Here is a 47,575-nt window from a genome sequence, read left to right on the forward strand (position 1 = left end):
CGTCACAGTCATCTCGCTCATCACCCAACCTTACGCCGGAAGCGCCGAAATGTACATGACCGCTAAAAGTGACGAAAACGCCGGTAATCCATGTTATGTAAAGTAAAGCACTGCGTATTGCATCAGATGCCCTCACTTCTCGGTTCGCACACTCGCTGCTGGCAACCTTGACACGCGGGAGCCGTTGGCAGGAGCCCGCTCCCAACCTAGACGCGCGGGCCCGGTCGGGACTCACCCTGCCTGGGATCTCAGCCCCAGGTTGTGTGTTCGCCGCTGAGCGAGTGCCGTCCAATCAATCCATGCCTCAATCGGGTTCCACGTTTAGCTCCTGGAGGAAATCGGGATCGGAAGAGGGGCCAGTGGCAAGTCAACCCGTCCAGACTGCAGCTGTCGCCAGCTACCCCTGCACTCGCATCGCGCCGGCCTCGCCTCAGCTGCCGTGCCCGGCCACCGCTTGGATCTCGATCTTGGCGCCGAAGGGAAGGGCGCCGGCCTGGAAGGTGAACCGGGCCGGAGCTGTGGACAGGTCCGGGAATTGCTGCCGCCACCACGCATTCAGACCGTTGTAATCGGCCATGTCAGCCACGACGCACTGTACGTACAGGATCTCCTCGACCGCGAAACCTGCGGCGCGGGCGATCATCGTGACGTTGTGCCAGGCCAGTGCGGTCTCCTCCTCGAAGGATCCCTCGCGGTATTTTCCGTCAGGATCCAGGGCGGGCATGCCGCTGATGAAGCAGACACCATTTGCTTCGCTGGCCAGGCTGAACGGGAAGCCTTCGGGTAGTTCCGACCCGGAAGTCGTGCGGATGATGGCCATTGAGGTCCCCTGACGATGGAGAAGGGCTCAGAGCTGATGGTGAAGCATACCGCACTAAGGGTTGCATCCGCCCGGCGTCGAAAGTCACGGGAATAGACCGCTGAAGTGTGCAGAAGCCAGGCCCTGACCGGAATGCACCCGGGTTGACCCAAGGCACCCGCAGGCGCGGGTGTTTACTGGGAGTGTGGGCTCCCGACCGGTGACACGTACGCAGAGGCTTGTGCTGTGGATCGCGATTCTCGCCTCGTTTGTGTCGTTTCTCGACAGCAGCGTCACTAACGTTGCGCTGCCGGCTATTTCCCATGAACTGAGTGACGGCATTACTACCCAGCAGTGGGTGGTCGATGCCTACCTGATCATCTTGGGTTCGCTGATCCTGGTCGCAGGTTCGCTCTCTGATCTGCTGGGGCGCGGTGTGGTTCTCCACGCAGGCCTGATCGGATTCGGTGCCACGTCAGTGATGTTTGCGCTGGCACCCACGGCATGGGTGCTGATCTTGGCAAGGGCCCTTCAGAGTGTTGCTGGAGCCCTTCTGGTACCCAGTTACCTAGCCCTCATCATGTCAAACTTTGAGGAAAAACCCCGCGCAAAGGCGATCGGGCAGTGGACAGCCGGGACAACTGTGGCATTCATCGCGGGTCCTTTGCTCGGCGGTGTGCTCGTCGATTCGGTGGGCTGGCGCTGGGTCTTTGGAATCAACGTTCTGCCCGTAGCTGTGTAGCTGTGACCTTGTACCTGCTAGCCGTGCTGCGGGCCATGAATGTTCGCGAGGAGGGCATGGCCATCGACTACCCGGGTGCCGTGCTCTGTGTGCTCGGGTTGGCGGGGCCGGTCTACGCGCTGATCAACAAGGCAACTATGGCTGGGGGAAGCCCCGTCCTTCAGATGCCCTTCGTCACCGGCGTCCTGTGCCCAGCCGGGTTCATTTGGCGAAAAGACCGCACGGCAACCGCTCCTGCCGCTCAGCCTCTTCTCGGTTCGGTTTCCGCACAGCAGGTCGGCGTGGAGACGCCGGCCTGGAGGAGTGGTCTCAAAAGCCGGCCCAATGCAGGAGGAGCCGGGGAGTCCGGTCGTACTGCTCCTTGAGGACGTCATCGATCGACGTCTGACCTACCAAGGGGCAAGGAGCACCCGGCCTATTGGCCACTCTTGCCCACCAAATGGATTACTGGCATGATCTGCGTCAATTGCGAGTCGGATTGGCTGGATTGCACCCACTACGGAGTCAAGATGAGCATGGTTGGATCGAGAGACGCGCAGGAGTCCGGAAAGTCCGATTACCCGGCCGAAGGTGCGGCCAACACCCACGCATACCTCGCGGAGGACCACAGGACGTTCCGCGCGTGAGCACCTCCATGACACCGGGGGCCTGGACCTTCGAGACCATCACCGTGCAGAGAGATGGACCGGTCCTGTTCGCCGAGATCCTCGCCCCACCCATGAACCTCCTGGGTCCGGAGCTGGTTCGCGATCTCGTTTCGCTGATCCAGCGAGCGGAAGCAGACGCGGCTTGCAGGGTGCTGGTGTTCAAGAGCGGCGACCCTGACTACTTCATCTCGCATGTCGACCTGACGCGAATCCCGGAGTACCGGCAAGAAGCGGCGAAGCTGACTGGCGTCCCTTCGATTGCGCTCCTGTTCCGCTACCTTAGCGCAAGTCGCCTCGTCACCATCGCGCAAATCGAGGGTCGCGTACGGTCTGGAGGCAGCGAGTTCGTGCTGGCGTGCGACCTGCGCTTCGCCGCGCTCGAGTCCGCCGTCTTCGGCCAGTTCGAGTCGGCGTTCGGTCAAATCCCCGGCGGCGGCGCAACCCAGTACCTCGCACGGCTCATGGGGCGCGCACGCGCCCTCGAAGTCCTGTTAAGCGCCGAGGATTACCCCGCAGACCTCGCCGAACGCTACGGCTGGATCAATCGAGCCCTGCCCGCTAATGCGCTCGGCGCGTTTGTTCGGGCCCTCGCCGAGCGAATCGCGCAATTTCCTGCCGCTGGCGTCCTCGCGATTAAAGACCGCATCAACGCGATCACCCTCGCGCCGGCCGAGGACTTCCGTCGAGATTCCGATCTCTTCGGCGAGGAGGTGCGCAACGCCGAGACGCAACACCGCATCAACACCGCCATGCACCATGGTCTGCAGACCCGACACGCCGAAATGGAGTTCGCCAACATCATCGACGGTCTAGCGACGTAATCCACCCCCCACCATGTCGGCGAGACCATGTCGACTCATCCGAGTGTTCGCCTGGAGCCCAGCACGGCCAACTGGACCCTGTACGGGTCAAAGCGCTAGACGCAGCACTGCCAGGATGGTCCACCGGCAGGAAACCGGCCGCCAACACGCATAGCCCGAGCCCAACTATGGCCCACGTCCAGTGGACCGCCTGTTCCGCGTCTCCAGGACTGCGCAGTGGTATGCCTACCTCAGCTACAGGAACGCGCCCAGGCCCGCCGAAGTCGCCGATGGGGTGCTTCTCCCCCGTGTTTTCGCGGATTTAGGACGCCGATAACCGGGATTCCGTCAAGCAGGGGAGCGCGCTCTTTTGGCTATCCCATGCCCCGTGGGGAGAGGTCCAGGTCATGCCCTCTTCTATCGTGTGGCCCATGAGATGTTCGAAGGAGGCGCAACACTATGACGCTCGTTAAATCCCAGCCTGCGGCTTGGCTGGCACGTGCGTGCCCCGTCGAGGTCGAGCGCAGAGCCCCGGCTAACCCAGCGGAGTGTGAGGACAGAGGGATTGCCGACGCGCAATGCCGGTATTCGCTTCCGGCCGAGGGGAGGGGCGGGGGGGCGTTGCTTCTTCAAAACGGCCAAAAAAGAGGGTGTGCACAATGTGCACACCTGGGGCTTCGGATTCGGTTGTACCGGCCTCGGACTGGGCCGGATTCGGGATGTTTTCGGGGGAGTGGCGGGTTTTCAAGGGGTGGCGCCCGGTTCGAGTCCCACCTTGGGCACGTGTTTTCCCTGTTCAGGGGCTTTTTAGCCTCTGAATGTGCACATTTTGTGTTGTGAAGGGCCCCCTTTGGGGGCCTTTTTCATTGCTGGCCGGTGGTGTGGCCGGTGGCCTCCTTGCCTGGTTCTTGTGCTTGAGTGTTTGGTCTTTGGTACCTGTTCATGGGTAGCTTGGGGTCGGCCGACATGATCTTTGAACGTTCGGCGGAAATTTTCTTTTCTGCTCGACGTTGGTTGTTCGTCCCGCTCCTCCTCCTTTCGGTTGTGGTGGTCTGTTCTGCTTATTCATGGTCGGCCTGGGGTGGAACCGCATGACCTTCTGTAGTTGCGGAGCCAGCTGTCCCGTGGTGTTGTCTGTTTTTGCCTTCACGACTGTTCATGGCGGGGGCTCCGCCTGGCTGCATGACTATCAGGGATCTTGTCCCGAGCTCTTCAGGGGCTCGCCGGGAAGCCGGCATCGGATGCCACCAGAACAGGGGCAGGACGATTAATAGCTGGGTGCTCTCCCAGGGCGGGAATGTCCGGCTGTGCTGCGGCATGAACGGACCTCAGCAGATGACAGGGACGAGACTGATCGCCCATATGAACGACCATGCATGCATCGGGTATGTCAGCATAGGATCTCAGAATTCCCTGAGCCTCGTCAGAAAACGAGAATCTGAAATCTATTCTGACGGCCCTTCGGCTACGTGCCGACGTCGGGTTGGGGTGTAGCCTCGCATCACGGACGGGTAGCGCCTTTCCGGCAGCGGGTGAGTCAGCTGGTCCGGCGGGCGCGCAGCACGCGGTCGTGGGCGTGATGGGTTGAGCTCGCCGAGCCTGCCGGTCGGGGGCGCTTGTCGTTGACCTCGATGGTCCAGCCTGGCGTGGCCTTGAGCACGGCGGCGAAGTCGTCGACGTGCAGGTAGGCGTCCGGGTCGAACGGATGATGCTGGTGCTTCGGTTCTCGCATCGCTTCGAGGTCGTGGCTGAGGATGACGAGAGTGCCGTCGGGGGCGACCGCGTCGAGGACGTTATGGATGCCGCGCAGGTCGGGCGTGCGCGGGATCGACGCGTACGCCGCGGAGACGAGATCGAACCCACCTCGGGCGAACGGCTCCCGCGCGTTGGCGTCGACCAGTTCGCACGTGACCGGCAGGTCACGGCGTTCAGCTTCGGTCTGGATCCTGTGGAGAGCGCGCGAGGAGATGTCGCTCGCCGTCACCGCCCAGCCCTGCTCGGCCAGCCAGAGCGCATCGCCACCCTCACCGGCGCCGACGTCCAGCGCACGGCCGGTGGTCAGGTCGGCCACTTCCTCGACCAGCGAGCCGTTCGGGTTGCCGCTCCAGACCGGGTCGCCGGAGTAGCGGTGGTCCCAGTCGGCGACCGAGCCGGACGGGCGGGCCGCGATTTGCATGTCCTCTTCGGCGAGGCTCATCGCGACAGCGCCACCGACGCGGCTGCCGTGTGCGGCGGCCGGGAGCACCTGCTGGCCCGGGTTCGTGATGCTGCCGGCAGCGAAGATCCCGTCGACAGCAGTGGCACCCATCGCATCGACCTCGATCACGTTGCCCATGCCCGAGGCGTGCGGCGCGGGGTCCAGCCCGAGCCCGACGAACGGCTCGACACGGGCGTGGAACCGCGGCCCGACGAGCATGGCGTCGGCGTCCACGTGCGTGCCGTTGTCCAGCTGAACTCCTGTCAACCGGCCGTCGGCGTCGGTGAGGACACGCTTCGCCGTGGTGGCGACACGCACGTCAACACCTCCGGCGGCGAGGGTGTCAATGTCGGCTTCTTTGACCTCGAGCCCGTCGGCGATCAGCACGGTCAGGCGGGCGGTCAGCTGGCGCAGCAACGGGACTACGTGCAGCCCCATCGTATGGGTGACAAGCTGGACCAGCCGTTGGTCGCGCACCTCGTAACCGTCGCAGAACGGGCAATGGATCACCGCCCGCCCCCAATGTGCGGCCAGCCCCTCGACGTCGGGCAACTCATCGATCAGGCCGGTCGCGACGACGATCCGGCGGGCCACGAGACTGTCTCCGGTAGCAAGCTCGACAACGAAGCGCCCACCGTCCCGCGCCACCAGCAAAGCTCGGCCGGACAACACCTCACCCCCATAGGTTCGTACCTCCGCTCGACCTGCAGCGAGCAGCCCGGCCGGGTCAGTGCCATCTCGGCCAAGGAAGCTGTGCATGTGCGCAGCCGCCGCGTTGCGCGGCTCACCGGAGTCGACCACGATCACGGACCGACGTTGACGGCCGAGCTGCAGGGCGGCAGCGAGACCCGCGGCTGATCCGCCGATGATGGCAACGTCGCAGTGACGGACGAGGGCCAACGGGGCGGAGGTAGAGGCGCCTGATTGGCGGTGCTGATCATTCATGCTTCGAGCGTAGGACCATCTGGCGAAATCAGCTAGAATCCTTGCAGGATTCGCAAGGAGCACCATGACCTCATTCACTGACATCGAACACATCGTCCGGACACGGCTGCGCAGCCTGCGCACCACACTCGGTCTGTCCCTGGACGACCTCGCCGCCCGAACAAACCTGAGCCCGTCAACCATCAGCCGGATCGAAACCGGGAACCGCACGATCAGCCTCGACGTGCTGTTGCCGCTCGCCACCGGCCTCCAAGTCGGCCTGGATGTGCTACTGGACGTGAGCGCCGATACCGACGTGGTCATCCGGCCCACACCGAGCCGGATTGAAGGCCGGACGACCTGGGCGTTGAGCCGGCCCGACAGCAGCACAGTCGCGCTTAAGACACGGGTCGAGCCGACTGCGACCCGGCCGCAGCAGCGAGTCCACCCCGGCCACGACTGGCTCTTCGTCCTCAGCGGCCGCCTCCTGCTCCTGCTTGGCGACCGCGAGATCACCGTCGAGGCCGGCGAAGCGGCCGAGTTCGCCACCATGACCCCCCACGCGTTCATCGCGGCCGACGGGCCCGCCGAACTGTTGATGATCTTCGACCGCGACGGACAGCACGCTCATGTGCACCGCGACAAGCAGTAATCCCCGACGCGCCCACCAGGAGCTGCTCTAACGACTCAAACAAACCGTCCGTTCAACGCTGTTCGAGGACCCCGCCATCCATCAAGTGCACATTTGCACCCGCCCTGCAGGCACGGCAGCCAAGGAGCGATTCTCACATCTGGTGAGCACTGAGATCGAACCCGGATAACAGTGATTCCGTGAATTAGCTGCCGGTATCCGGCTAGGGTGTGCCTTATGTCGATAACCTATTTTGTAGGGTCGTGCCTACGAAAAGCTGCGCTTGCCCAGGCGGGCCACATGGACCGCAACACCGAGATCGCGGATGTTCTCCTGCATTTCCTGGGGGAGCTGTTCGTCAGTGACGACCGCGTCTAGTTTCTCGATTGCGGTGACCTGGAATTTCGAGACCGTTCCAAACTTTGTGCTGTCTGCCAGAAGGAAGCAGGAGGTGGAGGCTTGGAGGGCGGCGAGTTTGACTTCCACCTTGTCCATCTTGGGGGTTGTGACCCCTTGGTACATGTTCCAGGTTCCGGTGCTTAGAAAGAACAAGTCGATATTGACGCCTTTGATTGCGTCGGCCGCGATGCGTCCCTCGCTGGAACCGCTGGATGGATCTACGGCGCCCCCGGTGTGAATGACCTGGATGTGGGGGTGGGTGAAGAGGCTGGTCACCACGTGGAAGTTGTTGGTGACGACCGTGAGATTCTTGCGTGCGCCGAGGTGGGCTACCACCGACTGGCAGGTGGTGCCGGCGTCCAGGAAGACCACCATGTCGTCCTCGATGACCCGGGCAGCCAGTTGGGCAATGGCCTGCTTGCGGGGCAATTCGAGTTGGGCCCTGAACTCCCGCTGTCTGGGAAGGGCCTGGCCTGTCCATTCCGCCAGACGGACTCCGCCCTGTACCGAGACGACTTGTCCCGAATTTTCCAACGCAGCGACATCGCGCCGGACGGTCATATGGGAAACGTTCATGTAGTCGGTGAGGCTGCGGATGCTGAGCACACCTTCTCGCCGCAGGAGCCGCAGAATTTCCTGGTGGCGCTGCTCCGGGATAAGTGGTCTGGCTGTTTGATTCACGTCGGGCTCCTTTTGTGGCCCACTCTCCTACCCGGGGGCTGCTTTCGGGGTCTTTCCGGACCGTCGGCCGCGGCAACAACTCCTCAACCAACGACCACTGAGCATCAGAGCGCAACTGAAAACGCGACACGCCCCAAGACCTTCGCCCGGAACCCCCGCGTGATCAGACGCGCTCTAGGTTCATCGCGGGGCTGGGCCACCGCCGCGGCGCTAGCGAGAGGGTGCGGTTGGTATGGCGTCGCCGGTGCTGAGCGCTGCGGTGGCGGGGCCGCGCCCGTTCGGGGGCGACGTGCTACATCACATTCCGGGGGTACCCGTACAGATCGGGCTCAGGATTTGGAGCTGGGTCGACCAGGAATATGGCTAAGAATAGACTTGGAGAAGCCACCATCGACACAGATGTCTTGGCCGGTGACATAACCCGATAGCGGACTTACAAGAAATTCGATCACGTTGGCAATGTCCATAGGGTCGCCAATTCTTGCCAGCGGAATAATATCTTTCCTTGCCTTTTTGATATGGGGATCGGCGTACATTTTTTCGGTCATCCGTGTGTGAGTCATGCCCGGGGAGACCACATTTACGCGGATCCCGTCGGGTGCCCATTCCAACGCGAGTGTTTGGGCCAGCATCGTCAGTGCAGCCTTGCTGGGGCTGTAGGCGCCTGATCCGGCATGGGGTAGCTGACCGGACATGGAAGAGGTGAAACAGGCGGCGCCGTTGCTCTGCTTCAGGTGCTGGTAGCTTGCTTTTGCAAGAAGCCACGGGCCGCGGAGGTTGACGGAGAACATGTTGTCCCAGTCCTCAAGGGACACGTCACAGATGGTACCGGGGTTAGCGATGCCGGCGTTCGCTACCAGGGCGTCCAGGCCGCCGAATTCGGCTACCGCAGCCTCTACCAGTTGCGCTGGCACGTCGGGATCACCGAGATCGCCGGCCAGTGCGATGGCGGTACCGCCCATTGACTGGATTGAACGAACGACTTGGTCTTGGCTGCCGTTCGCTTCGTGTCCAGCCACGGCAATCATCGGGTGCACACCCCGGGCCAGAGCCGCCTCTGCGATTCTCACGCAGGTAGACGCGCCTATGCCGCTGCTTCCGCCACTAACCAAAGCTCTCATCGCACACATTCCTTTTACTGGTGGTTCACATGAACATCATTTTTACTACCAAAATGGTAGAAATCCTGGGGTCGTGAGACGGCTTGTTTTGCAGATCGGTTCACACGGTAAACCGGAATCGCCTTAACAAGCGCCGACTGAGGGTCGCGACCTCGAAACGCTGGACTAGGGCCGTAGATCCCAGCCCTGATTCTTGAGATCTTGCATGGCCTTATTGAATTCTTGCAGGGGGTTCTCTTCGCGAATGATCTCGAGAACAACATTATTGACACCGCATGTCGCCTCGACGGTTTTGCCCAATCCGTTCCAGTCGATCACTCCAGTGCCGATTGGATCGTGGCCCCAGGTTTCGGTGCCTGTATCGGAAATATGGACAAGTCCGATTGATTCGTGGTTGGAGAGCAAGCTGTCTACGGGATCTTCTCCGATGTAGGCGGCGTTGGCGACGTCGTACACGATCTTGACTGCATCGTCGTTGATAGTGCTTACGACCCCTGCCAGGTCCTGGATGGTAGGGGTGAAGCAGTAGGGAGTGTTTTCGAAGAGCAGGCGTGTGCCGGCCTGTTTGGCTAGTGGGATGAGATTTTCCAGGCTCTCGTACATCCACCCGTACGTCTTTTCGAGTGACGGTGAGATCATTGGACGCCTCGTGCCGGGGGAGATCACGACTTCGGCGACGTCCCACGCTGCGGCCAGGTCAATCACCGATTTGATGTGCTCGATGCTCTTACGACGCATATTGGCGGCGGGGCTGGCTAGGTTGATGTCGTATCCACCGGCGTTAAGTGACCTGATTTTGGCGCCGTATTCGTCGAGTCTTGCACGAGTTGCCGTGCGCTCGGGGCCTGATATTTCATCTGGCCAGCAATGTGGGGAGCTGACCGGAACTTCAAAAGTTTTATACCCGCTCTTGACCAATTCAGCTATCGCATCAATGGCCGTAGATGACCATAGATAGGAAAATGTGTTAATGATCATTTGGTTCACCTGAAGGTATCCTTCTGTTCTTTGCCTATGTTTATAGCGCAATGTGAATTCGGTCCTGTGGAGGGGACCGCAAGCGTAAGCCGGGCGGCTCGACAAGGCCCGGGGCGGATACGCCCCTTTTTGCCTGGTCGAGCCGCCACAGCTTCCTGGGGATCAGCGTGCCTACTGGAAACGCTTAGTGTTGTCGGTGGCGGGCGAGGTGCTTGAGACCAGGTGTTCGCCTTCAAGTACCTCAGGGTCGGCAAGGGCCACGGTGGCACGGTCACCGCGGTTGCCGGTCTCCGGCAGGGTGAAGTAGACGACGAGGCAGAGGGCGACAATGGCGATCATGTAGACCGCGACGAGCATCGGTTGTCCGGCGCCTACGAATGCGGCGGCGATCAGCGGCGCGGTGCCGCCGAAGACGGCGATCACGATCTGGTGTGCGAAGCCGATGCCAGATACCCGTACTGCAGCCGGGAAGAGTTCGGCCTGGATGGTCGGGTAGATGGACTGCCATATACCGAGGACCACCCACCCTGACGCCGATACCAGAACGTATACGCCGAAGCCTGGCTGGTTCAGCAGCAGGAGCAAGGGGTAGAAGAGCACGATCATGCCGATGGCGCCGATGATGGGGAAGATTTTGCGTCGGCCGAGGCGGTCAGAGAGCGCGCCGCAGACCGGAACAATGACCACGAGCAGGGCCAGTCCGATGACGCTGCCGGCCAGTGTGGAGGACAGGTCCCGGCCGGTGGTCAGCTTGGCGTAGGTGGGGAGGAAAGTGGCCCAGGTGTAGTAGGCGACGGCCGGGGCAGAGAGCGCTGCTGCCTGGAGCAGAGCCTTCGGGTGTTCGCGAAGCAGGTCCATCAGGCGTGCCGGCGCGGACTTTTGGTCGACGAGGGCAGTCGCCTCGAACTCAGGGGTCTCTTCTGCCCGGGCCCGCAGGATAAGGCCGACGACGCCGAGGATGCCTCCCGCGACGAACGGGATGCGCCAACCCCAGGCGGCGAGGTCGGCCGGGGTGAAGGATGAGGTCACCAGTGCCGCGGCGCCGGTGGCGGCGAGGGTCGCGAAGCCGCTTGCCATGTTGGAGAACGAGCCGAACAGGCCCCTTCGGTTCGCGGGAGCGTGTTCGACCATGAAGGCGATGGCGCTCTGCGCCTCACTGCCGGCGGAGACACCCTGGAGGATGCGTGCAACCAGGAAGAGAACCGGTGCTGCGTAGCCGATTGTCGCAAATGACGGTGTGAGGCCGATGAGCAGAGCGCCGAGGGCCATGCCGGAGATGGACAGGGTCAGGATGAGCCGCCGGCCGAAGCGGTCGGCCAGTGGAGAGATGATGATTCCGCTGAGCGGGCGCACAACGAACCCGACCGCGTAGGTGAGCAGTGCTGCGATAAGGGAGGCAAAAGGGGAATCGCTTGGGAAAATCTGTCCAGAGAACACGGCGGCGAGCAGCCCATAGATGTACCAGTCATACCACTCCACGAAGTGGCCGATCGTACCCGCCACCATATTGATGTTGCGGCGAGGGTGCTCAGACTTTTCGGGACCGGCCGAAGGGTCCGGGCGGCCGAGCGCTTCCTTTGAGGTCTTCATTGAACTCTCCATACTTTCACGTTTGCTGACGAGGGGTAATGGGTAAGCCAGGGCACTTGATGCTCGCCTGACAGCTGCTTTACCGCCTGGTCGTTGGCTCAGCAGGCTGAATGAGATCGGTTGCTGAGATCGGTTGCAACAACTGTAAGGGCGATGAAAGAGGCTTGTCAACGCCTTATTGGCACAGCGTGGCAGGTGCCCGGAAGCAGCGCCGGCCGTGCAGGGATTGCGGTGCTGTTTTGCAGGCACGCGTCTTGCCGCGGTCGGTTGGGAGCCGGCCTCAGCCCCGAGAGGGGTTGCTCATGGGGCCGGAGTGGGAGCGGACGGCTTGGTCAGGTCTGAGGCTCAAGCATCAGCCGGGAGCGGTGTTTCGTTGTTGAAGTCGAGGTACCGCACTCCGGACCACGCGCATTCCAGGTTTCCGTATAAGGACCAGTACTCGTCCCAGTGGGAAAGTTTCCATTGGTCCCGTTCCAGGCCCCGGCGGGTAAGCCGTTCCCGCAGCAGGTCCTGTGGAACCCTGACCCGCACGACCGTGGCTTCGGCAGGCGGCCAGTGAAACTTCTCTGCCGCGGCGGTCAGGAAATCGGGTACCTGGAAGTAGGCGCCGAAAGGGGCATCGATCACCACGGACCGGCCCAGGCGCAGGTTCGCCCCGGCCACGTCCATGAGAGTGTCATATTCGAGGGGCAGCAGGTTCTCGCGATAGTAGTCGTTGGATTCCCGGTCGGTGGGGTCATGTCCGGTCACTCTCAGGGCGAACTCGACAAACCGTCCGCACACCCGGTCCTTATCCAGGTACGCGGCATCGTTTTCTCTTGCTGTTTTTTGTGCAACTGTCGTTTTCCCTGAGCCGGCCGGCCCGATAACAATAAATAACGTGGGGACGCTCACCGGCGGGCCTCGGCCACTGCTGACAGGAACTCCTTGGCAGCATTGGTGACGCGGTTGAAGTCGCCGTCCGGCTGCCATGCCTTGGTCACATAGCTGCCGACGCCGACACCTACGACGCCAGCGGCAAACCATTCGCCGACGTTCTCAAGGGTCACGCCGCCTGCCGGCATGATCGGCAAATGCGCGAGCGGGGCGAGCACGGATTTGGCGTACGGGATGCCGCCGGCCTCGGTGGGGAAAAGCTTGAGGATGTCGGCACCCGCCTCCGCGGAGTTAACGAGCTCGGTGGGTGTGTACGCGCCGCTGACGGTCGGTACCTGGTACCGGTTCGCGGTACGGATCATGTCCGGGTTCAGTTGCGGACTGACCAGGAACTCCGCCCCCGCACGGATGCATTCGTAGGCCGAGTGCTCATCCAGCACCGTTCCGGCGCCAACTGCTACTCCGTTGGCCCCGTGTTTTGCGGAGAGCCTGCGGATCACATCGACGGCGCCAGGGATCGAGAGAGTGATCTCAAGCGCGCGGAAGCCTCCCGCGATGGCGGCTTCCGCAACGCGTTCCGCCACGTCAGCGTTCTCGAGGCGAACAATCAGGACGGCGCCGGATTCCTCGATGGTCTTCAGGGTGCGAAGTTTCTTGTACATGCTTGCCTTTCTTGAGCCCCGGCGCTGTGGTGGTTCTTGTGGCCGGGCTCTGTTCGAAGTGTTCGTTGACAAACTTTCCCACTATCCATAGTGTTATTGCAACCGATCTCAGCAACCGATCTCATACAAGGGGGTATTGCGGTTGACTCATATACGAACAATCATTCTGGGTGCTTCCCACTGGCATGTTCCGCTTTGCGCGCAGGCCATTTCCGAAGAGCACGAGGTGGTAGGAGTCGGCGACGACGACGTATCCCGCGTGCAGGTGCGGGAGCTGGCGAAAGGCTGGGGAGCGCCGGTTGAGACTGACTGGCGGAAGCTGGTTGATCTCCCCGACGTCGGACTCGCTTATGTCTTCGGTCCCCATGACGGTATGGCCGAAAAGTGTCTTGCCCTGATCGGGCGCGGTATTCCGTTCGTCGTGGAAAAGCCCTTGGGCACTTCCCTTGACGAGCTTTCCGCCGTACGTCAAGCCGCCGAGGCAGCGGGCGTGCCTGCCACTGTCCCCCTTGTCCAGCGTGGCGGACCCACAGAGCAATGGCTTGCCAAAGCAGGCCGGCCAACTTACCAGCGGACCTCATTTATTGCCGGTCCACCCTCCCGGTATCTCGGCAATGCCAATCCCTGGATGCTCGATCCGGTTCAGGCTGGCGGGGGTTGCCTGGCCAATCTGGGTCCGCATTTTGTCGATCTGTTCCTCAGGAACAGCGGTGAGCCCGCCGCACATGTGGATTCCCGGCTCTCATCGGCTCTCCACCACCAGGGCGTTGAGGATCATGCCAGCCTCATCATCACGACGCCGGAAGGACGCGAAGCCATTGTCGAGGTTGGCTACGCATTCCCCGGCTCGCCGCTTAAGCGCTACTGCAGCTTCACCTCGGTCGGTGAGGCAGGTTTCGCCTCCGTTGATTCGGACGGCACAGCTACGTTCACTGCAGTGGACGGCACCACGGAGGTCGACAAGATCAATGTGGACAGCGACCCTCTGTACGATCCGTTCGTGCGGAGCGTCGCGCGGACACTGGAAGATGGATTCCGTGGCCTGACTACGCTGGCCCAGCTCGAAAACGTCATGCGCCCCATTTGGCGGGCCTACGACGACCAGCACGGAGGAAGAGAACATGCCTGACTTAAGTATCGACGTCGTCGCAAAAGCTGCCGGTGTCCACCGGTCAACGGTATCCCGGGCATTCTCACGCCCCGAGGCGGTGAAGAGCGAAACCCGCGAACACATCCTCCGGGTCGCCGAAGGACTCGGCTACACGATGAGCCCGCTCGCGCAGGCGCTTCGTCGGAAAACCAGTACCTTCGTCCCGCTGATCGTCCCTGACATCACCAACCCGTTCTTCGCTGAACTGGCCAAAACGATGACACAGGCGGCTGACGAGCGCGGCTACCAGTTGCTGCTGTGCGTCACCAACGGGGACCCGGCCAAGACCGATGGATACTTCACTGCCATGCAGGCGATGTATGCCCCCTTCGGGATTGTTGCCCCCTCAACGAAGGTCGATACCGAAGCGCTCAAACGCTTCGACTTTGGCCACAAGGTCGTGGTGATCGACCGCGTCGAAGGTGATGACTCTGTCCCTACCGTCACCGTCGACAGCCGCCAAGGAATCATGCTCGCGCTGGAGCACCTGCACGCTCTGGGGCATGCCTCGATCGGCTACGTCTCCGGCATTGCCGGGACGCACACCGCACAGGACCGGATGGACGCCTACCTGGAGCTCACGGCCCAGAGCGGCAGCACGCCCATCGTTTTGGACAGCGGGTCGGATCTCGATGCGGGCACGCGCGGGGCGGAGCACTTCCTGCAGATGGACAATCCGCCAACAGCCATCATTGCAGCCAATGACATGGTCGCCTTTGCGGTGATCTCGGCGCTTGGCCGAAGCGGTGTACGGGTACCGGAAGACGTATCCGTCATCGGCTTCGATGGCCTTGCCCTGGGAGCCCGGTTCAACCCCGCCCTGACGACCATCCGGCAGCCAATCGCCGACATGGGACACATCGCCATCGAACTGGCCGAGAAACAGAACGCCGACGGCTCCGTGGACCACATCGTCCTCGAACCGGAGCTCCTGGTGCGCGGCTCCACCTCGGGACCACGCAAATGACCGGGGAACAGGAGCAGCCGCTCCGGCGACTGCCAGGGCTCCGCCACACTGACCACGTAGGCCTGACCGTGCCAAACCTTGAGGACGGCATCCAGTTCTTCGTCGAAGTTCTTGGAGCTGAGGAGCTGTACCGCTCCGAACGCGGACCGGACGAAGACTTCATGCCCACAAACTTCGACGTCCCGGCGGATGCCAAACTCACGCTCGCCATGCTGCGCCTGCCCCCGAACCTCAACATCGAGCTCTTCGAATGGAACAGCGCCGAAAGCCGCGAAACGCCACCACGGCACTGTGACGCCGGCGGCCACCACCTGTGCTTCGTCGTGGACGACGTCGACAAAGCGATCAAAGTACTGCAGGAGACACCCGGGGTACGCGTGCTCGGTGAGCGCAAGGAAGTCGCCGGTGACAGCCCCCGCGTCGCCGGCAACCGCTGGACCTACTTCATCACCCCCTGGGGACTGCTGATGGAAATCGTCGACCGGTCCCGCGTCCCGGCCCCGCCCCGGCTGGTCGGTCCTGCGGACTGGACAGCATCCCAAACATTTCAGAAAGGACCATGAACAATGCGGCTAGCGGGTCACACACTAGGCACCCCCAACCAGACGGTTCCCCAAGCACTCAAACTGTTCCGAGCCGCAGGGCTCGATGCCGCCGAAGTCATCTACCAGGACGATTACAAGTCCGGATTGGCTCTTGGCGACCGTCGCGCCGCGATGGAGGCACTGCAGGCGGCCGAAAGCGAAGGCGTGCCCATCGTCGGCCTTACCCCGTACACCACAGCCATCAACTCACTGGACGATGGGGAATGGCGTCAAGCAGTCGATGAATTCCGTGGCGCCATCGACACCGCCCACCTGCTCGGCGCCGACCGGGTCCGTGTCTATGCTGGCTCCTGGCACCCTGGCGACAACGAGCACGCGGCGCGATGGGCACAACTGCGTCGGGCATTGGAGACGCTCGCACCTGTTGCAGATCAGGCAGGAGTCCGCCTTTGCGTGGAAAACCACTTCGGCACCATGACCCAGACCGCGACGGACACCGCTGCCCTGGTCCGGGAAATCGCCCACCCGGCCATCCGTGTCCTCTATGACCAGGCGAACCTGACCTTCACGCACGACGAAACGTTCGAACAGGCCTTCGCTGTTCAAGCGGACCTGATCGGTCACGTACATGTGAAGGACCTGGTCTTCACGGACCCCAACGCGGCCTTCCGCGCCACGGAAACGGCCCGGGTCAACGCCTCCGAGCGCGCGGTACGGTCCCGCGTCGTCGGCAGCGGTGTCGTTCCGTGGTCCGAAATCCTCGCCTCGTTGGTGCGCCACGGCTACGACGACGTGCTGAGCATCGAGCTCGAGTACCGTTGGCACCCCCAGGACCTCCCTGTGCCCGAGGACGGGTTCCGTGAGTCCGCCGCGGTCCTGCGCTCAATGCTCTCTGACCTGGCTGAAGTGAGGAACGCTTGATGACCACCAAACGTCTCCGCGTCGGAGTTATCGGCGCAGGCAATATCGCCACCATTGCCCAATTGCCCACCCTCGTTCAACGCGATGACGTCGAGCTGGCTGCCCTGGTCTCCCGGCGTGAGGACCCAAGCAGCCTGGTCAGGCGCTGGGGATTTGGCGCCGCGTATAAAACGGTGGAGGACATGCTGGCTGCGCAGCAGCTTGATGCGGTCTTCGTGCTGACTCCACGCTCCGAGCACGCCCATGCCGTGCAGCTGTGCCTGAGCCGTGACGTCGACGTGTTCTGCGAAAAGCCGTTGGCTCCGGCAACCGATGAGGCAGAACGTCTGGCAGATCTCGCCGACGAGCGGGGACGCTTACTGATGGTCGACTTCAACCGCCGCTACGCTCCCGTCTATACAGCCGGCCGCGAAGTTTTTGGCGCTAAAGGCGCCACCTTCTGCGTCGCCCAGAAAAACCGCCCTGGGTCCGAATACCGTGCAACCTTCGAGAATGCCATTCACATGGTCGACCTCCTCCGCTGGTACTGCGGCGGCGAGCCGGTGGACGTGGCCGCCCATGCCGCCGGTGACGATCCATGGGAAGAAGACGGCGTCGCAGCAACCATCCGCTTCAGTACCGGGAATACGGGGGTCCTGATGGCAGCGCGGACAGCAGGAGCATGGAACGAGAAGCTGGACGCCTATGGGGACGGTAAGACAGTCGAGGTCCGGGCGCCCGAAACGGTATCGACCACTGTCAGGGGCATCACGACATCCCGGGAACTCAGCGCCGAGGCGTTTGGCTGGGCTACCGCGACAGACACCCTGGGATTTTCGGCCGCCGTTCATCATTTCCTGGACCGGGTCGCTGACAGGGCGCAGCCGCTGACCTCGGGCCGCGACGCTGTCCACACCCAACGCTTGCTCGACCGGATCCTCGCCGCGTCCGGGTTGCCGACAGAGGAACAAGCCGGTCGGGAATGGGCCAGCCACGCAGTGAACGGAAGCTGAACAAACCAGGCTGGCCCATCAATCAGTCCAGGTCTTACACCGGACGCTGTGGGGACCGCGGCCTGACACAAACCGCCGAGCAGAAGGAGGCGCAAAAATAGCTTCGAATCGCCTCCGCCAGAGCCCATCGAAGATCGGGGGAGAGGGACGACATCCGCTGCGCGGGCGGCTCACCCCGCTGGCCGGCATCCTGCTGGTCGCGTTCAGCGCCAGGCAGGCGGTTTCGGCGATATCCCCACTCCTTGGTCCAATAAGCCAGGACCTACCCCTTGACGCCGTGACGACAGGGATCCTGGGGATGCTGCCGACCGCCGGGTTCGCAGCGATGGGCTTTCTGGTTCTCCCTCTCATCCGCCGTACCCGGCTGGAACACCTATTGCTGGCGTCGCTCCTGCTGACAACACTTGGCCAGGTTGGACGCGCACTGGGGTGGACTGTCCCGGCCTTTTTGGCCTTCACCTCGATCACCATGCTGGGGATCGGGGTGGTAAATGTGGTGATTCCGCCGCTGCTGATGAAGTATTTCCCCGATAAAACCGGGATCCTCCCAGCCCTCCACGTAACTCTCCTCGCCGTCAGTACCGCCGTGGCAGCCCAAGCCGCCATACCCTTGGCGGGTATCTACGGCTGGCGGTTCTCGATCGGCAGCTGGGCGGTGCTCAGCGCGGCCGCAGCCGTACCCTGGCTGATGGTCCTTACAGGCAGGCGTACGGCTGCGCGTGTCAAGGAACCCGCGGCCGGCGGAGTACCGCCGCCCGGTACCAGCGTGATCAAGCCTTGGAGATCATCGATTGGCTGGGGTGCGGCACTAATCTTCGCCGGTTGCTCGAGCAATACGTTTGCGGCTCTTACGTGGTTTCCAGTTGTTCTTATGGACAGGGGCATGAGCCCGGAAAGCGCCGGATTCATGCTGGCGCTCTATTCCATCCTTGGCCTGCCTGCCGGTCTTATTGTGCCTCTGGTGACGGTGAGAATGCCTCGCCCGCTGCCTCTTGCAATCCTGTTCGCCGTCACGTTCGCCGTTGGCTATGGAGGGATCATCTTTGCTCCGACAGCTTCTGCCGCGGCGTGGGTGGCCATCGCGGGGCTGGGCCAAGGCGCTTACTCGTTCGCGTTTACGATGATCAATAAGCGCGCACGAACCCAGACCGGCTCGGGGATACTTTCCGGGTTCGCCCAAGGAGTCGGCTACGCCCTGGCAAGTGCCGGCCCCTTCCTCTTTGGTCTGCTGCATCATCCCGGAGACGGCTGGGTGCCCTCTTTCGGCATGCTTGGAGCATGGCTCCTGGTGCTCATGGCGGGAGCCATGACGATCAACAAACCGCGCGTGCTTGAAGATGCGTTCGGGCCCGCCCCCCACAAGAAGTAAAAGCAGGATGCACGGCCCCGCGCTCACCCTGTCCCGAACGCCCGCCATCTCCGCTTTCGACGCGGAGTAACGGCACCCAAGCGCGAATCAAACAAGTTCTTGACAGACCCTTTTTTCGACCCTACGTTTATTGCAACCGATCTCAGCAACCGATCTCACTCACTGTGCAGCAATGCAACCGATCTCAAAGGAGAGATGACATGATCAGAACCGCAGGCGTTTTGACCGCGGCGGCCCTTGCCGCGGCGCTGTTGACCGGATGTTCAGGTACTTCGGGGGACTCCGGCAACGGGGACGGCCCCGTGACGTTGACGTACTGGGACTTTATGGACCCAAGCCAGTCCAATCCCCGCTCCGCGGCACTGAAGCAGAACATCGAGAATTTCGAAAAGGACAATCCGAACATCCATGTTCAGCTGTCGACAGTTTCTTTCGGGGACATGATCGGCCGGCTCCCACAGGCTGCAGCTGCGGGGCAGACGCCGGATGTCGTGAAAATGTTCGCCCCGGTTGTTCCGCAGATCGCTGCCGCCCAGGTCTATGAGCCCCTTCCGGAGGAGGCTAAGAAGATCACCGACTGGTTGCGTCCGGTCGACAAGCTGGCAGGCAAGGATGGAAAGCAGGTGGCCGTTCCGTATGATTACCGCACCTGCACCCTGTACTACAACGACAAGATCCTGAAGAAGATTGGTGCGACCGTTCCGACTACCTGGGACGAGGTCGCCAATGTCGCCGGAAAGGCGGCCGCCGCGGGATTCACGGGATTCGGCACCGGCTTCTCGGGCGTCGACAACTCGGCGATCATTTCCACATTTTTTGATTGCTTCATGAGTGAGGTGGGGCAGAACATCTCCGGCCAGGACGGCAAGGCCAGCTTCGCGACGGACAAGGGTAAGGAATTCGCGGACTTCCTGGTCAAGCTCAAGAAAGCCGGCGGGATGGCACCCAGCGTGGTGGGGGACCAGACCTCCACCGTCACCGACGGCCTCCAAAACGGCACGGCGGCGATGGCGGTCCTCGGAACGGAACGTATCGTAACCCTCAAAAAAACCAATCCGGATATCAAGTGGACCACCTTGCCCAAGGCCTCAAACGGTTCGAACAAGGGCTCGACATTCGGCTGGACCCTCGGCATCGGCGCCGGGACCAAGCACGCGGACGCGGCCTGGAAGTTCATCGAGTACATGACCGGTCCCAAAGCGGGCGCGGTGATGGCAAGCGGCGGTGACATTCCCACGCGTGCCGCCACCTTCAAGGCACCCTTCTTCTCCACCCCGGAAGCCAAGACCGTGCGGGATGTCAGCAAGTTTGTCAAAGACCACAGCGAACCTCACACCTACCCGGAAAACTGGATCGCCATTTCGGGCGGCCTGGCCAACGCCGGCCAGGAACTGTACCTCAACAACCGTTCAGCCGATGAGTTCATGAAGGCCGCCCAGGACGCGGCCAACAAGTGACCCTGACTACCCGATCCACGAGGAATCGAACCTCAGGGCCCAGGAAAGCGACCCCTATGTCAACAACACAAATACGGCACGCACCGCCGCGCACCACACCTCAGCTCCGTCCCGGACGGAAGGACCCGCGGGTCTGGCTCTACGTCGTCCCTGTCGTGGCAGTCTTCCTCTTCGTCTTCGTCGGGCCCCTTGTTTTCACGGCCTGGACTGCCCTGCACGCAACCACGTACTACCAGATAAGGGACTTCACCGGGCTGAACTCGTTCGCGAAACTCTTCGCCGACAAGAACCTGCCCAAGCAGATCGGGACAACCCTTGCCTTCTCGCTCGGGGCGCTGGCAATCGCCTTGCCGCTCGGTTTCGCCTCTGCAGTGGTGCTGAACAAAATCATCCGGTTCAAGCGGCTGGTGCGGAGTCTGTTCCTGCTGCCGTGGCTGATGTCCCAGGCCACCGTCGGCACCCTCTGGTTGTGGTTCCTCAACCCCAACTACGGTCCCGGAACGGCCATCACCAAGGCTTTTGGCTTCGGCCCCACCGATGTGTTTTCGGCCCCCGGTTCTGCGCTGGTGGCGGTCACCCTTATCACCGCGTGGTGGTCCTACCCTCAAGCGATGGTCCTCTTCCTCGGGGCATTGCAGACCGTCCCCACCGAACTTTACGAGAGTCTGCGCGTTGACGGAGGCAACGTGTGGCAGGGTTTCGTGAACATCACGCTTCCCTTCCTTCGGAACACCATCGTCTCGGTCGTCGTCGTCCTCCTGATGCTCTACGTGCAGATGGTGACCATCATTCTCGTCACCACACGCGGCGGCCCGCTGGGCGGAACGGAAACCCTCTCCATGCGGGTTTTCAACAAGACGTTCCAGGACTTTGATCTGTCGGGCGCCTCAGCCACAGCCATCCTGCTCTTCGCCATCAACATCGCTCTGACCCTGGTAGCTGTCCGCTTCCGACGGAAGGAAACCCTGTGACTGCCACTATTCCGGCACGCCGCCGGCCCGGTCATATGCTGCGGCGGATACCCATCTGGGCAGTCGTCGCAGTCACAGCCGCCCTGGTGCTGCCGCCCATCCTCTGGATCCTGTCAACATCCCTGAAGATTGACGCCAATACGGTGGCGTTTCCGCCCGTGTGGATTCCGGACCCGGTCTCCGTCGAGAGCTACACCGGGCTGTTCACCTCCACCAACATCCGTTTCTTCGCGAACTCCCTGATCTACGCGATCGGCTCGATCATCCTCGCCCTGGCCGTCTCCGTTCCCGCAGCGTACGTCGCGACCCGCTACCGAGGCCGCCGCATGGAGGGCCTGATGACGGCAATCCTGGTGCTGTCGATGGTCCCTGGGGTCGTGGTCTTCATTGCGCTTTACTCGATGTTCGTCAAAACCGCGCTCATCAATACCTACCCTCTGCTGATCGTGGTGTACACCGGCATCATCTGCGGACAGACGATCCTGTTCCTGCGCAACTTCATCGAAAACATTCCCGTTGAGATCGAGGAAGCGGCAGCAATCGATGGCTGCAGCCGGCACCAAATCCTTCTGCGGATCGTGCTGCCGTTGATCCGGCCGGGAATCGCCGCCGTCGCGATTTTCATCTTCGTCTTCGTCTGGAACGACTTCCTCGTAGGAACCGTCCTGGCAACAACCGAAGACATGAAAACCGTGCAAAACGGCATCGTCCGCTACATCTCCACCGGATTCGGCAATTTCTGGGCCTCCTTCGGCGCTTTCGTTGTCGTCGCATTCCTTCCCGTCCTGGCCATCTTCGCCGCCTTCCAGCGCTGGTTCATCGCCGGCCTGACCTCAGGGGGAGTCAAATCATGACCTCGGCAAAACCGGCTCCGCGCGTCGCCGTCGTCGGGGCAGCCGGCTGGGCCGGATCACGGCACGCACGAGCATTCGCCGCAGCAGGTGCCGACGTCACCGTCCTTGTCGAGAAGGACGACCGCGCCTACCCGCTCGCCCAGGAACTGGGCGCGGTCCTGGCGCCCGGCATCGAGGAGCTCCGGCCTGAGCACGCGGACCTAGTGGTCGTCGCCCTCCCGGCGACCATTCAACCGGCGATCTGCGCCGACCTGCTGAACAGAGGCTTCCGTGTGCTGACCGAAAAGCCGGTGGCCGCGGACGCGGAGGGCGCTGCCGTCCTTGCTGCCGCATCCGGTGTTAATGAGCGCCTGATGATCGGGTACACCCTCCACCAGCACCCCGCAGCCTCCCTGGCCTCTGAATGGGTGGGCAAAAACGAGGTGATCACCGTGTCCGTGCGTTCCGTGGCACACAAGCAGAACGTTGATTCCTGGCGGGCTGACCCGAAGGAGGGCGGCGTCGTCGTCGTCAACGGCATTCACGCCATCGAGTTAGTGTCATCCTGGTTCGACGGTGACCCAAAAGTCCTGGCCACAAGCTCCAGCAGCAGCCTGTACGGCTCGCCGGTACCAGAGCACGTAGTCACCGCGCTCGAATTCCCTCCAGGCGTCCTGTTCAATCTGCAGACTTACTGGTCTCCCTGGCAGGAGCCACAAGGGCTCAACCAAGGGGACTGGAGCCTCACTATCGATGTTCTCGCCCGAGACGGCCGGATGTTGTGGTCCAACGACACCGTGCACGTCTGGAACCGGGACGGAGGCCACGAGACACAGTCGTTCGCCCCCTCCGACCTCTTCCTTCGCCAGGCAGAGGCGGCCCTGAAGTTCTGCACCGGCGAAGCCCCTGCCGTTACGTTCACGCAGGCACTCCGTGCCACCGCCATCGCCGATGCCGTTGTAGCTGCGGCAGCTTACGGCGTGAAGGACGTGGTCGCCCCGTAGCATCGTCAAAAACTGAACAAAGGCCACCAGCCGAACTGCACGACAGCTAAGGAATGAACATGAAGCGAGCAACTCACGCTCAAACCGCAGGAGAACCGCGGTGCACGCCCGTCCATGGGGGCGAGAACAAATGAGCCTCAAAGATCAGGTGGTTCTGGTAACCGGGTCAAGCGGGGGAATCGGCGATGCGGCTGTCACCGCGCTCATAGCCGAAGGCGCCATCGTCGTAGGCGCTGACCGTTCCCCCAGAGAGGGACAGCCTCTGGAGGGCTTCTATCCCCTCGACATCACCTCGGAACAGCAATGTGCAGCCACCATCCAGGACATCGCAGCTAAATACGGCCGCATTGATGTTCTCATTCATGCAGCTGGAGTGCTGGGTCCCACCCCCGGCCTTATGGAGACAACCACCGAGGAGTTCGACTCCGTTCTGAGGATCAATGCCTCCGCGACCTTCACCATGGTGAGGGAGACCGCCAAGTCAATGCTTGAGACCGGCACCGCCGGCGCCATCGTGGTCCTATCGTCTGTTGCAGCGAAGGAATCACGGCTCAACTACCTGCCGTATAACGCGAGCAAGCTGGCAGTCCTTCACATCATGTGGTCATTCGCCGAACTGCTCGGGCCCAGCGGCATCTCCGTCAATGCGATCGCACCAGGCCCGGTGAACACTCCCATGTGGGGACAATTCGCAAAGGATACCGGTCCGGACGCGGCCGCCAACCGTGCCAAGCGTGCCGCGCAACTGCCGATGCGCCGATTCGCCGAACCCGACGAAGTCGCCCGCGCCATCCTGTTCCTCGCCGATCCCGACAACCGCTACATCACAGGGGTTTCCCTGGATGTGGCAGGCGGAGCACATCTGGGAATCGGAACCTGAACCACCCAACACGGGGCCTCACACATGCTGCCGCCGCGCCGCTATCCCATGGCCCACTCATCCAGCATCAACGCTTCCGGGCTGCTCTCATTCCCCGAAAGGCCAATTCAGCTATCGGAGACGAGTAGCAAGCCCTCGACCAATCATGGAGACACTTAATGCGACATCATCACACTGCCCTGCACGTTACGGATATGGAGCGCAGCGAGCGATTCTACGTCGATGGTCTTGGACTAAAGCGTTTGGATGCGTGGACGTCAGGGCCATACGTCGGCGAACTTTACGGCCGTCCCAACGTAAAGGTCCGAGCCATGCTTCTCACCACCGCTGACGGAGCCTTCCGGCTGGAACTTGCCCATGCCGAGCCTCTGCTGCCCGCCGTTAACCCATCGGCGGCGCAGCCGGGCACGGCACACCTTGCCTTCACAGATATTGACGTACGGCAGGTTTACACCAGGATGACAGCGCTTGGTTACGAGGCGGTGTCCGAACCCGTTGCCCCGACGTCAGGCCCCATCGCAGGCGGGTGGCTGGTCTACCTACTCGATCCGGACGGAAACCGGGTGGAACTCATTCAGACGCCCGACTGGCAAAAAGCTGACGCGAGCGGTGACGGAACGGCGGTAACGAGTATCCCAGCAAGTTAGGTGTCAGGTTGGGGTGTAGCTAGGCGGACACGCGTACCCGCTAGGCAGTCCGCTGGTCATACTCTTGACGGCACACCGCAGTTCGAACTGTGGGCTAGACGCTGGGTTCCGCCATCGGCAGCAGTTCATCCATGAAGACTTCTCGGTTTTCTGCGGCTGAGCGCCCCACGCCCAAGGTGGCTGCAAGTGTCATCAGACCATCCCGAGCTCCGATGAGGGGTTCGGCACCGGTTTTGATGATGTCAAGGAAGTGCTGAAGCTGGGCGGCGTATGCGTGAGATTCTGCTATTTCATGCTGTTCGACAATCAGAGGGTCGTGCCAGTCTCCGCTGTTGGCATGCCTGTAGAGCTTCATGCTTGGAATGGCAAGCGATCCTTCTGTGCCTCCGATGTGGTAGGCATCTGCAGGAGTATGGGGGAAATAGGCGCCCTGTCCTGAGTTCAGGTCCCAGCACCATGGTGAGGCAACGGAGTCGCTCAGCAGCAGAGTTCCGAGCGAGCCGTTAGCGAACTTCAGGATCACGGCCGCGGTGTCTTCAACTGCAAATTTCCGGACATTGTTGGACGTCACCGCGAGGACGCTCTGGATGTCTCCGATGAGATATCGCAACGTGTCAATGTCGTGAATGAGGTTGATAAGGATGGGCCCGCCCCCAGGCTGCTGGCGCCACAGGTTCTCGAAATACTGATTTTCCTTTTTGATCTGGCACATGCCGTTGACTGTGACAATCTGTCCGAGTTGTCCCCCTGAAATCAGCTGCTTGGCCCGGACAATGTCCGGGCTGTGGCGTCGCTGGTGACCGATGAGGACGGGAACGTCGGCCGCGTCAGCCGCTTCGATAATGGCCAGGGCGGCCTCTGCAGTGTCAGCGACGGGCTTTTCTATCAGTGTAGGGATGCCGGCGCGTATGCACGCTATGCCCGCCTCCCGGTGCATGCTGTTCGGGAGGGCGACAATGGCTCCATCCAGGCTGACCTGACTTAGCAGGTCCTCGTAATCGGAGAAGTGGGGCACATTGAGTTCAGCCGCGAGCTGTTTGGCTGAGGGTGCTGGATCTGCTATGCCGGCGAGTTCTGCTTCTTGGTTCGCCTTGAGGAATCGTGCGTGCTCGCGGCCGATGAGCCCGGCTCCCATAAGGGCGATTTTTACGTGCTTCATGTAGGTGCTCCGTTTTGATTGTGGATGTCGCCTGGATTGCGAATGCGAACTCGCCGTGGTCTTTTTCCCTAGGGTTAGGCCTTTCGCTCACCGAGGACGGGTCCTCGGGAGGAGTGCGACGGGTCGACCAGTCCAGGCCGTCCGGCGGACGAGCATGCCGGAGTGGGCGGTTGGTTCGCGTTTCGCCTACCCCTGATGATGCGGCCAGGAGAATCTCTTTAACCGCTGAGTTGAGGGCGTCGATGTTGGCGAAGGGGAAGCGCCTGGCTATGCGGTGTTTCGCCCGCCGCTGAGGTCCAAGGTCTGGCCGGTCATGTAGCTGGATTCGTCGGAGAGGAGCCATGCGGCCAGGGACGCAAACTCTTCGGGTTTGCCGATCCGGCCCATGGGAACCCGGGCGAGGAGTTCCTTGTTTCGTTCCGGGCTAAGGGCGTTGATAAGTGGTGTCTCGAACATTGACGGCGCCACTGCGTTTACGGTCACGCCGTAGGGGGCTACTTCCTTGGCGGCTGTTTTGACGAGCGAGATCAGTCCCGCTTTCGATGCCGAGTAGGCTGCCTGGTGCGGATTTCCTTCTCGAGCGGCTATGGAGGACAGTACTGCGATCTTTCCGTGTCCCTGCCCGCGCAGTATTGGAAGAAGGAGAGCCAGTCCATGGAAGCAGCCGTTGAGGTTGACGTCGAAGGTCAGGTCCCAGCCCTCGACCGACATGTCTTCAACGGGCGATTCGGGACCTTGGATGCCGTGGCAGAATAGTGCTCCGTCAAGCCTGCCGTGTTCCTCCAGGAGGTCAGCAAGTACCTGCTTCCACGCCTGCCTGTCCCGTACATCGAGTTGCCTCATGAGGGGGTCGTTGGGAGTCGGCGGCTGGGAGTCGGCGGCTACGACGATGGCTCCCTCGGCGGTCAGCCGTGACCGCGCTGCTGACCCCAGGCCGCCTGCGGCCCCGGTCACGAGTATGACTTTGTGTTTGAAACGGTCGGGCCAGATGGTGGTTGGTGACATATCGTGCAAGGTTGCTCCTAAACTGGCTGCTGGTAAGTGCGTAGTGGGGCCGGCCAGTTGCACTCTCGCAGCAGTCGACTGGCTGAGAGAAAGGCCTCGTGGGCGACCCAGGGCAGCGGAAGGGCGTCGATCGCGTCCGAGAACGGTTCGAGCGTGATCGGCGGGACCGCGGTGGCTCGCCCGTTGCACAGGGTGTGAAGCAGACTGTGCAGGTCAAGATTTCCGTGCCCCGGGAAGGTCCGAAGGTGACGACTTTCGAATCGGGTGTCCGTCCGGGCATCCGAAAGGTCTGACAGCTGGAGAACGGAAACCCTTTCCAGAACTTCAGGGGTGAGGTCAGTGAAGGAGGCTCCCGACCTGAAGAAATGTATTGCGTCCAGAACGATCGTCGCCTCTTCGCAGCCGGGACTTGCCAGTAGATCCATTGTCGATTCGATGTCCGGGAGTTTGCTGTATGGCATGAACTCGACTGCCACGGTCGTCTCCGGCAGGAGGTGGCAGAGCTCGCGTAGTTCCTGTTGTATTACGCCCGGTTCCCCGTCGAAGGCGGCTACATGTACCCGGTTTGGTTTGAGAATTGCAACCAGTTCGACGAGGGCGTCGTTCATGCGACTCTGAAAACTCGTGCCGCCCAGCCTGATGAGCTCGAGTTCGGACAGCTCCAGGTTTCTGGAGTCGAGCAGTTTGCGGATATCGGCCGGTTCCAGTCCTTCTTCCAGAGCTGCCAGGCATTCCCCGATGCTTATCCCGATGCCTGTGTAGCCGACGTTGTGCGCGTATTCAATTGATTGCTGGAGGTCCCGCTGCCGAAGGGCCATGGCGCCCAGCGTTAGATTTGCTGCCACTTTCCGCCTTCTTGCCTATTCGTTTTCTTTGGCATGGAAGTCCATCTTGAATGTCTCGGGGGTCGCCCTGATCATCAGCAGCGTCACCACGTAGGCCGCAAGAAGGAGGCCGACGATGCTCCAGGTACTTCCGGTGCTCTGGAGCAGAAGTGCTGCCACGAAGGGCGTCGGGGCGCCCCCAACCAAGTTGGTCAACGTGTACGAGGCCGCGTGTCCTGAATAGCGCACGTGTGTCGGGAACGGCTCCGCGAAGAGTGCTGCGAGGACGCCGAATGCGAAGTACTGGAAACCCAGCAGCAGGATGCTGCCCAACAGCATGAGCCCGAATACCTTGGTGTTGAGGAGCGGGAAGTACGCCACCGCACCGATCATGCACATGGCCGCACCGGTGTAAAGGATCGGTTTCCTTCCGAACCGGTCTGACATGTAGCCGCCGAAGGGGATCGCGAAGACTCCGACGACGTTGGTGATCAGCACCAGGGTGAAACCGACATCGGAGGTCATGCCCAAGACGCGCTTGATGTAATCCAGTGAGTAGGTTGTCACCACGTAGGAGCACGCCACGTTCGCTGCCCACAAAAATGTCAGTCGGAGAATGTGCTTGGGGTACTGCCTGAATACGGTGAAGAGCGGGGTCTTGACGACCTGGTTGTCTTCTCTGGCCTGTTTGAAGACCGGTGTCTCGTCGATCGTCCGGCGGATGATGTAGCCGACAATGGCCATGATGAAGCCAATGAAGAACGGGATCCGCCATGCCCAGTCGATGAAGGCCTGCTCGCCGACCAGGCCTTGGAGGCTGATTAGTGTGAGCGCCACGAACACCTGGCCCAGGGGTGAGCCCATGTTGACGAGTCCCCCATAGAGGCCGCGCCTTCCGGAGGGGGCGTATTCGAGGGCCATGATCTGCGCGGCGCTGGATTCGCCGCCGAGTGCAAATCCTTGTACTACACGGAAGAAGACCAGCAGGATTGTCGCGAACAGGCCCCAAGTGCCGTAGCCGGGCAGGAGGCCGATGGCGAGGGATGCGACGCCCATTGCAATGATGGCTGCAACCATTGTCCGTTGCCGGCCGATCCTGTCGCCGAGATTGGAGAAGAACGCTGCACCGAGGGGTCGGGCCGCCAATCCGATGCCGAATGCCGCAAAGCTGGCAAGGATACCGGCGACCGGGTCGAGGGAGGGAAAGAAAAGCTTCGGGAAAACGATGGCAGACACGCTGCCGTAGAGGGCGAAATCAAACCATTCGAGGGCCGTGCCGGCGGAAGCGCCGATGAGAACCTTCCGGATTTGTTTCTGGCTGATTGTTGCGGCTTCATTGCCGCTGGTTGTGGTGGTCATGTGGATTTGCCTCCAATTGGGCAGGGGTAACGGAGGGGGATGGTATGGTGCGGGCCGAGGGCATTCGGGCCGGAGGCTTCTCAGCTCTCCTTGTTTCGGAGGAACTCGACAAGGTGCTCAAGCGCGACCCCATATCCGTCGGACTTGAGGCCGGCGATGTAAATCGAGGCCAGGTCTGCGTACATGTCGGGGTGGGCCTGCTTCTCGAACTGAAAAATTGCAGACATGTGCACTATCGCGATGGGAAGCTCGGCGTCCTTGAGCGAGTCGTACAGGGACCGGCCATACGGGGTGAGGCCCGCCGGGTTGATGAGGATGCCGTCAATCTCGTCCTGGACTTCATGCAGCCAGTCGATAAGACCGCCTTCGTGATTGGACTGGGTCTGAACGACCTCGACGCCAAGTTTGTCGGCCAGCACCTCCAGTTCCGCCGTGATGTCGGCGAGCGTCTTCCGGCCGTACTTGTCCGGACGGCGCTTCCCCAATCGGTTGAGGTTAGGGCCTTGCAATACTGCTATTTTCACAACTTCTCCATCGAAGATACGAGCTAAAAGATTTATGGGTACGTACCCATGGGTACGTACCCATAGTGTAGTGATGGCCGCCACCCGTCAAGGGGCGGCCAGCTTTTCGGAAAACATGACGCGCTGGATAACGCGTCTGCGTCAGGTTTGGGTCGTTCTGCCCGGGCCCCCTGGACCCGCAGGATTGCCTTGCCCCTGCCTCCAAGACGCCACCCGCAGCGGAGAGCGGGCGGGGTATCTTATGCGCCGAGGTGCTTCCTAAGTGATGACGGTGCCGGCGGCGCAGATGTGCCCCGGACGATGAGTTCCACCGGGAAGACTCTTCGTCCTGGCCGTTGTTCACGCCGCCCCTCGAGGTGGTCGACCAGCATGGCAACGGCTTCACGCGCCATGTCATTTAGCGGTTGATGCACGGTGGAGAGATTGATCATTTTCCACGACGCGGGCTCGAGGTCGTCAAAGCCCACCACTGACAGTCCGCCCGGAACTTTGACACCGAGCTCGGCGGCCGCGTCCAGGGCGCCTATGGCCAGCATGTCGCTGCCGCAGAAAATGGCAGTGGGAGGGTTAGACGCCGCGAGGAGCTTGCGGGTCAGGGCGGAGCCAGTGTCGTGGTCCAGGAATCCCCGTTCCACCATGTCCTCGGGCAGGGAGAGCCCGTGCCCTTCCAGCGCCGATCTAAAGGACTCTTCCCGTTGCCGGCCGCTGGTCGTCGACCAGGATCCGGTGATGAGTCCGATTCGGGTGTGGCCCAATCCGACCAGGTGATCAGCCACCTGCCGGCAACCGGATTCATCGTCAGGGAGGAGCACCTCGGCCTCAACACTCGGGTCATCCCGGTTGAACAGGACGATGGGAAGGCTTCGTTCTTTGAACCTCTTGACTGTCGGGGAACCCTCAGTGGCTGAGGCGAAAATGGCACCGTCGACGGGAAGCTCCTGAAGGGCGGCGCCGGCGAGTGAGTCCGGGGAATCCAGGCTTTCTCGAATCATCACCATCTGGTAATTGCGGGCCGCGAGCTCCCGGTTCATGAGATGGATGATCTGGGGGTAGAAGAGGTTTGCTGTATCGGCCACCACCAGACCCACCGTCCGCGTACGACGGGTGACCAGGCTCCGGGCGCTGATGTTCACCACGTAGCCGAGCTCAGCCGCTGCAGCAAGAACCTTTTCACGGGTGGCCGGGCGGACGGCGGGGTCGTCGTTCAGAACGCGGGAGACGGTGGACTGCGAGACTCCCGCAAATTCTGCAACATCGACACTGGTAACCATTGTTTTTTCAATATAGCGTTTTCTGGCACGTCAAGAGTTGGCAGCCTCATCCATCGAGTTAGCCGATCTTCGGCAGACCGGTCTGTCCTGAAGCGGAAACACGGAGTGGAAACTCCCGTGTGAGGGCTACCGGCAAAGTTCGGGCTATGCAGCAGAAGCTTTAGGTGTGACCAGTCCTGCGAAGCCGGGAGTCACCGCCCTCTGTATCCGTGCCGCTTCGTGGGCGGCCTCGACGGCGGCGAGGGATCGTCCGGCGTCGGCCACGCCGACGATGGGTTCGGCTTCTCCGCGGACGACTGCGCAGAAATGGGTGAGTTGGTTCTGGAGGGCGCCGCCCACCGGCCTTTCCAGGAACTCAGTGGTCAGGGGCGAATGCCAGTCCCGTTGACGGGGGTAGGACCACAGTTTCAACTGCGGGACCGATATGGATCCCTTGGTGCCGGCGATCAGGAGACTTGGTTCGTCCGGCTGCTGGGCGAACTGCGGGTCGTCGCCGGAGTTCTGGTCCCAGCCCCAGGGTGCCGCTGCCGTGTCCGATCCCGTCAGCGTGCCGATCGCGCCGTCCTCGAACTGGAGGAGCAACCCCGCGGTATCCTCGACTTCGAAGCCACGGATGCGGTTACTCATGACTGCCTGAACACTGGATATCTCGCCGATGAGGTACCGCATGATGTCCAGATCGTGGACCAAGTTAATCAGCATCACTCCGGCACCCGGACCACGTCGCCAGGAGTCGAAGTAAGACTCTGGTTTAGTGGTGAGCCACAAGCCGTTTACGGCGACGATGTCACCGATTGCGCCGCTCTGGATCGCCTTCCTGGCCGCCGTGATGAGGGGGTGATGCCGGCGGTGGTGGCCCACCAGCACCGGCACTCCTGTGCTCTGGACTGTGCTGGCGAGACGGGCCACTTCGGTAAGGTTCACGCCGACGGGTTTCTCGAGGAGGCAGGGAATGCCAGCTTCGATGGCGAAGGATGCGGTGTTGACATGTGTCTCGTTCGGTGTCGCAATGATCACCGCGTCGACCTTGGCCCCGGCGATCAGGGCTTCGTAGTTGTCGAACTGTTCGGCCCCATAAGCGTTAGAAAGTTCTGAGTTGACCGGATCAGCGACAGCGGTGAGTTCGGTATCGGGGTTTGCCGCGATGAATTGTGCGTGGCTGTGGCCCATGCGGCCTGCCCCGATCAGCCCGATACGCAGTGGCGTTTTTGTCATGGTGACGTCCTGTTTTGGTCTCGCGTCCGAGTTCGGATGTTTTTAGTTCGCTTCGGCGATCTTGTAATAGATGGCTTCCAGGGCAAGGGAGTAGCCACGCCACCCGGCTCCGGTGATGTAGGTGGTGGCAGTTGAGGCGAAGATATCGGTGCGTTCCTTGCCGTCCATGGCATGCCATTGGGAGATATGCACGACGGCGAACGGCTGGGACGTGTCCCTGACGGCATCGAGGAGGGAGTAGGAATAGGCGCTAAATCCTGCCGGGTTGATGACGATCCCGCTGGTGTGTTCCTGCATCTCGTGGATCCACTCGATGAGTTCGGTTTCGCTGTTTGACTGGAAGTGCAGGACTTCGGCGCCGAGCCGTGCTGCCGTTTTATCAATGTCACTTTGGATGTCCTGAAGAGTGGTGGTTCCATATTTCTCTGGTCGACGGACCCCGAGCCTGTTGAGGTTCGGGCCGTGAATTACTGCGATTTTCATGCTGACCTTCCGGTTTTGGTTGTGGTGTCGAGTTTCTCCGGCCGTCCGGCGCCGCCCAGTTCCTTCAAGGGGGTACGGTAGGTTTCCCGCATCCCCAGGGCTGCCAAGGCGGCGACGACGCAGCAGGTGAGGGTAAGGGCGGCGGCGGGAACCCAGCCACCGGGGGAAGCCGACGAAATCCCGGCCGCCACGGACGGCATGAAGCCGGCGATAGCGAAACCGATCTGAGTGCCGATGGCCGTCCCGGAGAGGCGGACCTGGGTGGAGAACTGTTCGCCATAGAGTGCTGGAAAGACCCCGTTTTGGGCGTGGTAGACGATGCCGGACATCAGGATGCCAAACAGGAAGATCAGGGGTACCTGGCCGCTGCTGACGGAGGCAAGATAGGGGAACATCAGGATCCCGCTGCCCAGGACGCCGAAGATGTAGACCTTTTTTCGCCCGATGCGGTCGGCAAGGGCAGCCCATGCCGTGATCGAAACCAAAGCCACCGCAGCGGCGGTCACGGACAGCCAGAGCATGGCGGATCTGTCGACGCCGACGGTGTTGGTGGCGAAGGACAGGGCAAACACGCCAAACACGGTGCTGACGGTCGAGACGAGTGAACTGAGGGCGACCTTGAGCACATCTGCCCAGTTATGGCGAAAGAGTTCGGCCAGCGGCATCTTGGCGACCGTGTTCTGCTCTTTTTCTTCGGTAAAGGCCGGGGTCTCATCAAGAGTACGGCGGATAAGGTAGCCGACGATCATGACGACGAGGCCAAGGTAGAAGGGGATGCGCCATCCCCAAGTCAGGAGCTGGTCCTGTGGCAGGGCGCTGACGGGGATCCACACGGCACTGGCCAGAATGAGCCCGGCCTGGGTGCCGCTGAGCGTGAAGCTGGTGAAAAACGACCTGCGGTGCTGCGGTGCGTGCTCAAGTGTCAGAGAATTCGCGCCGGCTTGTTCACCTGAGGCAGAGAAACCCTGCAGCAGGCGCAGGACAACGAGAAGGATCGGGGCCCAGACCCCGATCTGGCCGTAGGTGGGCAGACATCCGACGAGGAATGTCGCCGCGCCCATGAGGGTCAGCGTGAAGATCAGGATTGTCTTGCGACCGTACTTGTCACCGATGTGACCCATGAAGAACGCGCCGATCGGGCGGGCAACGTAGCCGACGCCGAACGTCGCCAGTGCAAGCAGCGTTCCGGTCGCTGGATCCGCGGCCGTGAAGAAGATCTTGTTGAAGACCAGTGCGGCTGCAGTGCCGTAAATAAAGAAGTCGTAGTACTCCAGGGCGCTGCCGACAAAACTTGCCACGGCGGCGCGGCGCGGCCTGGCAGTAACATGGCCTGCCCCAGGCTCTGCGGACGTAGTCGTCACGTCATTCCTCCTTGAATGGTTGGACCAAAAAACCGGGTTTTTCCCGCCGCGTCATGCGACACGAGTCACACTAGAGCAATTGGAAGGGGATTCCAAACTGGAATGTTATTCCAAAAACTTGCTAGGCTAGTGTTCACCCGCCCTCGGCACGGGCATGGCCATGAAGGGACGCAATGAAAACGGCAATAGATTCGTTCTGCTTTCACCGGTACTTCGGAGAGGTTTATCCGGAATTGGAGAGCTTCCCTGACCGCACGTGGTCCATTGACATGTTCGTTGACTTTGCCCGCGACCTCGGCGTGCAGGGCATTTCCATTGAGCACTTCATGGTGCCGGACCTCGCCGCGAAGTCACTCGATACACTCCGCCTGTCGGTTGAGGAAGCAAACCTCGAACTGGTCTGGGCCTGGGGCCATCCCAACGGTCTCTCATCCGGTCAGGATCCGGAGGCGCTGCAAGATCTTGAACGGCACATCGACGTCGCGGCGGCGCTTGGCTCCTCGGTCATGCGTATCTGCGCAGGCGGGCGTCGAACCCGGATCGAGGACTGGGCGGAGCATCGCCGGCTACTTGTTCCCCTGTTGGCAGCAGCAGCCGAACGGGCAGCAGCGCGAAACGTGACTCTCGCCCTGGAGAACCACGCGGATCTCTACGGCGAGGAAATGCTCGACCTCCTGCAGGCGGTCGATAACCCTTACCTGGGCATATGCCTGGACACCGGGAACAATCTCCGGATGCTCGAAGACGTCATGCCCGTCATCGAGGCCCTCGCCCCCCATGCCAAGGCCGTTCATTTAAAGGACATCGCTGCCTACCGCGGAGATCCCAGGCATTTTGGATTCTGGCCAAGCGTTCCGCTCGGAGAAGGCCTGATCGACGTTCCCCGAGCCTTGCGTGCCCTGCAGGGAGCTGACTACGACGGCCTGCTCGCAGTCGAGATAGACTTCCTCAAACCCGGAAACGGAGACGAGACTGCGGCAGTCACGCAGAGCATCGACAGCCTGAAACTGTTCCTGGACCAACTCTAGGATGGCCACCCGCGACCCATGGAGGAAGACATGGACCCGTTCATGAACCGATCAGACCAAGGATACAAATGAGTTCTGCTCTCCTGCGGGGTTTGAAAATACTGGAACTGCTCGCCACCGAACCGGAAGGCCTGGCTCTGGGCGACATTGCGACCCGACTCCAGCTTCCCAACAGCGCAACCCACAGACTCGTCACAGAGCTCGTCGAGGCCGGCTATGTCAGGCGTAGCACCAACGGCAGCGACTACGCCCTCAGCCTGAAGCAAATCTCACAGTCACTGACATACCTGTCCAAAATTGACCTGGTGGACCAGGCGAAACCATCCATAGACCGTCTCGCCAGGCTTTCCAGAGGGCTTGTCCGCCTTGCCATAGTCGACGACGGGCGCCTGATGTGGGTTCTGAAGTCCCAAGGTGCCACATCGAACATCAAATACGACCCGCCAATGCACCATGATGTTCGGCTCGCATGCGCGTCCAGCGGATATGCCTGGCTCTCCCAGCTCAGTGACGAAAAAGCCCTGGAAATCGTCCTTCGGCAGGGCATCCCAACTGAAGGCTTCGGACCCAACGCGCCCCGTACTGTCGAACAGGTCCTGGCACACATCCACCAGGCTCGCTCGGACGGCTATGCCACCGCCGTCGAGACGTACGAGGAAGGCATCCGCTCTCTGGCAATGCCAATAGTAAACGCTGACATTGGCCAGGTTACCGGCGTCGTCACCATCGCCGGTCTTCTTATGCATATGACGGACGAACAAGTAGAAAAGCTCATCCCGGCGTTGCGCGAAGAAACCGAGATCCTCAGCCACGCAAGGCTCGACTACGTCCCATACCTGCTGCCAACCCAGCGGCCAAAACAGCTGGCATAGAGCACCCCCTCGCCGCGAAGGAGACTGCACGGGAACTCCAACGGACACGTCTGACCGCTGCACTTTCGATGGGATCGAGGCTCCGGGCCACGCCCTGTAACCGGCTCACCCAGCGCTGTGGCCCCCATTGGTGGCCGGTACGTTGGGGTTCCAGGATTGGTGCGGGCTGGCGGGACGCCCTCCCGGGAATGCGGCGTATTGGGGTTCAGGCGGTGGTGTTCCAGTGACTGAGCGGGTGTCCTGCCACTGGCGCTTCGAAAGAGACGAGATGGCTCATTCCCAGCGTCCCCACGTATAGGGTTTTCAGATCGTGGCCGCCGAACGCGATGCTGCTGGGTTCCTGGAGGATTTCCCCGCGGGGGTCTTCGAAGGCGAGGTGCTCCCGGCCGGACGGGTCGAGTACGAATATGGCGTTTCTGCTTAACTCCGTAACCCACAGGTTCCCGCCGCTGTCGAAAGCTACGCCGTCGACAGCGGCGCCGGGGAAGAGAGGTGCCTTCCCGAACAGTTCTCTTCTGCCGAGTGTGCCGTCGGGCTGGATAGGCTGGCGGCTGATCCGCCCGGCCGTTGTCTCGGCGGTGTAGAGGTAACGCCCGGAAGGGTCGATTCTGATTTCGTTCGTGAAGAACAGTCCCTCTGCCATGATCATTGGCCCCGACTGGTCGAGGCGCATGATGTATCCGTCCGCCACGGGGGTTTCTTTGGCCGCGGATCTGGGGGTGACCGTGGTGGAGACCGTCACCCAGAGGTTCCCCGCCTCGTCAAAGTAGGGGAAGTTGACTGCGCCCAGGGGGCGTCCGTCGATTTGGTCCAGCACGACCCGCTCTGTGCCGTTCCGATCCAGGGAGAGCACAAGTCCCCGTTCAATATCGGCGACGTAGAGGGTGCCATCCTGGTCCAGGGCGAGTCCGTTCGGTGTCCCTCCGGCGTTGCCGAAAAGTTGTTGTGTCTCGTCGGGGCTGATCCGGCAGGCGGTAGCTCTGTTGTCTGAAGCCCAGAGGGTGCCGTCTCGTTCTGCGAGGACGCATTCGGGACGACTCAGGCCTGTCCCTATGGTTCCGGCAGTGTCGGGATTCAATTGCATGGTTGGCTGAGTCCTCGGTAGCGATGCGGGTGTGGCTAGGTGCAATCAGCGTGCTGTCCATCCGCCATCGACGAAGAGTGTTTGCCCTGAAACGTAGGACGCATCCGGTCCGGCGAGGTAGGCGACTGCGGCGGCGATTTCTTCGGGTGTTCCGAGGCGGGCCAGGGGGATCGCTGAGGTGTGTTCTGCGAGGACGGTGGGGTTGTCGGTGATCCAGGTGGTCATCGGTGTTGCGATCGTGCCGGGTGCCACGGCGTTAACGCGGATGCCCTCAGGGCCCCATTCGGTGGCCAGCGACCGGGTGAGCGAGACGACGCCTGCCTTGCTCAGCCCGTACCATGACCGGTTCGCGAGGTGCCGTGTTGCGGCGATGGAGGCGATGTTGACGACGGCGCCGCCGGCGTGGCCCATGTGCTTTTTGGCGGCGAGGCAGCCAAAGTAGGTGCCGTAGGTGTTGATGTCGAGCATCTGGCGTACTTTGTCGATGTCTGAGGAATCGGCGGGGGCGCGGTAGGCGATGCCGGCGCAGTTGATCCAGATGTCCAGGCTGCCGAATTCTTCGACGCTTCGCCGGGCCACGGCGTCGAGTGCCTTCTGGTCGGTCACGTCTGCACTGGACGAGATCACGTTGGGCTGCGCGTTCTCGTTCTCATCCACTGTGAGGTCTACGACGTTGACGTTCGCTCCTTGAGCGCGGAGTTTGTTGACGATCGCCTGTCCGATGCCCCGTGCTCCGCCGGTGACGACGGCCGTTTTTCCAGTGAGAGGCAGGTGCATGTGGATGGCTTCTGGGGTGAGCTGGCTAGTGGTCATGTTTGGGTGCCTGTTCCTTTCTGCCCCGGCCGCTGCCGGGTGTGGTGTGGGCCAGTGAGCAATTCCGCTTTCGGTCAGGCCCGGACTTTCTGACCCTGCAAGGGTTGCTGGTCAGGAGCCGATGAGATGCCGGGGCGCCCACTTTTATCTAAGCGTTTGGCCGCCGCGTCGATTTCGGCGTTCATGGTTTCGGTGTATTCGGCCGCTTCGATTTCCATCGTGTAGCGGGGACCGCCGGGGTAGTGCCGTGCGATGTAGTTGCGGCGTTCCTGGATATCCTGCTCCATTTCGGTTTGCGACGGCAGTTGTCCGAGCCCTGACTCGATCTGTGACACAAGGCGGGCCTGGAGTTCGAACATGCGAAGGTTCGAACTGCCTGCAGCGTTGGAAAACCCTACGAAGTAGAGCCCTGCCCATCGGGGTTCGACCACCTGCTTGTACAGGTCGATGCCGCGGTCTGCCACCTGTACGACGCCTTCCAGGAACGGCAGCGTGAGTTCATAGCCTGTGGCACAGACCATCGCGTCGAACTCTGCGCTGCTGCCGTCGGCGAACCTGACCAGGTTCCCCTGCACCGAGCTGATGCCGTTGGCAACTTCGATGCGGCGGTAGGCGATGTGGTTGATCAGCAGGGCATTGGATGTCGGATGGGTGCGGACACCGCGGGGGGGCGTTTTGAAGCCCCACTGTTCCATCCGCCCGTGGACCATCCGGGTGATGAGGTTCCGCGCGAGTTGCGGCGCTCCGGAAGGCAGCCACGGGCGGTCGAAAAGACCGGTGATCTGTGTGACGGGTCGGCCGAGGAACAGTTTGGGAACGATGAGTTCCGGGGACCGTGCCACCATCACCGTGCGCTCGGCGAGCATGCAGACATCGGACGCGATGTCGCAGCCGCTGTTGCCCGAACCGACAACGAGGACGCGTTTACCCAGGTAAGAGGATGGCTCGCGATACGCGTTGGCATGGATCATTTCGCCGGTGAAATCTTTGGCGAAAGCCGGGAAACTCGGTACCGACTGGTGTCCGGGGGCGACGACCACGGCATCGAATTCCGCTTCCGAGCCGTCCTCCAGCCCGACCCGCCAGACCCGTGCGCCGCCGTCGTCGTCGGGCTGGACCGAGGCGACGCGGGAGCGGAACTTCGTGTTCTCCAGCACCCCGAAGTGTGCGGCGTAGGCGTGCAGGTATTCGTGCATGTCGTGGTGGCTGGGGAAGTCCTGGACATCCGGGCCGAACGGAAAGTCGTGGAACTGGGTGTTCCGTTTTTCCGAGTTAATGTGCAGGCTTTTGTAGGCGATGCTGGCGCCGTTGTCGTTGGAATATTTCCACAGCCCGCCCACGTAGCTGCCGGCTTCGTAAACCGTCACCTCGTGCCCTGCCTGAATGAGATATTTGGCGCTGCAGAGGCCCGAGGCCCCTGCACCGATGACGGCGATCCGACGTTTCATTTTTCTCCTTGGCGTCTTTGCGTAGGCTTGATCTGGAAAAGGGGAGGATGCCCTGGGTTACTTTGAGGCGTAGGCGCGGGGGTTGAACGGATCCGCGATTGCCCCGCCGGCGTTGACCCAGATGCTCTTGGTCTCGGTGTACTCGTGCAGCGCTTCCGGGCCGTTTTCGCGGCCGAGGCCGCTCTGGCCGTAGCCGCCATAGGGTGAGGCGTAGCTGGTCCGCCGGTAGTCGTTGATCCAGACGGTGCCTGCCCGCAGCCTGCCTGCGACCCGATGGGCGGTTGCGACCTCACGGGTCCAGACCCCTCCGGCCAGGCCGAAGTCGGAATCGTTGGCGATCTGGACTGCCTGGTCCTCGCCCTTGAACCTCAACAGGCACGCGACCGGGCCAAAGATCTCTTCCCGGGCGACCCGCATGTCGTTGGTCACTCCCTCCAGAATGGTCGGCTGGACAAACCGCCCGGCGCCGTACCCGGGTCCCTCAGCGCGCGCTCCGCCGCTGACCAGCACGGCGTTCTCGTCCACGCCCGTCTGGACGTAACCCAGGATGTTCCTTACCTGGGCCTCGGAGACGATCGGACCGATTTCCGTGGCCGGGTCCATCGGGTCACCCAGGACGATCCGGCGGGTCCGTTCGGTGAAGGCGGCCATGAAGTCGTCATAGACGGCGTCTTCAACGAGGATCCGGGAACCCGCCAGGCAGGTCTGGCCCCCGCCCCCGAAAATGCCGGCGACGGCGCCGCCGACTGCGCTCTCCAGGTCTGCGTCATTGAAGATAATGTTGGCCGATTTGCCGCCGAGTTCCAATGACACTCGGAGGGTGCGGGCGGCGGCCTGCGCGGCGATTTTTTGACCCGTTGAGGTGGAGCCGGTAAAGGCGACTTTGGCGATTTCCGGACGCTCTATCAGGGCCGCGCCCACCTGGCCGGACCCGGTGAGGACGTTAACGACGCCCGGGGGGAACCCTGCCTCGTCTACGAGGGCGGCGAAGGCGAGGGTGGCGACCGGGGTGAGGGAGGAGGGCTTGATGACCACTGTGTTCCCGGCTGCCAGGGCAGGGCCGATCTTCCAGAGCAGAAGCATGATCGGTGAATTCCATGGCGTGATGGCCGCGATGACTCCCAGGGGCTGACGCACGGTGTAGTTGAGTCGGTGGGGAACGCTGACCGGGATGGTGAAACCGTGGGGCTGCTCTGCCAGTCCGGCGTAGTAGTGGCAGTAGTCCGGCAGCAGCCCGGTCTGGCTCGCGGTGTCCCGGATGACTTTTCCGTTTTCCTGGACCTGGATGCGTGCAAGACGGTCTTTGTCGCGTTCGATGAGCTGGCCGAGGCGGCGCAGCAGACGGGCCCGGTCCACGGGGGTCGATTCGGCCCAAGGGCCGGATTCGAAGGCAGCGGCTGCAGCCCGCGTCGCCCGCGCGACATCCTCGCCGGACGCTGCCGGTACGCGTGCCCATTCTTGGCCCGTGAACGGGTTATCAACGCCAAACGTTTCTCCGCTAGTGGAATCACACCAGGCACCGTCGATGTACATCTTGTAGTTCTCAATGGGTGAAGTCATCTTCGTCTCTTTCCTAGCAAGTGGTTTGTTATCGAGGCTGCCGGAGTCAGAACATGGTGGCGCCGCCGTCGACGTACAGCGATTGGCCGGTGATGAACCGTGTAGCGTCCGAGGCGAGGACGGACACGGCGTCGGCGATGTCTTCAGGTTGGGCCAGCCGGCCCAGCGGGATGCCGCTCCGGAACGTTGCAGGGTCGCCGTTGATCTGTCTCTCGGGGCCTGTTCCCAGCGCCGCCCATTGGGCGCGCTGCAGATCGGTTTCCACCGAACCCGGGCACACGGAGTTCACCCGGATCCCGTGGCCGGCCAGTTCCAGGGCGAATACTTTGGCAAGCATGTCCGTGGCGGCTTTGGAGGCGCAGTACGCGGCGTGGTTCATTCGTGGCTGGCGCGCGGTGTTGGAGGCAATAACCACGATGTTGCCTCCATTTCCGTGGGCGGCCATTCTCCGGGCTGCCGCCTGCATGCCAAGGAATGCAGCGTCGCTGTTGACCGTCATGACGGTGCGCCAGTCCTCCAGTGGCATCTCCAGAACCGAGCCGGTGCGCAGGACACCGGCGTTGTTGACGAACAATCCCATCGGGCCCATTTGACGGACGGCTTCGTCGAAGGCCGCCTCGATTTGGTCCGGGTCGCACATGTCGGCCTCAACGGGGTGGGCGGTGTGGCCCTCGGAAGCGATGATGTCCGCCGTCTCCTTGGCCGCTGCCGGATCGAGGTCGAGCACGGCTACCGGCATTCCGTCGCGGGCGAGCCGGCGTGCAATGGCGCGTCCGATTCCACGGCCGGAACCTGTGATGACAGCTGTTCCGGGCCGGGGGGACGCCGCTGAGGGACTGGTTGGCTCGCTCATGCTCGTGCTCCCGCCGGGAGAGTGTCTGCGGCCTGGTCTTCCTGTCGCATCCCGTACATGTCGTAGCTCAGGACCCCGGTTTCGTAGCGGCGCCGGAGTGCTTCTTCTTTGTCACGCCGTGCCAGGGAAGCATTCAGGACTTCGCTCACACGCGATTCCGCGACCGCCACGGCGCCGTCGGTGTCCAGGATGACGAGATCCCCGGGTTCAATCCGTGTTCCGCCTATAACGACAGGGGCGTTCACTTCCCCGCGCTGGGTCTTGGTCGCCCCCCGGGCACGGGTCCATCTGGTCCAGACCGGAAGGCCGAGGGCCTGGAGTTCCTCGACGTCGCGGACCGCTGCGTCCACCAGCATCGCTGCCGCGCCCTGCTTTTTGGCTTGGGTGACGAGAAGGTCCCCGATCAGGGCCACGGGGGCCGGGTCGGGCATGGTCAGGACCAGAACTTCCCCGGGCAGCACCGAAGCGACGGCTTCGTGGACCGTGCGGTTGTCTCCTTGTCCGCAGCTGACGGTTCTGGCGGGGCCGGCGATTCTGGATCCCGGGATCAGGGGCGTTAGGGGGATATCGATGAGGCCCTGCCGGCCGGATGCTTCGTAGACGGTGGCTACGCCAAGGTCTGCGAGTTCGCTGCAGATCTCAGATGCTGGTTGGGTGTTCGGGGTGTGGGAGTTTTCCACGGTTCTCCTAAAAGTTGGCATAGGGATGCCCGGGTGCTGCTGCCGGAGGCATCAGTAATAGGTTCTTGAAATGCCTAAGGGTTGCGGCGCTGGTTCCGGGCGAGGTCGGTCTGGGCGATGGCCTCGGTGATGTGGCCCATGTGGGCCTTCATGGCGCGTTCAGCCCTTTCTGGGTCTTTGTCCGCGATGGCCTCGACTACGGAGGAGTGCTCGGCGAAAGCATGCACGTCCCGGCCGGGAACCAGGATGGTCTTGAACTGGAACCGGACCAGTTGCGCCCTAAGGCCCCTGATGAGGCTGCCAGCGGTCTTGTGCCCGGATACCTCGACGATCTTGTCGTGCAACCTGGCATTGCAGTCCGAGTAGCTCAGCAGGTTGCCGCTCCCGAGCAAACCTGACGCTTCGTCCAGGATCTTCCGCAATTCTTCGATGTCCTCAGGGGTGGCATTAAGGGCCGCGTGGAACGCGGCGAGGGTTTCCAGCGCGCAGCGCGCCTGGAGGATTTCAACCGCCTCGGCCTCGGTCACCATCCGTACCCGGGCACCCCGGTTAGGTTCACGGACCACGAGGCCCTCCTGCTCGAGTCTGGTCAGAACTGTGCGGACCACCGTCCGGCTCACGGAAAAATCGTTGGCCAGATCCACCTCGACCAGGCGCTCATTCGGCATCCGTTCGCTCGCCACGATCTGTTCCCGGAGCCGCTGGTAGGCGGTTTCGGCATTGAATCCGTTGGCGGTCATTGCGGGAAGTGTCACGGGCGGACTTTCGACTGGGTGGCGGCAATTTCGAGCCACTTTAGCGTGGCTTCGCACATATGTGTGGGTACACCGTAGTCTTCCAGCGCCGTGCGTGCCGCCAGCACTTCATGGGCCCTTCGCTCAGCGTGGAGCAGGGAGCCTTCGATCAGACGGTCAAGGACTGCATGTCCCTGCGGCCCAAGTTCAGCTGCGATCTGTCCGCGCATCCAGTCCTCGCAGCCGGCCGCTTCGGCAGCGGCCATGCCCTCCAAAGCCAGAGCCGCCAAGCCTTTCATGAACACGCTCCGCAACAGCTTTCTACCGGCTGCCGCTCCCACGGGGCCCTGCAGTAATTCCACGGGAACGCCGGCGGCGCCTAGCACTGCCGCTGTTCCCGGCGCGCCCGCGCCGCTTGCCAGGAGCGGTGTGCGGATTCCGTGACGGGGAACGGCGGCAAGTACTGCGATATCAGCCATCTGAGCGCCGGTCGGCTCGACGATCGCCTCAATGAGGCGTTTCTGCTCGGGAGCCGCGGTGTTCAGGTCCGCGAACAACATCCCAGGACCAAGGGCCGAGGATGCGGCGCGGGCTGCGCCGAAGGCCGCCGATGCTCCCGTCAGGCTCAGCACGATGCCCGCCCCCTGCAAGGCACCCTCAATGTCTGCTGCGCGGATCGTCTTCGGGGGAGTGGGGACGTCCTGCGGGTCGAAGGTGCGCACTTCCCAACCAGCCTCGGCGAGACCTTTGGCGTAGATGGTTCCGGCCTCTCCCAGGCCGAGCACTGCAGCGATCACGATTCCTCCTTGAGTCGGTACGCCAATTGTTCACAATCATGTATTCGATTGTCAACCCTTTTCCGAGCATTCTCCGGGGAGGCTTGCGAAGGATTTATGGAAACGCTGGATCTTCCGGAAACCTCTTGACTTTAGTATCCACAATTGTTCACAATCGCTCTAGCTGATGTGATGCCGCTCATAGTGTTGATGCGATAAGTAGGAGCACGAGCCGGAGGCCCCAGCGACGAAACCCACTGATTTTGACGGTGTTACGCACTACCAAGACTCAAAGGAGAGCATGTGAAGACACATCACCCGCAGGGCGCGGCGGCCATGAAGAGGCGCGCGGCCCTGGCCAGCGGCGTCGGGGCCGTCATGGACTGGTACGACTTCTTCCTCTACGGAATCGCCAGCGCCCTCGTTTTCAACAAGGTATTTTTCCCTTCTTTCGATTCGACTGCCGGAACGATTGCCTCCTTCGGCACGCTCGCCATCGGATTCTTCTGCCGCCCCATCGGCGGGGCGATCTTCGGGCATTTCGGCGACCGCATCGGGCGGAAGAACATGCTCGTACTCACAATGCTCCTCATGGGAGGCGCCAGCACCGCAATTGGGCTGCTGCCGACCTTTGACGCGGTCGGTGTCGCTGCCCCGATCCTCCTCATCACACTTCGCGCTGTCCAGGGTTTTGCCGTTGGCGGGGAATGGGGCGGAGCCTCCCTGATGGCAGTCGAGCACGCCCCAAGGGGCAAGAAAGGTCTCTACGGTTGCGTGGTGCAGGTGGGCGCATCGGTCGGTCTCCTGCTGGCCAACGGCGCGTTTGGAATCATCGACGCTATCACCAGCGATGAGCAGTTCCTGGCCTGGGGCTGGCGGATACCGTTCCTTATCAGCGCCGTCATTGTCGTGGCCGGTTTCCTCATCCGACGCGGGGTCGCCGAATCCCCGGAATTCCAGCAAGTGAAGCAGCAGGGCGCGGAACAGAAGGTGCCCCTGTGGGCAGCGATGAAGGCCCACCCGATGGCATTTGTCCGGATCTTCGGCATGCGGTTTGGAGAACTCGTCGGGTTCTACATCGTCACCAGCTTCCTGCTGAACTACGCCACCACAGGCCTGGGAGTTTCCAGGGCGCTGATCCTGACGGCGACTCTCGTAGCCGCTGCCGGAGGCATCCTCGCCAACCCGCTGTTTGCCATGCTCGGTGACCGCATCGGCTGGAACCGGATGTACATGATCGGGTCCGCGATCGGCGTCGTCGCGGCCGTGCCGCTCTTCTGGGGGGTGGCGACCGGCATTCCTGTTATCGTCATCGTCGCCGTCGCCCTCTACATCAACATCTCCCACGACGCCATGGTCAGCGTCCAGCAGCCACTGTTCACCGAGATGTTCAGCACCGACACACGGTACTCCGGCGCCGGGTTCGCCTCGCAGGTCGCCTCGGCCATCATCGCCGGCACGGCACCGCTGATCGCGATCTTCCTCGTCCAGGCCAACGGAGGAGGATGGGCTTACCTGGCGATGTTCCTCATCGCCGCATCACTCATATCCATCTGGGCCGCAGCCTCCGCACCAGCCGGAGACAAGCACCGGAGGCCCGACCAAACCGCCGAGGAAACAGAACACACAGAACAGCCTGCACAACTCCGCTGAAACTTTCCGGGTCACCGCCTCGTCCCGAGGCGGTGACCCTAAGTCGCTGGTAGTGGAGGACAGGCCCATGCGGGTGACCGCGACCACTTTTGACGACTTCCCGAGGGAGACGATTTCCATCGATTCAGGAAGCGAACAGGGCCGAAGTAAAGAGGCAAGCTGCCTCTACGCAAGTTGCTGTACGCTCTCAGGATCTGCGGCAAAATCCGAAGGCCTCCTGTGGCAGGTCTTGTTTCGAAGGGCATCGATCCGGAACGAATCTGCCTAGGGAACAGCTCAGGACTCAGCCATTCCACCCGGCTCTGCCGAACCCGGGCAGGGGATGGGAACCAAACCACCAGACGAGAGCCGCGCCTTTGTGATCATGAGCGGGTCTCTCCGCCTCCCGCTCAACATCAGACCGGGCACGCGCTGCAAGGCCGGCCGTGGTCGCTACCTTACTTTTTCGGGCCAAACGAAGAGCGCGCCCCTCCAGACTGCTCACTCGCACGTACCCCAAGTGGCTGACCACCCACCGCTGCGTCCAACCCCCTTACATTTACATTTGGGGCCGAGTTCTAGGCCTGTCAGACGAACATCAACAGGGTTGGAGCGTTTAGGTGTCAGCTTAGGGTGCAGCTCAACCGATACTGTGCTCGTCCGCCGGCGACTGCTCCGAGGGTGCGAAAGCCTTGCAGCAGGTCGAAAGGCAGCGGTCACCCCGAGCCAAATCTCGATGGGATCCGCCGACACTTTCTGAGTTTATTGCAGTTCAACGAGGTGGCCATGTGGTGAGCACCGATCTGGCCGCCGTCAGCCTGGTTTCGTCTCGCGGTTCGAACAAAGGCCCAGAGCCGCATCCCCGGGCATCTGGGACACGAAGGTGCGCGTTCTGTGATGGCTAATCCTGGTATCCGAATTGCGCTCAGCTCTCTCGTGCGTGCTGGTTCTTGACGTGTGCGGGCAATCACATTATGGTTGACCCTAATCCTTTAGGTAACGCGATCGGAGATTTGCGGAGCCTTTCCCTAAACGATTAGAAAGCGGGCGCGGTTATGGCGAAGAAGCCCACCTTGCGGGACGTGAGTGAAGCCACGGGCCTGTCTTCCTATACGGTTTCGCGTGCTCTAAGCAACGGCGCGGACGTCTCGGAGGCGAGCCGGAAGCTGGTGCTTAAGGCCGCCAGGGAGTTGGGGTACGTCCCGAACCGTGCGGCGCAAGAGCTGCGCAAGAAATCTCGGAGTTCGGTCGCGGTCATCACGGCGAGCACGTCGAATTACTACTACCTGGATCTGATGAAGGGCGTTCAGCGGGTTCTGCGTGTGTCCGGTCGGAATGCCGTTGTGGCCGATATTGCCGCGGAAGGCGTGTACACCCCCGAGGTGGAGGACGCCATCGTTCAGGACCTGATCCAGTCGCGTACGGCGGGCATCATCACGACCCTGACGCTGAGCATCGAGAACGTTAAGCTCCTGGAAAGCTGGGACATCCCGGTGGTTTTCGTTGACTCGGCACCGCCGGAAGACGCCACAGAAGTGCCGAGCATCCTGACGGACAACTACGCCGCGAGCATGAAGGCGGGCGCGCATCTGGCCCAGCACGGTTACAAGGATTGGCTTTTCCTGGCCTATCCGGGCCGCTGGTCCACGCGTGCCGAACGGGAGCGCGGTCTCCGCGACGCGGCCACCAAGCACGGGGCCGTACTGCAGGTGCTGGAGACAGAAAACGACTCCGACTCCGCTTACAGGGCATTGTCTAGCTACCTGACCCCCGGGCGGGCACTGCCCAGTGCGATCATCGCCGGCAACAACCCCCTGCTGCACGGTGCCCTCACCACGCTCCAGCAACGTGAAATTGCTGTCCCAACCCAGGTGGCACTCATGGCGTTTGACGAGTTTGCCTGGGCCCCCTTGCTGGATCCGCCGCTGACGGTGGTGGATGAGGACAGTGAATCGATCGGTGTTCTGGCCGCGCAGACGCTGACCCGCATTCTGGATGGGCAACTGGAGGCCGAACGGCGGGGCGAGCCCCCCGTGCCCAACTACCGTCCCGAGGACCGCCGGGAGGTGAACGCGGACTTAATCGTGCGGCAGTCTTGCGGGTGCTGACCT

The 47,575-nt window shown here is 62.0% G+C and carries 45 protein-coding genes (1 of these 45 only partly in view); 19 read left to right on the forward strand and 26 right to left on the reverse strand.

Going from position 1 to position 47,575, the window contains the following annotated elements; all coding sequences use genetic code 11:
- Positions 1-21, reverse strand: partial view of a type II toxin-antitoxin system Phd/YefM family antitoxin gene (locus ACFTSA_RS19500; RefSeq protein ID WP_377953388.1) — the beginning only. It extends 246 nt beyond the left edge of the window; the window shows 21 of its 267 coding nt (coding positions 1-21); the start codon lies at positions 19-21; its stop codon lies off the left edge, out of view.
- Between the two features lie 409 nt (positions 22-430).
- Entirely contained in the window at positions 431-820 is a 390-nt protein-coding gene (locus ACFTSA_RS19505) for a RidA family protein (protein WP_377953389.1), read from the reverse strand.
- A gap of 220 nt (positions 821-1,040) precedes the next feature.
- Here ACFTSA_RS19505 and ACFTSA_RS19510 point away from each other — a divergent pair, with 220 nt between their 5' ends.
- Positions 1,041-1,541: an MFS transporter gene (locus tag ACFTSA_RS19510; RefSeq protein ID WP_377953390.1), complete on the forward strand. Its 501-nt coding sequence runs from the start codon at positions 1,041-1,043 to the stop codon at positions 1,539-1,541.
- A gap of 622 nt (positions 1,542-2,163) precedes the next feature.
- Positions 2,164-3,009 (forward strand): enoyl-CoA hydratase/isomerase family protein, encoded by an 846-nt coding sequence (locus tag ACFTSA_RS19515; protein ID WP_377953392.1) that lies wholly within the window; start codon positions 2,164-2,166, stop codon positions 3,007-3,009.
- 1,516 nt (positions 3,010-4,525) lie between these two features.
- Here ACFTSA_RS19515 and ACFTSA_RS19520 read toward each other — a convergent pair.
- Positions 4,526-6,214, reverse strand: a complete 1,689-nt coding sequence (locus ACFTSA_RS19520) for an FAD-dependent oxidoreductase (RefSeq protein WP_377953393.1) — start codon at positions 6,212-6,214, stop codon at positions 4,526-4,528.
- Between ACFTSA_RS19520 and ACFTSA_RS19525 the strand changes: the two genes are divergently transcribed.
- Complete coding sequence (locus ACFTSA_RS19525; RefSeq protein WP_377953395.1) at positions 6,195-6,761, forward strand: helix-turn-helix domain-containing protein; 567 nt, start codon at positions 6,195-6,197, stop codon at positions 6,759-6,761. The two genes, ACFTSA_RS19520 and ACFTSA_RS19525, sit on opposite strands and share 20 nt — an antisense overlap.
- Positions 6,762-7,007: 246 nt before the next feature.
- On the opposite strand, the gene ACFTSA_RS19530 is transcribed toward ACFTSA_RS19525, so the two are convergent.
- From ACFTSA_RS19530 to ACFTSA_RS19555, 6 genes are all read right to left on the reverse strand, one after another.
- Positions 7,008-7,820, reverse strand: a complete 813-nt coding sequence (locus tag ACFTSA_RS19530; protein ID WP_377953397.1) for a DeoR/GlpR family DNA-binding transcription regulator — start codon at positions 7,818-7,820, stop codon at positions 7,008-7,010.
- Positions 7,821-8,149: 329 nt separating this feature from the next.
- Complete coding sequence (locus ACFTSA_RS19535; RefSeq protein ID WP_377953398.1) at positions 8,150-8,950, reverse strand: SDR family NAD(P)-dependent oxidoreductase; 801 nt, start codon at positions 8,948-8,950, stop codon at positions 8,150-8,152.
- A 156-nt stretch (positions 8,951-9,106) separates the two neighbouring features.
- Entirely contained in the window at positions 9,107-9,919 is an 813-nt protein-coding gene (locus ACFTSA_RS19540; RefSeq protein ID WP_377953399.1) for a sugar phosphate isomerase/epimerase family protein, read from the reverse strand.
- A gap of 171 nt (positions 9,920-10,090) precedes the next feature.
- Positions 10,091-11,509 (reverse strand): MFS transporter, encoded by a 1,419-nt coding sequence (locus tag ACFTSA_RS19545; RefSeq protein ID WP_377953400.1) that lies wholly within the window; start codon positions 11,507-11,509, stop codon positions 10,091-10,093.
- A 345-nt stretch (positions 11,510-11,854) separates the two neighbouring features.
- Positions 11,855-12,403 carry an AAA family ATPase gene (locus ACFTSA_RS19550; protein ID WP_377953402.1) on the reverse strand — a complete coding sequence of 183 codons (549 nt, stop codon included), beginning with the start codon at positions 12,401-12,403 and terminating at the stop codon, positions 11,855-11,857.
- Positions 12,400-13,047 carry a bifunctional 4-hydroxy-2-oxoglutarate aldolase/2-dehydro-3-deoxy-phosphogluconate aldolase gene (locus tag ACFTSA_RS19555; protein ID WP_377953404.1) on the reverse strand — a complete coding sequence of 216 codons (648 nt, stop codon included), beginning with the start codon at positions 13,045-13,047 and terminating at the stop codon, positions 12,400-12,402. The genes ACFTSA_RS19550 and ACFTSA_RS19555 overlap by 4 nt, the downstream gene beginning before the upstream one ends.
- Before the next feature lie 142 nt (positions 13,048-13,189).
- On the opposite strand from ACFTSA_RS19555, the gene ACFTSA_RS19560 reads away from it, so the two are divergent.
- The 12 genes from ACFTSA_RS19560 to ACFTSA_RS19615 all read left to right on the forward strand — a co-directional run bounded on the left by ACFTSA_RS19560 (position 13,190) and on the right by ACFTSA_RS19615 (position 24,783).
- The gene (locus tag ACFTSA_RS19560) at positions 13,190-14,176 is read left to right on the forward strand and encodes a Gfo/Idh/MocA family protein (RefSeq protein ID WP_377953405.1); all 987 of its coding nucleotides are present in this window, start codon (positions 13,190-13,192) and stop codon (positions 14,174-14,176) included.
- On the forward strand, positions 14,169-15,164 hold the full coding sequence (locus tag ACFTSA_RS19565; RefSeq protein WP_377953406.1) for a LacI family DNA-binding transcriptional regulator: 996 nt from the start codon (positions 14,169-14,171) through the stop codon (positions 15,162-15,164). The genes ACFTSA_RS19560 and ACFTSA_RS19565 overlap by 8 nt, the downstream gene beginning before the upstream one ends.
- The gene (locus ACFTSA_RS19570) at positions 15,161-15,727 is read left to right on the forward strand and encodes a VOC family protein (protein ID WP_377953408.1); all 567 of its coding nucleotides are present in this window, start codon (positions 15,161-15,163) and stop codon (positions 15,725-15,727) included. The genes ACFTSA_RS19565 and ACFTSA_RS19570 overlap by 4 nt, the downstream gene beginning before the upstream one ends.
- A 3-nt stretch (positions 15,728-15,730) precedes the next feature.
- On the forward strand, positions 15,731-16,630 hold the full coding sequence (locus ACFTSA_RS19575; RefSeq protein ID WP_377953410.1) for a sugar phosphate isomerase/epimerase family protein: 900 nt from the start codon (positions 15,731-15,733) through the stop codon (positions 16,628-16,630).
- On the forward strand, positions 16,630-17,622 hold the full coding sequence (locus ACFTSA_RS19580; protein WP_377953411.1) for a Gfo/Idh/MocA family protein: 993 nt from the start codon (positions 16,630-16,632) through the stop codon (positions 17,620-17,622). The genes ACFTSA_RS19575 and ACFTSA_RS19580 overlap by 1 nt, the downstream gene beginning before the upstream one ends.
- Positions 17,623-17,815: 193 nt before the next feature.
- On the forward strand, positions 17,816-18,991 hold the full coding sequence (locus ACFTSA_RS19585; protein WP_377953450.1) for a CynX/NimT family MFS transporter: 1,176 nt from the start codon (positions 17,816-17,818) through the stop codon (positions 18,989-18,991).
- Positions 18,992-19,191: 200 nt separating this feature from the next.
- Entirely contained in the window at positions 19,192-20,448 is a 1,257-nt protein-coding gene (locus ACFTSA_RS19590) for an ABC transporter substrate-binding protein (RefSeq protein WP_377953413.1), read from the forward strand.
- Between the two features lie 56 nt (positions 20,449-20,504).
- Positions 20,505-21,419 (forward strand): carbohydrate ABC transporter permease, encoded by a 915-nt coding sequence (locus tag ACFTSA_RS19595; RefSeq protein ID WP_377953414.1) that lies wholly within the window; start codon positions 20,505-20,507, stop codon positions 21,417-21,419.
- On the forward strand, positions 21,416-22,273 hold the full coding sequence (locus tag ACFTSA_RS19600) for a carbohydrate ABC transporter permease (RefSeq protein WP_377953415.1): 858 nt from the start codon (positions 21,416-21,418) through the stop codon (positions 22,271-22,273). Before ACFTSA_RS19595 ends, ACFTSA_RS19600 begins: the two co-directional genes overlap by 4 nt.
- Complete coding sequence (locus ACFTSA_RS19605) at positions 22,270-23,256, forward strand: Gfo/Idh/MocA family protein (protein ID WP_377953417.1); 987 nt, start codon at positions 22,270-22,272, stop codon at positions 23,254-23,256. Before ACFTSA_RS19600 ends, ACFTSA_RS19605 begins: the two co-directional genes overlap by 4 nt.
- A gap of 130 nt (positions 23,257-23,386) precedes the next feature.
- Complete coding sequence (locus tag ACFTSA_RS19610; protein ID WP_377953419.1) at positions 23,387-24,136, forward strand: SDR family NAD(P)-dependent oxidoreductase; 750 nt, start codon at positions 23,387-23,389, stop codon at positions 24,134-24,136.
- Between the two features lie 158 nt (positions 24,137-24,294).
- A complete protein-coding gene (locus ACFTSA_RS19615; protein ID WP_377953420.1) occupies positions 24,295-24,783 on the forward strand; it encodes a VOC family protein in 489 nt (162 codons plus the stop codon).
- 94 nt (positions 24,784-24,877) lie between these two features.
- Here the strand turns inward: ACFTSA_RS19615 and ACFTSA_RS19620 are convergent, their stop codons facing one another.
- From ACFTSA_RS19620 to ACFTSA_RS19660, 9 genes are all read right to left on the reverse strand, one after another.
- Positions 24,878-25,942, reverse strand: a complete 1,065-nt coding sequence (locus ACFTSA_RS19620; protein ID WP_377953422.1) for a Gfo/Idh/MocA family protein — start codon at positions 25,940-25,942, stop codon at positions 24,878-24,880.
- Positions 25,943-26,209: 267 nt separating this feature from the next.
- Complete coding sequence (locus tag ACFTSA_RS19625; RefSeq protein WP_377953423.1) at positions 26,210-26,896, reverse strand: SDR family NAD(P)-dependent oxidoreductase; 687 nt, start codon at positions 26,894-26,896, stop codon at positions 26,210-26,212.
- Between the two features lie 68 nt (positions 26,897-26,964).
- Positions 26,965-27,792, reverse strand: a complete 828-nt coding sequence (locus tag ACFTSA_RS19630; RefSeq protein WP_377922933.1) for a sugar phosphate isomerase/epimerase family protein — start codon at positions 27,790-27,792, stop codon at positions 26,965-26,967.
- Between the two features lie 15 nt (positions 27,793-27,807).
- Positions 27,808-29,130, reverse strand: coding sequence for an MFS transporter (locus tag ACFTSA_RS19635; protein ID WP_377953425.1), 1,323 nt, complete (start codon positions 29,128-29,130; stop codon positions 27,808-27,810).
- A gap of 80 nt (positions 29,131-29,210) precedes the next feature.
- On the reverse strand, positions 29,211-29,738 hold the full coding sequence (locus ACFTSA_RS19640) for a type II 3-dehydroquinate dehydratase (protein WP_377953427.1): 528 nt from the start codon (positions 29,736-29,738) through the stop codon (positions 29,211-29,213).
- A 155-nt stretch (positions 29,739-29,893) separates the two neighbouring features.
- Positions 29,894-30,925 (reverse strand): LacI family DNA-binding transcriptional regulator, encoded by a 1,032-nt coding sequence (locus tag ACFTSA_RS19645; RefSeq protein WP_377953428.1) that lies wholly within the window; start codon positions 30,923-30,925, stop codon positions 29,894-29,896.
- 144 nt (positions 30,926-31,069) lie between these two features.
- Positions 31,070-32,140, reverse strand: a complete 1,071-nt coding sequence (locus ACFTSA_RS19650; protein WP_377953430.1) for a Gfo/Idh/MocA family protein — start codon at positions 32,138-32,140, stop codon at positions 31,070-31,072.
- A 42-nt stretch (positions 32,141-32,182) separates the two neighbouring features.
- A complete protein-coding gene (locus ACFTSA_RS19655) occupies positions 32,183-32,623 on the reverse strand; it encodes a type II 3-dehydroquinate dehydratase (protein WP_377953431.1) in 441 nt (146 codons plus the stop codon).
- Complete coding sequence (locus tag ACFTSA_RS19660; protein WP_377953432.1) at positions 32,620-33,984, reverse strand: MFS transporter; 1,365 nt, start codon at positions 33,982-33,984, stop codon at positions 32,620-32,622. The genes ACFTSA_RS19655 and ACFTSA_RS19660 overlap by 4 nt, the downstream gene beginning before the upstream one ends.
- A 173-nt stretch (positions 33,985-34,157) precedes the next feature.
- On the opposite strand from ACFTSA_RS19660, the gene ACFTSA_RS19665 reads away from it, so the two are divergent.
- Together ACFTSA_RS19665 and ACFTSA_RS19670 are read left to right on the forward strand one after the other, a co-directional pair.
- Positions 34,158-35,012: a sugar phosphate isomerase/epimerase family protein gene (locus ACFTSA_RS19665; protein WP_377953433.1), complete on the forward strand. Its 855-nt coding sequence runs from the start codon at positions 34,158-34,160 to the stop codon at positions 35,010-35,012.
- A 68-nt stretch (positions 35,013-35,080) separates the two neighbouring features.
- A complete protein-coding gene (locus ACFTSA_RS19670; protein WP_377953434.1) occupies positions 35,081-35,884 on the forward strand; it encodes an IclR family transcriptional regulator in 804 nt (267 codons plus the stop codon).
- Between the two features lie 205 nt (positions 35,885-36,089).
- Here ACFTSA_RS19670 and ACFTSA_RS19675 read toward each other — a convergent pair whose 3' ends face one another.
- The 8 genes from ACFTSA_RS19675 to ACFTSA_RS19710 all read right to left on the reverse strand — a co-directional run bounded on the left by ACFTSA_RS19675 (position 36,090) and on the right by ACFTSA_RS19710 (position 43,853).
- Positions 36,090-36,968 (reverse strand): SMP-30/gluconolactonase/LRE family protein, encoded by an 879-nt coding sequence (locus ACFTSA_RS19675; RefSeq protein WP_377953436.1) that lies wholly within the window; start codon positions 36,966-36,968, stop codon positions 36,090-36,092.
- 45 nt (positions 36,969-37,013) lie between these two features.
- Complete coding sequence (locus ACFTSA_RS19680; RefSeq protein WP_377953438.1) at positions 37,014-37,781, reverse strand: SDR family NAD(P)-dependent oxidoreductase; 768 nt, start codon at positions 37,779-37,781, stop codon at positions 37,014-37,016.
- Positions 37,782-37,855: 74 nt separating this feature from the next.
- Complete coding sequence (locus tag ACFTSA_RS19685) at positions 37,856-39,229, reverse strand: flavin-containing monooxygenase (protein ID WP_377953440.1); 1,374 nt, start codon at positions 39,227-39,229, stop codon at positions 37,856-37,858.
- Between the two features lie 57 nt (positions 39,230-39,286).
- Positions 39,287-40,789 carry an aldehyde dehydrogenase gene (locus ACFTSA_RS19690; protein WP_377953442.1) on the reverse strand — a complete coding sequence of 501 codons (1,503 nt, stop codon included), beginning with the start codon at positions 40,787-40,789 and terminating at the stop codon, positions 39,287-39,289.
- Positions 40,790-40,835: 46 nt separating this feature from the next.
- Positions 40,836-41,642: an SDR family NAD(P)-dependent oxidoreductase gene (locus ACFTSA_RS19695; RefSeq protein ID WP_377953443.1), complete on the reverse strand. Its 807-nt coding sequence runs from the start codon at positions 41,640-41,642 to the stop codon at positions 40,836-40,838.
- On the reverse strand, positions 41,639-42,322 hold the full coding sequence (locus ACFTSA_RS19700) for a 4-carboxy-4-hydroxy-2-oxoadipate aldolase/oxaloacetate decarboxylase (RefSeq protein WP_377953444.1): 684 nt from the start codon (positions 42,320-42,322) through the stop codon (positions 41,639-41,641). Before ACFTSA_RS19700 ends, ACFTSA_RS19695 begins: the two co-directional genes overlap by 4 nt.
- A gap of 74 nt (positions 42,323-42,396) precedes the next feature.
- Positions 42,397-43,077 carry a GntR family transcriptional regulator gene (locus ACFTSA_RS19705; RefSeq protein WP_377953445.1) on the reverse strand — a complete coding sequence of 227 codons (681 nt, stop codon included), beginning with the start codon at positions 43,075-43,077 and terminating at the stop codon, positions 42,397-42,399.
- The gene (locus ACFTSA_RS19710) at positions 43,074-43,853 is read right to left on the reverse strand and encodes a DUF1932 domain-containing protein (RefSeq protein ID WP_377953446.1); all 780 of its coding nucleotides are present in this window, start codon (positions 43,851-43,853) and stop codon (positions 43,074-43,076) included. Before ACFTSA_RS19710 ends, ACFTSA_RS19705 begins: the two co-directional genes overlap by 4 nt.
- A gap of 282 nt (positions 43,854-44,135) precedes the next feature.
- Between ACFTSA_RS19710 and ACFTSA_RS19715 the strand changes: the two genes are divergently transcribed.
- Together ACFTSA_RS19715 and ACFTSA_RS19720 are read left to right on the forward strand one after the other, a co-directional pair.
- A complete protein-coding gene (locus ACFTSA_RS19715) occupies positions 44,136-45,485 on the forward strand; it encodes an MFS transporter (protein WP_377922959.1) in 1,350 nt (449 codons plus the stop codon).
- Between the two features lie 1,061 nt (positions 45,486-46,546).
- Positions 46,547-47,572, forward strand: a complete 1,026-nt coding sequence (locus ACFTSA_RS19720; protein WP_377953448.1) for a LacI family DNA-binding transcriptional regulator — start codon at positions 46,547-46,549, stop codon at positions 47,570-47,572.
- Positions 47,573-47,575 lie beyond the last annotated feature (3 nt).

Source organism: Arthrobacter sp. NPDC057013 (assembly GCF_042674585.1).
Taxonomy (GTDB): domain Bacteria; phylum Actinomycetota; class Actinomycetes; order Actinomycetales; family Micrococcaceae; genus Arthrobacter.

Coding starts and splice junctions, on each gene's coding strand:
- ACFTSA_RS19655 (WP_377953431.1), bottom strand. CDS start 32,623: ATGAAAATCGCAGTAATTCACGGCCCGAACCTCAACAGGCTCGGGGTC.
- ACFTSA_RS19605 (WP_377953417.1), top strand. CDS start 22,270: ATGACCTCGGCAAAACCGGCTCCGCGCGTCGCCGTCGTCGGGGCAGCC.
- ACFTSA_RS19690 (WP_377953442.1), bottom strand. CDS start 40,789: ATGACTTCACCCATTGAGAACTACAAGATGTACATCGACGGTGCCTGG.
- ACFTSA_RS19570 (WP_377953408.1), top strand. CDS start 15,161: ATGACCGGGGAACAGGAGCAGCCGCTCCGGCGACTGCCAGGGCTCCGC.
- ACFTSA_RS19535 (WP_377953398.1), bottom strand. CDS start 8,950: ATGTGTGCGATGAGAGCTTTGGTTAGTGGCGGAAGCAGCGGCATAGGC.
- ACFTSA_RS19575 (WP_377953410.1), top strand. CDS start 15,731: ATGCGGCTAGCGGGTCACACACTAGGCACCCCCAACCAGACGGTTCCC.
- ACFTSA_RS19635 (WP_377953425.1), bottom strand. CDS start 29,130: ATGACCACCACAACCAGCGGCAATGAAGCCGCAACAATCAGCCAGAAA.
- ACFTSA_RS19505 (WP_377953389.1), bottom strand. CDS start 820: ATGGCCATCATCCGCACGACTTCCGGGTCGGAACTACCCGAAGGCTTC.
- ACFTSA_RS19665 (WP_377953433.1), top strand. CDS start 34,158: ATGAAAACGGCAATAGATTCGTTCTGCTTTCACCGGTACTTCGGAGAG.
- ACFTSA_RS19540 (WP_377953399.1), bottom strand. CDS start 9,919: ATGATCATTAACACATTTTCCTATCTATGGTCATCTACGGCCATTGAT.
- ACFTSA_RS19610 (WP_377953419.1), top strand. CDS start 23,387: ATGAGCCTCAAAGATCAGGTGGTTCTGGTAACCGGGTCAAGCGGGGGA.
- ACFTSA_RS19680 (WP_377953438.1), bottom strand. CDS start 37,781: ATGACCACTAGCCAGCTCACCCCAGAAGCCATCCACATGCACCTGCCT.
- ACFTSA_RS19675 (WP_377953436.1), bottom strand. CDS start 36,968: ATGCAATTGAATCCCGACACTGCCGGAACCATAGGGACAGGCCTGAGT.
- ACFTSA_RS19580 (WP_377953411.1), top strand. CDS start 16,630: ATGACCACCAAACGTCTCCGCGTCGGAGTTATCGGCGCAGGCAATATC.
- ACFTSA_RS19555 (WP_377953404.1), bottom strand. CDS start 13,047: ATGTACAAGAAACTTCGCACCCTGAAGACCATCGAGGAATCCGGCGCC.
- ACFTSA_RS19685 (WP_377953440.1), bottom strand. CDS start 39,229: ATGAAACGTCGGATCGCCGTCATCGGTGCAGGGGCCTCGGGCCTCTGC.
- ACFTSA_RS19520 (WP_377953393.1), bottom strand. CDS start 6,214: ATGTCAGTGAATGAGGTCATGGTGCTCCTTGCGAATCCTGCAAGGATT.
- ACFTSA_RS19590 (WP_377953413.1), top strand. CDS start 19,192: ATGATCAGAACCGCAGGCGTTTTGACCGCGGCGGCCCTTGCCGCGGCG.
- ACFTSA_RS19565 (WP_377953406.1), top strand. CDS start 14,169: ATGCCTGACTTAAGTATCGACGTCGTCGCAAAAGCTGCCGGTGTCCAC.
- ACFTSA_RS19650 (WP_377953430.1), bottom strand. CDS start 32,140: ATGACAAAAACGCCACTGCGTATCGGGCTGATCGGGGCAGGCCGCATG.
- ACFTSA_RS19695 (WP_377953443.1), bottom strand. CDS start 41,642: ATGAGCGAGCCAACCAGTCCCTCAGCGGCGTCCCCCCGGCCCGGAACA.
- ACFTSA_RS19615 (WP_377953420.1), top strand. CDS start 24,295: ATGCGACATCATCACACTGCCCTGCACGTTACGGATATGGAGCGCAGC.
- ACFTSA_RS19670 (WP_377953434.1), top strand. CDS start 35,081: ATGAGTTCTGCTCTCCTGCGGGGTTTGAAAATACTGGAACTGCTCGCC.
- ACFTSA_RS19620 (WP_377953422.1), bottom strand. CDS start 25,942: ATGAAGCACGTAAAAATCGCCCTTATGGGAGCCGGGCTCATCGGCCGC.
- ACFTSA_RS19525 (WP_377953395.1), top strand. CDS start 6,195: ATGACCTCATTCACTGACATCGAACACATCGTCCGGACACGGCTGCGC.
- ACFTSA_RS19545 (WP_377953400.1), bottom strand. CDS start 11,509: ATGAAGACCTCAAAGGAAGCGCTCGGCCGCCCGGACCCTTCGGCCGGT.
- ACFTSA_RS19595 (WP_377953414.1), top strand. CDS start 20,505: ATGTCAACAACACAAATACGGCACGCACCGCCGCGCACCACACCTCAG.
- ACFTSA_RS19645 (WP_377953428.1), bottom strand. CDS start 30,925: ATGGTTACCAGTGTCGATGTTGCAGAATTTGCGGGAGTCTCGCAGTCC.